The sequence below is a fragment of the Nonomuraea sp. ATR24 genome (assembly GCF_041950485.1).
Taxonomy (GTDB): domain Bacteria; phylum Actinomycetota; class Actinomycetes; order Streptosporangiales; family Streptosporangiaceae; genus Nonomuraea; species Nonomuraea ceibae.
In genome coordinates, this window is sequence record NZ_JBGNUU010000029.1 from 1 (window position 1) to 55,846 (window position 55,846).

Sequence of the window (55,846 nt, forward strand, 5' to 3'; positions counted from 1 at the left end):
GTTCTGGGGGGTGGGTGGGTGGCCAGGAGAGCGAGGGCGCGGTAGGCGGCGATGGCGGCGGCGTCGAAGGCGAACAGCCAGTGCGGCACCTGGCCTTCCGGGCACACGTCGGCGGGGGCCGGGGTGGCGGCCAGGGCGGCGGCCAGGCTGCCGGGCTCGGCGCGCGCCAGGTGGCCGTCCAGCCGCCGCCGGAAGGCGCGGTACACGTCGGTGCGGCGCCCGCGCAGGTAGAACCAGTTGGCGTCGCCGCGCAGCCGGTCGAGCATCCGGGTGAGGGTCACGTCGTCGCGGGCGCCGTCGCCGAGCACGACGCGCCGGGCCAGCCGCCAGAACGCGGCGTGGAAGTCCGTCCAGGTGAGCACGCCCCGGTACGGCAGCGTGGCCGCCTCCTCGGCGGCGGCCCGCGCGACCGGCCCGAAGTCGGGGAGCAGCACCCGTTCGTTGTAGTCGTGACGCCGCTCCCGCAGCTCCGGCTCGGGGGTGATGAGCACGCCGTCCGGCTGGAAGTGGCCGAGGGCGCCGCGTTTCTCCCGGTTGGCCGGGGTGAGCGAGCGGTCGTCGAGCACCCGCCGCACGTCGGCGGCCGAGAGCACGAGCACCGCCCAGCCCCGCAGCGGCACCCGGACCAGCAGCGGGCCGTCGCCGTGGCGGGCGCGCAGCCGGGCGAGCAGCCGGACGGCCCGGTCGTCGGCGCGGGTGAGCGCGGCGAGCCGGACCATGAGCGGGCGGCGCACGATGACGCCCTGCGCGAGCGCCGGCAGGACCAGGGTGAGGCCCAGCCGCAGTGTCTCGGCGGCGTTCGCGTGCGGCGGCCGCGTGATCGTGCGCATGGCAGGGCGACTACCCTTCCTAGAGGCCACGACACACGTGAGAGGGGGGCCGGGATGGGCGCGTGCTGCGGTCCGAGCCGTGAGGCGGCCGGGGAGCCCGGCGGGTCCGGCGCGGGCGGCGGGGCGGGCAGCGGGGCGGGTGCGGTCACGGCGGCGCACGAGGTGCTCACCGTGCCGACGCCGACGCCGACGCCGACCCCGATGCCCATGCCGACGCCCGCACCCGGGCCCGTGGCGGTGCGGCGGGAGCCGCCGCGCGGGATGGTGCGGATCCCCGGCGGCGAGTTCTGGATGGGCGGCGACGACCCCGACGGCCGCCCGGAGGACGGCGAGGGCCCGGTGCGCCGGGTGCGGGTGGAGCCGTTCCTCATCGACCCGGCGTGCGTGACGAACGCGCAGTTCGCCACGTTCGTGAAGGAGACCGGGTACGTGACCGAGGCCGAGCGCATCGGCTGGTCGTTCGTGTTCCGGCAGTTCGCCGGCCGGGGCGTCCTGGAGGCGAGCGTGCCCGGGGCGCCGTGGTGGGCCGGGGTGGAGGGCGCCACCTGGCGCACGCCCGAGGGGCCGGGCTCCTCGGTGGGCCACCGGCAGAACCACCCGGTCGTGCACGTGTCGTGGCACGACGCGAGCGCCTACGCGGCGTGGGCGGGCAAGCGGCTGCCGACCGAGGCCGAGTGGGAGATGGCCGCGCGCGGCGGCCTGGAGCGGGCCCGCTATCCGTGGGGCGACGAGCTGGCGCCGAAGGGGCGGCAGCGGTGCAACATCTGGCAGGGCCGCTTCCCGTCGGCGCCGAGCAAGGGCACGATGCCGGTCAAGTCGTTCCAGCCCAACGGCTACGGCCTCTACAACGTCTCCGGCAACGTGTGGGAGTGGACCGCCGACTGGTGGGGCGTCGAGTGGGAGCCGTACGCCGACAACCCGACCGGCCCGGCCGAGGGCGAGGCCAAGGTGATCCGCGGCGGCTCGTACATGTGCCACGACTCCTACTGCAACCGCTACCGGGTGGCGGCGCGCACCTCCAACACCCCCGACTCCGCCACCGGGCACACGGGTTTCCGCTGTGCGGCCATAGTCTGAGCGCATGTCACGAACCCTGCGACTGCTGATCACCGGCGGCGGCACCGGCGGTCACACCTACCCGGCTCTGACGACCCTGGCGGCGCTGCGGCGTCACCAGGTGCCGCACGACGTGCTCTGGGTGGGCACGGCCGGCGGGCTGGAGGCCCGTCTCACCGCCGAGCACGGCATCCCGTTCAAGGCGATCACCACGGGCAAGCTGCGCCGCCGGCCCAACCTGCGCGAGCTCGGCACCAACGTCGCCGACGTGTTCCGCATCCCGGTGGGCGTGTTCCAGGCGATCGGGCACGCCGCCCGCTACCTGCCCGACGTGGTGCTGTCGACCGGGGGTTACGTGGCGGTGCCGATCGGGGTGGCGGCCAAGCTGATCCGCCGGCCGCTGGTCATGCACGAGCAGACCACGGTGGTGGGGCTGGCCAACCGCATCCTGTCGCGGCTGGCGACCCGGATCGCGCTGTCGCACGAGTCGTCGCTGGACTACCTGCCGGCCTCGGCGCGCTCCAAGGCGGTCGTGACGGGCAACCCGGTCCGGCCGGAGCTGCTGCAGGGCAACCGGGCCGCCGCCTACGACCTGTTCGGGCTGACGTTCGAGGTGCCGCTGATCTACGTGACGGGCGGCGCGCAGGGCAGCAAGCAGATCAACACGCTGATCGCCGAGCTGCTGCCCCGGCTGCTGCCGCACGCCCAGGTGGTGCACCAGTGCGGGCCGGCCTGGATCGAGCAGATGCGGGCGGTGGAGCTGCCGCCGGGGCTGGCCGACCGCTACCATCCGGTGCCGTACGTGGGCTCGGAGCTGCCCGACCTGTACGCGGCGGCCGACGTGGTGATCGCGCGCAGCGGCGCCGGCACCGTGTCGGAGCTGACCGCGATCGGCAAGCCGTCGGTGCTGATCCCGCTCATCCCGACGGGCGGTGACGAGCAGCGCAAGAACGCCGCCTACCTGATGTCCTCGGGGGCGGGGCGGGCGCTGCTGGAGCCGCACCCGACGGCCGACGACCTGCTGGCCGAGCTGATGCCGCTGCTGACCGATCCGGAGCTGCGGGCGGCGATGGGCGAGGCCGCGCGCAAGCTGGGCCGCGTCGACGCCGCCGACGTGCTGGCCGACCTGCTCGTACGCACCTGCCAGGACGCCCAGGGGATCGCGGGTCAGGGCTCCAGATAGCGGAAGGCCTCGTGGGCGGAGTTGAGGCTGCGCCGCAGGGCCTGCTCCAGCTGGTCGGCGTCGCGGCTGAGCCGCTCGATCTCCGGCACGGCGAAGCCGTCGGCGCCCGACTCGGCCACCAGTTCCTCGTACTGGTGCAGCCGCCCGCGCAGCTCCTCGATCTGGTGGTGGGCCCGGAAGGCGCGCTCGGCCTCGGCGACGTTGGCGGCGTAACGTTCCAGCGCCTCGACCCGGGCCACGACGGCGTCCTCGCTGCTGTCGAGCGCCCGGGCCAGCGGCTCGGCCACGGCCGCGACCTCGGGGGTGACGGCGCCGGTCACGGTCCGGCGGTGCTTGGCGCGCAGCGACGACAGCTTGGCCAGCAGCCGGGCGATCTCCCATTCCTGGGCGGGCAGCATCACCGAGTTGCGTACGTCGTCGAGCAGGCCCTCCATGTTGACGGCCGACTCGGTCACCGCCTTGATCGCCTTCTGGGCGCGGGCCAGCAGCCTGCGGGACGACTCGTCGAGGTCGTCGGCCAGCACGTAGCGGCCCTCGTACCAGCGGAGCTGCTCGTAGATCTGCCGGTCGACGACGGCCTCGTCGTCATCGTCGGAGAGGTCGGTGCGGATGAAGGCGGCGACCAGGACGGGGATGCCGATGAAGATGAGCAGCAGCCCGACGCCTCCGCGCATCGCGCCGAGCGCCATGAGGGTGGCTCCGGCGGCCACCACAGCGATGATCATGCCGACGCCGCGGCGCTTGGCGGGGGGCGGCGGCGGGGGGACCCAGCCTCGCCGCATCCGGGTCAGGACCTTGCCGCTGTCCCGGATCAGTTGCGCGTCCTCCGGCGGCACCCCCGGATCCACCACCACTTCCACAAATCGGGATCCTAGGGGAATTTCTCTTTGCCGGCTTCATTCTCCTGCTGGTTATCGGTAATTGCGCATTTCATTCGCGTAAATGGCGGAATGCCTCCTGGGCTGAAGTGACGCTGTCCCGCAGGGCCTGTTCCAGCCGGCCGGCGTCCTCGGCCAGGCGGCTCAGCTCGGGCACGGCCGAATCGTCGGCGCCCGATTCGGCCAGCAGTTCCTCGTAACTGGACAGGCGGGCGCCGAGCCGCTCGATCTGGTCGCGGGCGCGGTAGGCGCGTTCGGCGTCGGCGACGTGGCCCGCGTAACGTTCCAGCGCCTCGACGCGGGCCAGCACGGCGGCCTCGCTGCTGTCGAGGGCCTGGGCCAGCGGCTCGGCGACGGCCGCCACCTCCGGGGTGATGCCCTCGGCCACCACCCCGCGATGCTCGGCGCGCAGCTCCGACAGCTTGGCCAGCAGCCGGGCGATCTCCCACTCCTGGGCGGGCAGCATCACCGCGTTGCGGATGTCGTCGAGCAGCCCTTCGGCGTGCACGTTCGAGTCCAGGACGGCGTCGACGGCCGTCTGGGCCCGGGTCATCAGGGCGCGGGCCGCCTCGTCCAGGTCCTCGCGCAGCACGAACCGGCCGGCGTAGCGGCGGGCGCTGTCGTAGACCTGGCGCTCGATCTCGTGCCGCCGCTCCACCTCGGCGTCCGGGCGGGGCCTGGCCAGCACGGCGACGGCCAGCAGCGCGGCCAGCGTCATCACGGCGACGAACGGCGTGTAGCGGCCGGCCAGGAAGAACCCGAGCCCGGCGGACATCGCCATCAGCGCCCCGACGGTCGCCACCGTCCGGGTCACCAGGCCGACGGCGGGCGGGTGGCGGTGCGCGGGGACCCAGCCGGAACGGACGCGCAGCAGCAGTTTGCGGTTGCCGCGGAGCAGGTCGGCGGTCGCGGCTGGAACAGTGGGCTCGACTATCACCTTCGCAGGACGACCGGGCACATTTTTGATCCTATGTGGCGCTCTGTCCCGGCGGCAGGCCCTGCGGTCAGCTCACGCCGTCCGGCGCGGGTCAGCTCTCCAGATAGCGAAAAGCCTCGTGCGCGGAGGTGACGCTGCGCCGCAGCGCCCGCTCGACGTCCTCGGCGTCCTCGCTGAGCCGGTCGAGCTCGGGCACGGCCAGCGCGTCGGCGCCCGACTCGGCCAGCAGCTCCTCGTAGCGCGGCAGCCGGGCGCGCAGCTCCTCGATCTGGGCGCGCGCGTGGTAGGCGCGCTCGGCGTCGGCGACGTGGCGGGCGTAACGTTCCAGCGCCTCGACCCGGGCCAGGATGGCCGCCTCGCTGCCGGCCAGGGCGTTGTCCAGGGGGCGCACGACGGCGGCGACCTCGGGGGCGATGCCGCGTTCCGTCAGCTCGCGGTGCTCGGCGCGCAGCGCCGACAGCTTGGCCAGCAGCCTGGCCAGCTCCCACTCCTGCTCGGGCAGGATCACCGCGTTGCGCGCGTCGTCCAGCAGGCCCTCGGCGTTGACGTGGGAGCGCAGGACGGTGCCGATGGCCCGTTGCGCCCGGGCCAGCATCCGGGCCGCGTCCTCGTCGAAGTCCCCGGGTAACAGGTAGCGACCCTCGTACCAGCGGGCCTGCTCGTAGACGGCCCGCTCGCGCGGCCTGTCGTCCTCGGGCACCTCGCTGATGCCGGCGATCCTGAACAGGACGACGAGCACGAACATCGCCAGCACCATGAACCCCAGCACGGACAGCGGCGTGTCCCGCAGCACCGCCACCACCGCGACGACCACCGGGGTGGCGGCCAGCAGCGCGAGGCTCGACGGGCCGCGCGGCCGCTCGATCGGCTCCACGGGGGGCGGCACCCAGCCGGCCCTGAACCTCGACAGGAGCGCCCCGCTGCCCCGCAGCATCCCGGCGACCTCCGGCGGCACGGTGGGATCGACCACCACACCCACGCCCTGTCTCGGCACCCTGGCGCCCCCAACACTCGCGATGCCCGAATTTTACGTAACAATCCGCCGAAACGGCAGCCTCGAACCAGCCCGACCTCACCGGCCGCCCAGCAGCCGGGCCGTCCCCGAGCCGTCCGGGGCTCTGGTGACGGCCTGGCCGATGGGCGGGTTCCGGCCCGGCTCAGGGGCGGCCGGGACGGACCAGGCCGGTCTCGTAGCCGAGGACGACGAGCTGCGCCCGGTCGTGCACGCCGAGCTTGGCCATCATCCGGTTCACGTGCGTCTTGACCGTGGCCGGGCTCATGAACAGCTCCCCCGCGATCTGCCCGTTCGTCAGCCCGCGCGCCACGCCGGTCAGGACCTCGCGTTCGCGGGCGGTGAGCGGGGCGAGCCGGGCGGGGCTGAGGTCCGGCGGGCGGGCGGTGAACTCCTCGATGAGCCGCCGCGTGACCCCCGGCGACAGCAGCGCGTCGCCCCGGGCGGCCACCCGGACGGCGTGCCGGATCTCGGCGGGGTCGGCGTCCTTGACGAGGAAGCCGCTCGCGCCGGAACGCAGCGCCTCGTAGACGTACTCGTCGAGGTCGAAGGTGGTGACCACGACGACGCGGGTGCGGGTGGCGGCGATCTCGCGGGTGGCGGCCAGGCCGTCGAGGCCGGGCATGCGGATGTCCATGAGCACCACGTCGGGGTCGAGGCGGGCGGCCTGCCGGACCGCGTCGCGGCCGTCGGCGGCCTCGCCGACGACGGACAGGTCGTCCTCGGGGTCGATCAGCGCGCGCAGGCCGGCCCGGACGAGCGGCTGGTCGTCGGCGAGCAGTACGGTGATCACGCGGGCAGCCAGGCGTCGACGCGGAACCCGCCCGCGGGCCCGTCACCGGTGCTCAGCCGCCCGCCGGCGGCCGCGACGCGCTCCGCCATCCCGGTGAGGCCGTGCCCCTGAGCCTGCCCACGAGCATGGGCTTGCTCGGGCTCCGGTCCGGGCGAGGCCGGGGCGGCTCCGGCTCCGGCGCCGTCGTCCTCGACGCGCACGCGGACGGCGTCCGGCTCGTACGTGAGCGTCACGGCGGCGCGGGTCGCGGCGGCGTGCCGGAGCGTGTTGGTCAGCGCCTCCTGGACGATCCGGTAGACGGCCAGGTCGACGACGGGCGGCAGGTCCCGGCGCGCCCCGGCGACCTCCAGCGTGACGGGCAACCCGGCGCTCCCGGCCAGCGCGGGGAGCTGTGCCGCCCCGGGCTGCGGCTGCCGTTCCCCCGCCCCGGCCGCGGTGGGGCGGAGAATCCCGAGGATGGTCTTCATCTCGGTCATCGCCTGGCGGCTGGAGGCGCGGATGACCTGGAGGGCGGCGGCGGCCTCGGGCGGCCCGCCCGCGCGGGTCACCGCCTCGGCGGCGACGGCGGCGTGCAGGGCGATGACCGAGATCGTGTGGGAGGTGACGTCGTGCAGCTCCCTGGCGACCCGCAGCCGTTCCTCCTGGGCGCGCCGCAGCGCCTCCTCCTCGCGGGTGCGCTCGGCGTCGGCGGCGCGCCGCTCGGCCTCGGCGGTGTGGTCGCGGCGGGCCCGCGACACCTCGGCGGGCTGGGCGACGACGAGGACGAGCAGCGCCCAGATGACGACGCCGACGAGCCGGTCCGCCGAGGGGTGGGCGATCGCGCCGGTCAGCGGCACGGCGACCAGGAACGCCGCCCCGGCCCACCCGGCGGCGCGGCGCCCGGCGTCGATGGCGGCGAACACGGCGATCAGCGCGGGGCGCACCAGAACGCGTAGGCGTAGCCCTGGACGAAGCAGAGCGCGGCCGCCCCGGCGCAGGCGACGAGCGCCGCCACGGGGTCGCGCGGCAGCCAGGCCAGCCCGAGCGCGGCGACGGCCAGCAGCACGTAGCCGGCCAGGTCGAGCGGCCGGGCGTCCGGCTGGTTGCCGGTGGCCAGGAGGGTCGAGTACACCACGACCACGCCCATGCCGCAGACCAGGGCGAAGGTCTTCATACGGGCACGGTAACGCGTTCCCGTACGGGCGCGCGATGCTGCGGACGCGGTATCGCGGCTACGGCCAGCGCGGCAGCCACGGCGGCCAGGGGGATGGCGGGCAGCACGTACCGGTGGTCGAAGTCCAGCGCGGCGACCGGCGCGACGAGCAGGAACATCGCGAACGTCCAGGGCAGCAGCGCGGCCCGGCGGCGGCCGATCGAGCCCGCCGCCCCGGCCAGCAGCATCACCCCGAACAGCGTCCCGTGCAGGAACCACGGGTACGGGTAGGCGGCCAGGATCGACCCGAACGGCTCCACCGAGCGCATGCCGCGGATGTCCGGGTCGTACTCGGCGCGCACCTTGTCCACCAGCGGGTTGCCCGGCAGGGTCCAGGTGCCGTACGGGAAGCGGGAGGTGGGCGTCATGCGGTCGGGGTGCGGCACGGGCTCCCAGGTGAAGGCGAGCGCGGTGTTGGCGGCCACCTCGCGCAGGTAGTCGAGCGGCTGGGCGGCGATGGCGCGCACGGCGAAGGAGCGGGCCAGGTCGTTGTGCGCGAACCGGCCGCCGGGCAGCCGGTTGAGCGACGCGCCGGGCGCCCACACGTACTCGGAGGCGGCGTCCAGGACGGTGCCGTTGGGGCAGAGCGGGGCCTCCTCGGGCGGCGGCTTGATGATCGAGCAGTCGGCGAACGTCATGGTGCGCGCCCAGAGCGCGACGCCGTCGGAGCCGCTGAGCGCGAAGCGGCCGTTGTGCTGGGCGTACCAGCCGGCGTAGCCGATCAGCGGCAGCGCGCCCGCCAGGGCGAGCGCGACGACGCCCCGCCAGGGGACGCGGCGCAGCAGCAGCCACAGGACGGCCAGGCCGATCAGCGGCGCGGCGGCGGTGCGGGTGACCCCGGCGAGCGCGAGCAGCAGCCCCGCGAGCGCGGCGGCCCGCCAGGTGACCTCCTCGCGCCACATCAGCGCGCACAGTGCGGCCACGACGAGCGCGATGACCTGGAGGTCGGACAGGATGGCGTGCTCCAGCCTGACGAACGCGGGGTCGAACAGCACGGGCACGGCGGCGAGCGTGGCCCCCCAGCCGGGCAGCCCGCGCCGCCGCAGCAGGGCGTAGATCATGACGGCGATGCCGAGGCCGATCGCGTGCTGCACCCCGGCGATCAGCTCGACGCTGCCGAACGGCCGCATCAGCCACAGGAACGCGGAGTAGCCGGCGGGGTGGAAGGCCCCGCGCGGCTGCAGGTGGACCGCCGTGTCCAGGTACGTGAACGAGTCGTACCAGTACACCATCGCGGTGTCGTAGCCGAGCATGACGAGCACCCGCAGGGCGGCGGCGAGCGCGAGGACGACGGCGAACAGGCGGTGCGCGGCCATGCGGCACTCCCCCCGGGCGGGCCGGGCGGATCCCGGCCGGAGGGGAGAAAGTCCAGCGCCGGGCGCATAACCCGGGCGTCACCTGAAGTGGTTACGTCGGCGTTATGCCTTTAAGGTCACACTGTTCTTCATTTATGGATCTTTGGGGGCCAAGGTGCGTGTCTTGATCGCCGAGGACGAGCGGATGCTCGCCGACTCGATCGCGGAGGGACTGCGGAACGAGGCGCTCGCCGTGGACGTGGCCTACGACGGGGAGGCCGCGCTGGAACGCCTGGGCGTCCACGACTACGACGTGCTGATCCTGGACCGCGACCTGCCGGGCAGGCACGGGGACGAGGTGTGCGCGCACGTGGTGGAGCGCGGCTGGCTGGTGCGGGTGCTCATGCTGACCGCCGCGTCTGACCTGCGCTCCAGGGTGGCGGGGCTGTCGCTGGGGGCCGACGACTACCTGCCGAAGCCGTTCGCGTTCGAGGAGCTGCTGGCGCGGGTGCACGCCCTCGGGCGGCGGGCCAGGCGGGCCGACCCGCCGATGCTGGAGCGAGCCGGGGTGCGGCTGGACTGGGCGCACCGGCAGGTGTTCCGCGAGGGCCGGTACGTGCCGCTGGCGCGCAAGGAGTTCGGCGTGCTGGCCGAGCTGCTGCGGGCGCGGGGCGCGGTGGTGTCGGCGGAGGAGCTGCTGGAGAAGGTGTGGGACGAGCACATCGACCCGTTCACCAACACCGTGCGGACCACGATGATGAAGCTGCGCAAGAAGCTCGGCCAGCCGCAGGTCATCGAGACGGTGCCGGGGTCGGGGTATCGCATCCCATGAGCGTCCGACTGCGTTTCGGCCTGGCCTGCGCCGGGGTGTTCCTCGTGGCGGGCGTGCTGGTGCTGGCGGGCGTGCACGTCGTGGTGCAGCAGAGCCTCAGTTACCGCTCCGGGCTCATCACCCCCGACTACGTCCGCGACGCCGGCTGGATCACCCACCGCTACAGCACCGTCTACGAGTTCACCCGCGACCGCGTCATGCACGTGCGCGCCGTGTACGAGCGCGACACGCTCGCCAACGTGCGCACCGTCGGCGCGCTCGTCGTGCTGGGCGGCGCGGCCGTGGCGTTCGCGCTGGGCTGGCGGGCCGCCGGCTGGGCGCTGCGCCCGGTCCGGCACGCCACCGAGACCGCCCGGCGGGTGGCGCAGAGCCACGACCTGACCGAGCGGATCGGCTGGCGGGGGCCGCGCGACGAGGTCAAGGAACTGACCGACATCTTCGACACCATGCTCGACCGGCTGGCCCGCTCGTTCGACGGGCAGCGGCGCTTCGTCGCCAACGCCTCGCACGAGCTGCGCACGCCGCTGACGATCAACCGGACGCTGGTGGACGTGGCGGTGCGGCGGCCGGACGCGACCGAGGACGTCAAACGGCTCGGCGAGTCGCTGCTGCTGGTCAACGCCCGGCACGAGCGGCTCATCGACGGCCTGCTGGCGCTGACCGAGGGCGAGCAGGCGGTGCTGGACCGGCGGCCGTTCGACCTGACGGACGTGGCCGAGCACGTGCTCGACCTGGCCGCCGCCGAGGCGCAGGACCGGGAGGTGACGATCCACCGGCTGCTCGACGCCGCGCCGACCGCCGGCGAGGCGGTGCTGGTGGAGCGGCTGGTGCAGAACCTGGTGGAGAACGCGATCCGCCACAACCACCCCAAGGGCGAGGTGTGGGTGACGACGCGGCAGCGGGCCGAGCAGGTCGAGCTCGTCGTGGCCAACACCGGGCTGCAGGTGCCCCCGTACGAGATCGAGACGATCTTCCAGCCGTTCCGGCGGCTGCACGGCGACCGGTTGCGCTCCGAGCGCGGCAGCGGGCTCGGGCTGTCGATCGTCCGGGTGATCGCCGAGGCGCACGGCGGCACGGTCGTCGCCCGGCCCCGCGAGGAGGGCGGGCTGACGATCACGGTCGAGCTCCCGGCCGCCTAGGGGCTGTGGATCTTGCGGAGCACGTCCTCCGGGATGCCCGCCTGCACGAGGCTCTCCCAGCTCTCGAACCGCTCGGCGATCATCGACTCGACGAGCGGGCGCAGCAGCGCGTGCTCGGCGCCGCCGTGCAGCAGCTCGCTGAGGATGCGGCCGCGCTCGGCGAACGGCAGCGCGCCGCCGTCCAGCGTGACCGCGTGCGCGATCAGGCCGAGCAGCCGGCCGCCGCCGGAGATGTTCGCGGCGGTGACGGCGCCGATCGCGTCCAGGTAGAGGGCGACGCGTTCCTCGGGCCCCGCCGGGCCGCCGGTCAGCAGCTCCTGCACCAGGTGGGTGGCGCTGGCCACGTTCCCCGACGGGCGCAGCACGAGCGGCAGGTCGGCGTCGTCGGCGAGCAGGTCGGCCAGCAGGTCGGTGTCGAGGCTGAGCAGGTAGGGGCGCTCGGCGAAGGCCCGGGTGCGGTGGCGCAGCACGGTGGCCCGCTGCCGCATCCGGTGGTCGAACCACCAGCTCAGCCCCTCGGCCGCGGGCGGCTCGGGGGCGCCGCCCAGCAGCACGTCCCGCTCGCCGCCCTCCGACACGCGCTGCGCGGGCAGCGCCGCGAGCAGCCCGTTCCAGCCGTCCTCGCCGAGCTGGCTGCGCCACAGATGCGCGTACGAGGCCCAGCGGGCCAGGTGGTCGCCGTCGCCGAGCAGCTCCGAGACGCGGACCGGCTCCCCCGCGGCGGCCGCGTACAGCAGGGTGAGGTTGGCGGAGTAGGCGGCCAGCCGCCGCGTGACGGGATGGCGTACGGGCTCGAAGGCGGTGAAGGAGCGGCGGCGGCGCTCGTGCAGCGACTCGCGCAGCAGCGCGCCGAGCAGGCTGACCGCGCGGGCGCGCACGTCGGCGGGCAGCGCCGACAGCAGCTCGACGGCGAAGCCGATCGCCGGGCCGCGTTCGGCCAGGCAGGAGAACGAGGTGACGGCGTAGAGCAGGTCGTCGTCGAGGTCCTGGGCGGGGGCGGCGGCCAGCTCGCTGTCGAGCAGGTCGTGCCGCCGTACGAGCTCGCGCACCGCGTGGACGGCCAGCCAGCCGACGAGGAACTCGCCGAACGTGGCGTGCAGGAACTCGTAGCGCGGCACCAGGTCGCCGGGCTCGGTGCGGTGCACGAAGAAGAAGCGGCGGGTGGCGCGGCGGGCCCAGTTGACGGTGCCGCCGGCGTCGCGGCGGGCCTGCCCGCACACGGCGGCCAGGTCGGCGTCCAGCGCCGCCTCCGCCGCGACCGGCCGGCCGCGGGCGAACATCGACAGCGCCACCACGCCGAGCTGCACCAGCTCCCGGTCGACCAGGGCGCGCTGGCGGGCCGGGGGCAGCCCGCCCGCCGCGGCGTCCTTGGCCACCTCGCGCTGGGCGAAGTCGCGGATCAGCGACTCGTACAGGGCGGCGCGGCCGATGCCGGTGCCGTCGGGCCGCACCGGGTCGCCGGTGGCGTCGTGCAGCGCGAGCAGCAGCAGGAGCAGCGGCTGGGTGGCGAGCTCGCCGTGGGCGAGCGCCGCGTCGGCGCTCAGCGGCACCCGGTCGTGGCGGGCCAGCAGCGCCCGGTTGGTCTGGTCCCAGATGTCCAGCCAGCGCCGCACCTGGTCCTCCTCGAACGGCTGGAGCTGCAGCGCCAGCACGCCCTCGGGGAACCTGACCTGGTCGGCGAGCACGGTGCGGCCGGTCACGATCACCGCGACGGGCCTGCCCACCCGGTACTGCCCGGCCTGGAACTCCTGGATCTGCTCCAGGTAGTCGTGGCGGCTGGAGATCAGCTCGTCGAAGCCGTCGAGCATGACGACCGGCAGCGCGCCGCCGCCCGCGTCGACCAGCTCCTCGAAGCGCACCTCCTCGCCGAGCACGTTGCGCAGGCCCTGGTCGATCTGGGAGATGACGGTGGACTCGGCGACGACGTGGCGCAGCTCGACCCTGATCGGCAGGAACTCCGAGCCGGCCAGCCGGGCGGCGAGCACCTCGGCCAGCTTGGACTTGCCCGCGCCGGGCTCGCCGAGCACGACGAGCGGCGCCTGCGTGGCGCCGAGCGAGGTGAGGTGGCCGACCAGGAACGCCTCCGCGTCGGGCAGCCGGCGGCGGTCGTTCCACCAGCTCCGGGCGGCGGGCGTGGCCTCGCGGGTCATCTCCGCGACCCGGCAGCGGGGGCTGATGTAGCCCTCGCCGAGCAGCGGCAGCGTGACGTCCTCGGGCGCGGTGCCGCCCGACATGAGCGGCTGGTCCAGGGCGGTGGCGGCGAGCCGCACCAGGTGGATCATCGGCCGGTCGCCCAGGCGGGGCGGGGCCAGCTCCGCCAGCAGCCGCGCCACCCGCGACAGGCCGGCGCCGAGCGGCGGCGTCTCGGTGACCAGGCTCCACATGCCGAACTCGGGGTTGTCGCGGCTGAGCAGCCGGTAGTCCTCGTCGTAGACGCGCAGCGCCTGCGCGGCGGTGCCGTCGGCGAGCAGGATCGGCAGCCGGGTGCGGTCGCCCGCGCGCAGCTTCTCCCACAGGGGCAGCCCGCGCGCGTAGGCGGTGACCGCCTCGGACATCCGCTGGTGGACGCGCTGGACGGCCTGCCGGGTCTCCTCGTACGGGCGGTGCGGCTCGGGCATCGGCAGCGGGGTCAGCAGCAGGCTCTCCACCAGGGCGGCGAACCGTTCGGCGGGACCGGTGCCCGGGTGGGCGGTGTGGTCGAGCGACTCCAGCCCGACCGGCAGCCGCGCCTCGCCCAGCGCCTCGAAGTACGCCGACACGACGATCACCGCGTGGGCCGCGGCCAGCCGCCGGGTGCGCTCGAAGCGGTGGCCGCCTCGGCCGGTCATCCGGCGGACCACGTCCTCGGTGTAGCGGACCACGTCGGCGCGCAGGTCGAGCAGGCCCATCGGCAGGCGCGCGCCGCCGGCCAGCGCCCAGCCGGTCAGCGACACGGTCGAGGCGAGGTCGACGAGTTTGACGAGGCGGCTCTGGTCGCAGCCGAGAATCTTCAGGGCGTCGGCGTAGCTGAGGATGTCCGTCATGCGCGTCTCCGAAGAGCGTGAGAAATCCCATCATGACGCTTTTTATGGTGATTCTTTGGGTAATTCACCGTGGAGTTCACCGGTCCGTGACGGCCTCGGCGATCTCCGCCAGCGCGGCCGGGTCCTCGATCGTGGACGGCGCCCGGTACGCGCGCCCCGCCACGATGTCGCGCATCGTCCCGCGCAGGATCTTGCCCGAGCGGGTCTTGGGCAGCCGCGGCACCACCACGGCCGTGCGGAACGCCGCCACCGGGCCGATCCTCTCGCGCACCATCGCCGCCAGCTCGCGCTCCACCTCGGCCGGATCGCGCCCGGCGCCCGCCTTGAGCACCACGAACCCCATCGGGAGCTGGCCCTTCAGCTCGTCGGCCACGCCGATCACCGCGCACTCGGCGACGTCCGGGTGCGCCGCGACCACCTCCTCCATCGCGCCGGTGGACAGCCGGTGCCCGGCCACGTTGATCACGTCGTCGACGCGGCCCATCACGTACAGGTAGCCGTCGTCGTCCACGTAGCCGCCGTCGCCCGTCAGGTAGTGGCCGGGGTAGCGGGACAGGTAGGACTCGGCGAAGCGGGCGTCGTCGCGGTAGAGCGTGGGCAGGCAGCCGGGCGGCAGCGGGAGGCGCACGGTGACCGCGCCCTCGGCGCCGGGCGGGCACTCGCGGCCCTCCTGGTCGAGGACGCGCACGTCGTAGCCGGGGACGGGCTTGGTCGGCGAGCCCGGCTTGACGGGCAGCTCCTCGATGCCGACGCAGTTGGCGGCCATCGGCCAGCCGGTCTCGGTCTGCCACCAGTGGTCGATCACCGGGACGCCGAGCAGGCCGGCGGCCCAGTGGTAGGTGTCGGGGTCGAGGCGCTCACCGGCCAGGAAGAGGTAGCGCAGTGCCGACAAGTCCCACTTTTTGGCGCAATTTCCCGATGGGTCCTCTTTCCTGATGGCGCGGATCGCCGTCGGGGCCGTGAACAGCGTCCGCACCCCGTACGTCGAGGCCACCCGCCAGAACGCCCCCGGGTCCGGCGTCCCCACCGGTTTGCCCTCGTACAGCACGGTCGTGCACCCCGCCAGCAGCGGCCCGTACACGATGTAGGAGTGCCCGACCACCCAGCCCACGTCGGAGGCGGCCCAGAAGACCTCCCCCGGCGCGGCCCCGTACACGTGGGACATGCTCCAGTGCAGCGCGACCGCGTGCCCGCCGTTGTCGCGCACCACCCCCTTGGGCACCCCGGTCGTGCCGGAGGTGTAGAGCACGTACAGCGGGTCGGTCGCCGCCACGCTCACGCACTCCGCGGGCTCGGCCTCCCGCACCGCCCGCGCCCAGTCGAGGTCGCGGCCCTCGCTCAGCTCGGCCGGGCCCTGCGGCCGCTGCAGGACCACGCAACGCTCCGGCCGGTGCGCGGCCTGCCGCAGCGCCGCGTCGAGCAGCGGCTTGTACGCGACGGTCCGGGACGGCTCGATGCCGCACGACGCCGACAGCACGACCTTGGGCCGGGCGTGGTCGATCCGCACCGCGAGCTCACCGGCCGCGAACCCGCCGAACACCACCGAGTGCACCGCCCCGATCCTGGCGCAGGCCAGCATCGCGAACACCGCCTCCGGCACCATCGGCATGTAGATCACCACGGTGTCGCCCCGGCCGACACCGAGCCCGCGCAGCATCCCCGCCGTCCTGGACACCTGCTCCAGCAGCTCGGCGTAGGTGTAGCGGCGCACCGTGCCGGTGACCGGGCTGTCGTGGATCAGCGCGTCCTGCCCGCCCCGGCCCGCGGCCACATGACGGTCGACGGCGTTGTGACAGGTGTTGAGCCTGCCCCCGGCGAACCAGCCGCCCTCGGTGGCCGCCCGCTCCGGCGGCACGTCCCAGTCGATCCCGCGCGCAGCCTCGCCCCAGAACGTCTCGGGGTCCTCGATGCTCTGCCGATAGGCAGCCTCATAACCTCGCACTTCCTGATCAGACCAGGCCCCTCCGGGCTGTGCAAGCCCTTCGGGCCCGGGTGTCGGGGAGATCCTTTCCACCCTGCTCACGATGCGGCGGGGGCGGCCTGGCAAGGTGGCCGGGTGGACGATGACCTGATCCTCTCCGTCGTGACGGGCTCGCGGGCGTACGGGCTGCGGACCGGCGCGTCCGACACCGACCGGCGGGGCGTGTTCGTGGCGCCGACGGCGGACTTCTGGCGGCTGGACAAGCCGGTCACGCATCGCGACGGGCCGCTGCCCGAGCAGTTCTCGTGGGAGGTCGAGCGGTTCTGCCGGCTGGCGCTGGACGCGAACCCGACCGTGCTGGAGTGCCTGTGGTCGCCGATCGTCGAGATCGAGACGGCCGAGGGGCGGCGGCTGCGCGAGCTGCGCGGCGCGTTCCTGTCGCGGCGCGCCCACGAGACGTTCACCGGCTACGCCGACGCCCAGTTCCGCCGCCTGGACCCGGCCGCGCCCAAGTGGAAGCAGGCGATGCACATGATCCGGCTGCTGATCAGCGGCCTGCACCTGGTGCGGCACGGCGAGCCGCTGGTCGACGTGGGCGCGCACCGCGACCGGCTGCTCGCCGTCCGGCGCGGCGAGGTGCCCTGGGAGCGGGTGGACGCCTGGCGCGCCGAACTGGCCGCCGACCTCGCCGGCGCGCGGTCCGTGCTGCCGGACCGGCCCGACCGGGCCGCCGTGGAGGCGTTCCTGATCGACGTACGGAGGGACCACCTGTGAAACTGCCCGGCTGGCTGGCGGACGCGCACCACTACCTCGGCTTCGCCCGCACCCAGTGGCGGCTGTACGGGAAGAACGGCGAGCTGAAGCCGCTGCTCTACACGTTCCGTGTGCTGGCCACCGGGCTTCACCTCATGCGCACCGGCGTCCTGGAGCGGAGAGGAGCGGTCACCCCGTGAGGCGGGACAGGAGCGGGGCCGCGTCCTGTTCGGTGATCGTGATGCCGATCCGGTCCCGGAGCGCGTCGGCGAGCTCGCGGGCGGTGGTGGCGCCGAGGTCCCCGACGCGCACCCGGGCGGCGTGACCGTCCGGGGAGAGCACGGTGCGCTGGGCGAGCACGTGCCGGACGAACGGCGATCGCGGGTGGGTGGCGACGTAGTGGTTGGCCATCTCGAAGTCGCTCGGGTACTGCGGCTCGTCCTCGCGGAAGGCGTACAGCTCGGCGGACCCGGCGTGCAGCACCCAGAAGCCGCCGTCGCGGCCGAGCCGCCAGCGCCACTCCCCCAGCGCCGCGTGGGCGCCGTCGGCGAGCGGCAGCGGCTCCACGAGCCCATCGCCGCCGAAGCCGGCGTCGGCGAGCCAGCGGGAGCCGCCGGCCTCGACGGTGAGGACGGCGTGGGAGCGGGGCAGGTGCGGGCGGCCGAGCCGGATGCGGGCGAGGTGGCGCGTCACGGGGAAGCCGAGCCGTTCGAGCGCGGCGGCGAGCAGCAGGTTGTGCTCGTGGCAGTAGCCGCCGCGCCGTCCCCCGACCAGCTTGTCCTGCACGGACTTGAGGTCGATGGGGACGCCGCGGCCCAGGACGGCGTCCAGGTTCTCGAACGGGATGGCGGTCACGTGCGCGCGGTGCACGGCCCGCAGCGTCCCGGGGGTGGCGTCGCGGGGCCCGTCGTGACCGATCCTGGTGAGGTACGCCTCGAGGTCGAGGTGGTCGATGTCCCAGTTCATGCGTTCAAGGGTGACGGAGCGGGACGGGGTGCCGCATCACGGGTTCGCGGGATCCGGGGACAGGACGAGCCGGACGGCGAACAGCTCGTAGCCGGCCCGTTCGAAGGTCCTGGCCATGGGGACGTTGCCGGCGTCGGTGTCGGCGGCGATCCGGGTGGCGCCGCGCCCGGCGTGCGAGCGGGTGATCTCGGCGAGCAGTTCGGCGGCGTAGCCGCGGCCCCGGTGGGCGGGCAGGACGCCGAGGTAGCCGACGACGGGCCCGGCCTGGTTGGCGGACGGCAGCGCGAACCCGGCCAGCTCGCCGCCGGGCGTGTAGGCGAGCCGCCACCAGGACCGCTCCCCCGGCATGCGCAGGTAGTCGTCGAGGTCCTCGCGGGCGACGGCGGCGGCGTCCTTGACGAGCAGGGCCTGGCGGGTGTGGTGGTCGAGGCTGCCCTCGGCGGCCTGCCGGAACGCCTCGGCGAACGCCTCGTCGTCGGGCTCGGCGCGGAACTCCAGCCGGCCGGTCGGCTCGGGCACCGGCGCGCCGGGCTTCCAGGCGTAGCGGAGGCGTTCGAGCTCGTCGGTCAGCCCGGCCCGGCCGCCGGCCTCCCACCGCCAGGCGACGGCGGCGGTGACGGCGGGCTGGTCGCGCCAGCCGGCGGGGACGAACAGGTGGTAGGCGGGCCTGTCGCCGAACGCCTCGTGGGCGTGCCGCAGCAGGTCGGCGGCGAGCTCCACCCGGTCGGGGACGGACGGGTCGACGTAGAGGCAGTCGAGGGCCAGGGGCCCGGAGTCGGGGAACCCCCACCACACGGCCCGTGCCAGGATCTCGCCGTCGCGCTCGGCCACCCAGATGCGGTCATAGCGGTAGTGCCCGTCCGCGAGGAAGGCGCGCAGCCGGTCGGGGTCGGCCCAGCTCACGGGCTCGTCGACGACGCAGCCGAGCAGGCGGTCGAGTTCGGACTCGGCCGCGGGACGGAACAGCATAGATGATCTCCACAAATATCCGACAGGATGGGGCAATGGCCCCCTACGATGACACTCTGCCACTCCAGCCGCCCATCCATTTACCGCCTGACGGCGAGCTGGCCGCCGCCGTGCCCGGCGCCCCCGAGGGCGGCGATCCCGCGCAGGTGCTGCGCGCGTGGGCGCTGACCTGCCGGGACGTGCTCGGCGGCGAGGAGGGGCTGCTGCTGGAGCTGGTCCGCCGGTTCCTGGCGCGCGACCCCGCCGCCGGCGAGCCGCCCGCCGCGCTCGCCCGGCTCGGCCTGGTACGGGACTCCGCGCCGTACGAGCTGACGCCGCTCGGCCTGTGGACCGGCAGGGAGCTGATCGCCGAGGTGACCGGGCAGCGGGTGCCGGTCATGGGGTCGCTGGCCGGCGGGGACGCCGCCGCGCTGCTGCACGGGTTGCGCTCGTACCCGGAGCCGGAACGCGACGAGGAGCTGGCCGGCTGGCTCGCGGGCCGCGACCGGGCGGCAGCGGCGGCGGAGATCGCCGCCGCGGTCGGCGGGGCGAGCCCGCTGGGCCGGGCGGTCGGGATCGAGCTGCTGGCCACCCGGTTCGGCGAGGACGGCCGCCGGGCGCTCGACGGGCTGCTCGCGGAGCCCCGGACGGGCGCGGTGGTCGCCGCCAGGCTGGGCCGCGACCACCGCGGCGACGGCGACGGCACCGGCGGGGACGGCGACGGGCGGCCGGGGTCGGGCGAGCTCGCCTGGGCGCTGGTGGACATGGCGGCGGCGCTGCTGGAGTTCGGCGGCGAGGCGGACGAGGTGGTCGAGTCGGTGGCGCTCGGGCTGGACCCGGAGGAGCAGGCGGGCACCGTCGCGCTGCTGGCGCTGGCCGACCATCCGGGCGCGGAGGCGGTGCTGAGGGTGTTCATCGACCACCACCCGGACGCCCGCGTGTCGGCCTCGGCCCGCAAGGCGCTGCGCCGTCTGCGCGGGCTGGCCGCGCGCGGGTAGGGTGACCCGCGATGACGAAACACACGATCTCCGCACCGTCCGGCACGATCCTCGGCGACGCCTACTCGTGCGACTGCGGCGCGCAGTTCGCCGGGCGGATGGCGGCCGAGCTGCACGCCGCCGAGAACCACCTGTGCACGGCCTGCCTCGGCTCGGCCGAGGAGGTGCTGGCGCCGGGCCTGACGCACCGCTGCCCGTCGTGCGCCGGCACGGGCGGCCGGCGCGAGCAGATGACCTGGCAGCTCGCCCACGCCGAGGCCGAGGAGCGCATCACGATGACGATGGTGCGGGGCGTGGTGTCGGGGTTCGACGGGCCGTTCAGCCTGTCGCAGATCGCCGACACGATCCGCGACGGGCTGCGGCTGCCCGCCGGGCGGCTGCCGGTGGGGCCGCGGGTGCGTGACCTGCTGCTGGAGCTGCAGGCGGCCGGCGAGATCACCATGCTGTCGGCGCCGGACGAGCTGATCGAGGGCACCGACGTGGTGCTCTACCGCGACCCGCAGTGGCAGCGGGCGGGCACGCTCGGCCTCTGAACGACCGGTCGCGGGCGCCGCCCGTCACACGCGGCAGAGGATCTCGCCGTGGGTGATCGACAGCCAGGCGTCGTCGGCCGCGGCCCACTCCAGCCAGCCGCCGGACATCCGGCGCAGGTCGTCCTCGGTGGCCGCGCCGCTGGCCAGGGCCTGCTCGGCCATGGCGGAGCGCAGGATCCGCTCGGCCCACATGCCGCCCCACCAGGCCCGGTCGGCGGGCGTGGCGAAGCACCAGACGGAGGCGGTGGCGGTGACGTCGGTGAAGCCCGCGGCGCGGGCCCACGACAGCAGGCGCCGCCCGGCGTCGGGCTCGCCGCCGTTGGCGCGGGCCAGCTTCTGGTAGAGGGCCATCCACTCCGCCAGCGCGGGCAGCAGCGGATACCAGGCGAAGGCGGTGTAGTCGCTGTCGCGCGCCGCCACCAGCCCGCCCGGCCTGGTCACCCGGCCCATCTCGCGCAGGGCCAGGACGGGGTCGCCGACGTGCTGGAGCACCTGGTGGGCGTGGACGACGGAGAAGGCGCCGTCGGGGAAGCTGAGCGCGTGGGCGTCGGCCACGCGGAAGTCGGCGTTGGTCACGCCCCTGGCCTCCAGCTCGGCCTCGGCCAGCGCCAGCGCCTCGGGCGTCACCTCCGACACCGTCACCCGCGACACCCGCGCGGCCAGGTCGGCGGCGATGGTGCCGGGCCCGGAGCCCACGTCGAGCAGCGTCATGTCCGGCTCCAGGTGAGGCAGCAGGTAGGCGGCCGAGTTGGCGGCCGTGCGCCAGCGGTGGGAGCGCAGCACCGACTCGTGGTGACCGTGGGTGTAGACGGCGTCCATCGGGACTCCTCATCTCGTGATCGTCCCCGGCAGGCTAACACCTGTCTCGCCATTCAAGAGAAATCGTCTCACTATCCGGTCAGGATTAGCGGCCCGACAGCGGGTAGCTGGGAGGCTCCACCGATGAACAAGGAGCTCACCATGGCCAAGACCGTGGCAGACGTGATGACCGCCCACCCCGCCACCATCGAGGGCGACCAGCCGGCCAGCGCCGCCGCCGCCCTCATGCGCGACAACGACACCGGGGCGATCATCGTCAACGACAACGGCCGGATGCGCGGCATCGTGACCGACCGTGACATCACCGTCAGGCTCGTCGCCGACGACAAGGGCCCGCAGACGCCCGTCAAGGAGGCGTGCTCGTCGGACGTCGAGGCGATCGGCCCCGACACCAGCATCGAGCAGGCCGTCCAGCTCATGCGCTCGCACGCGGTGCGCCGCCTGCCCGTCGTCGAGGACGGCCGCGCCGTCGGCATCCTCAGCATCGGCGACCTGGCCGTCGAACGCGACCCGAACTCGGCGCTGGCCGACATCTCGGCCGCGGAGGGCAACCGCTAACGTGGCCCCGTGGTCACAGTCGAGGACGTGCGGCGGCTCGCGGCGACCCTGCCGAGGTCGTCGGAGCACCTGATCAGGGACCGGGTCAAGTTCCGCGTGGGCGCCATCGTCTACCTGGCGTTCTCGCGCGACGAGACCGTGATGGGCTTCGCCTTCCCGAAGGAGGAGCGGGCCGCGCTGGTCGCCGCCGAGCCCGCCAAGTTCCTCCTGCCGCCCGAGTCCGACCTGCGCTTCAACTGGGTCTGCGCGCGCATGGCCGCGCTCGACGAGGCCGAGATGCGCGAGCTGGTCGTGGAGGCGTGGCGGATGGTCGTGCCGAAGAAGGTCTACGCCGCCTACATCGCCTGAGACGGTCCCAGACAATCTGAGACGATGGGCCCATGCACTTCCAGCACGACGACGCCGTCTGGCGCGACTTCCCGGAGCTGGTCCCGGGCACCATCCTGGCCGAGGGCATCACGCCCGGCGCCTCTGTCGACGAGGCGCTGCGCGCCCACCACGCGGCCGCGGCCGAGCGGCTGGCGGCCGGGCCGGAGTCCGGGCTGCCGGAGATCCAGGCGTGGCGGCGGGCCTTCTCCCGCATGGGGCTCAAGCCGACGCAGTACCGATGCGCCTCGGAGTCCCTGCTGCGCCGGTTCAAGAAGGAGGGGGCGCTGCCGCGCATCCATCCGCTGATCGACCTGTGCAACGCGGTGTCGGTGGCGTTCGCGATCCCGGTCGCGGTGTTCGACCTGTCCCGCGTGGACGGCTTCCTGGAGGTGCGGCGTGCGACAGGCCAGGAGGAGTACGTCACGCTCGCCGGCGAGCGTGAGCACCCCGAGCCCGGCGAGGTGATCTTCGCCGACGGCGGCGGCCACGCGCACGCCCGCCGCTGGACCAACCGGCAGAGCGGCCTGTCGGCCGTCCGCGACACGACCGCCTCCGTGCTGATCGTCGCCGAGGCCCTGCACCCCACGGCCGCCGAGGACGTGCGCAAGCTCACCGAGGTGCTGAGCGGCGAGCTGAGCGCCGCGTGGGGCGTCACCCCCGCCGCCGCGGTGCTCGGCCCGTCGTCGCCGCGCCTGGAGTTCTGAGCCAGCTCGACGCTCTATTCGACGCAGTCGTGCAGGTGCCGGACCGTCCGGGTGATGCGGTAGTGCTTGTCGATGGTGACGACCGCGTTGCCCGGGCCCCAGTCGATGTTCTCGCACGTGTCGGCCGAGCTGACCGGGCCGAAGTCCCAGGCGTCATGGACGAGCTTGTTGCCCGACACCTTCCACTTCGGCCCGGAGCGCCACTGCAGGAACAGCGTGTAGTTGCCGCCGGCCAGCAGGTTGTCGGTCACCGTCACCGCGCTCAGGTTCTTGTCGACCAGGTTGACCGGGTCGGAGTGCTGGGGCGCCTCGCGTTGGTCGATCGTGTTGTGGTCGAAGACCAGGCCGCTGCAGACGATGCCGCCGGGGCAGTACGCCTGGATGCCGTCGGAGTGGCTCGTCGGCGGGCCGCACAGGTTCACGTACGAGTCCCTGATCGTGACGTTCCTGCCCGACATGCGGAAGCCGTCGTCGAAGCCGCGCACCTCGATGCGGGTGGCGGTGAAGTTCTTCTCGCCGACCGCCGGGTAGATGCGGCAGCCCTTCTCCGGGCCGACCGTGGAGTCGGTGATGGTGAACGAGCCGCCCGTCTTCCAGTTGGTGATCATTCCGTCGATCCGGCTGTTCCTGATGACGACGCCGGACGCCTCCACGGTCAGGTCGCCGGTGATGTGCACGCCGTCGAGGACCTGGCCGGGCTTGGCGGCGGTGAAGTCGCCCTTGATGGTGGACAGCCGCAGGGAGTCGGGCACGCCGGTGCAGGCGGGAGTCGGGTGCGCGGGCAGCTCACAGCCGGGCCTGCCGGGCGTCGACGGCTCGGGGCCGGTGGGCTGCGGGCTCGTCGGTTGGGGGCTCGTGGGCTGGGGCTTGGTGGGCTCGGGCTTGGTGGGCTCGGGCTTGGTGGGCTCCGGGGTGCTGGTCGGGGTGCGGGTGGGGCTCACCGTGGCCGTGGGGGTGACCGTGGTGGTGACCGTTGGGGTCGGGGTGGGGGTCTGGGTGCGGGTCCTGGTGGGGGACGGGCTCGGGGACGGGGTGCCGGTCCCTGGGCGGAAGACCACGTCGACGAGGTAGTTGTGGCCGGCGCTGGTCCTGCGGGGGAACGCGCTCGCGCCGTACGCGAACGCGCCGTTCCAGCGGGAGGCGCTGAGCGAGTCGGTCCCTGGCAGGTAGCGGCGGAAGTAGTGCCGGGCGACCGCGTAACGGCCGTCGGGCGCGTGGTAGGAGACCACGTACGAGCGGCCGGCCCGCAGCGTGACGGGCTCCGGCAGGCGCGCCTCCTGCCAGCCGGAGGCCGTCTCCGTGCCGAACGCGACCCGCGCCAGCCGGTTGCCGGTGCCGTCCCACAGGCTGGCGGAGTGACCTGCGGCGGCACGGCGGTGCTTGTAGAAGCGGACCGCGACCGCGGACCCGGTGCGGGACGCGGTGAAGCGCATGCCCAGCTCGACGGGCCTGCGGTCACGCCCCAGCTTGGCCGGGACGACGCTGGTCGGCGACCAGAAGCTCTCCTCCTGCGCCGCCGCCCGGGGCGTCACGGGGAACACGGCCGCCTGCCGCTCCGCGGGGAGCGCGGGGGCCGGGCCGGCGAGCGCCGCGAGCGCGACGAGCGCGGCGGCGGCCGCCGTCAGGGTGCGGTGCGGTGAACCGTTCACGAGGAGGCCTCCAGAATGAATCCCCGATCAGCGAACCGGCCCCATGCTGCCAGCATCACGCGCCACTCCGGGCACTTTTCCGCATATTTCAGTTATCCAACCGAGATACGCCAGAAATAGGTCCGTTGCCCGGCGTTGATTGCAGCCGGCCCCAAATTCAGGAATGTCGTTGCCTGCCGGGCGCGCATTGATCAGTATCGGGATCATGGCACGCGACTGGGTGAGCTGGCACGACGACTACGACCGGCCGGGATCGAGTCTGGGCCGGCGCCTGGCCGTGGTCCAGGGCGCCGTCCGCGCCGCCCTCGACGCGGGCGCGGAGCGGGTGGTGAGCCTCTGCGCGGGCCAGGGCCGCGACCTCCTGCCGGTGCTGGCCGTGCACCCCCGGCGTGGCCGGGTGCGCGCCCGGCTGGTCGAGCTCGACGAGCGCAACGCGCGGCTGGCCGAAGAGCGGGCGCCGGCCGGGGTGGAGGTGATGCGCGGCGACGCGGCCCTGACCGACGCCTACGCGGGCGCCGTACCGGCCGACCTGGTGCTGGTCTGCGGCCTGTTCGGCAACCTCGGCGACGCCGACGTCCGCCGTACGGTCTCCGCGCTGCCCCAGCTGTGCGCGCCGGGGGCGACGGTGGTGTGGACCCGGCACACCCGCGAGCCCGACCTGGTGCCGTCGATCTGCGCGTGGTTCGAGGAGACGGGGTTCGACCGGGTCTCACTGGAGACGGCGGAGTTCGGCGTCGGCGTGCACCGCTACGCCGGCCCGCCCACGCCGCTGCGGCGGGGCGAGCGGATGTTCACCTTCCTCCCGGGCGGCTCACGTGCTCAGGAGAGCCCTCGGTAGAGGTCCTTGGTCAGGCCGGTGATGCGGCGGACCGAGCTGCTCCAGGTCGCGCCCGCCGGGTGCGCCGTGAGCACGGCCATGACGTAACGCTCGCCCTTGCCCACCAGGCCGGTGGTGTGGAGCACGGGACGGCCGAGGTCGGGGATGCCCGAGCCGCGCGAGCGCAGCGCGACCGTGGAGATGGACGCCCCCTGGGCCCGCGCGTCGCAGCGGACCGGCGGCACGGTGCCGAACCCGGACCAGCCCTGCTTGACCGCGAACGGCCGGGGCACCGCGCTGGGGATGCCGAAGGTCTGGTCGAAGCCGTCGCTGCCGCACGGGGTGGCCTCGCGCAGGTGGCCGAGCACGATGTCGCGGACGCGCGGCTCGGCGGTGTCGAGCAGGTAGCGGTAGGTGCGCACGATGTCGTGGACGCTCAGCGACACGTACCCCCAGAAGCCGGGGTGGGTGGCGGGCGGCGGCGTGGTGTCGGACAGCCGCAGCTTGCGGGCCATCCGGGTGACGATGGCGCCCTTGCCGCCCCGGTCCCACAGCGTGGAGGCGGCGTCGTCGTCGCTCTCCCGCAGCATGATCTTGAGCAGCCGGGCGTCGGCGGCGGAGACCTGCCGGTTCCGTTCCAGGAAGTCGATCGCCATCAGGATCTTGATCACCGAGGCGGAGCGGAACTTGCGGTGCGCGTGACGGGTGGCGACCGGCTTGCCCTTCGTCCGGTCGAAGACGAGCCAGGAGGCCGTGGTGCCCGCCGGGACCTTGGGCGGCCGGGCCGTACGGGCCGTGCTCGCGGATGCGGACGGGGTGGCCGCGGGGGCGCTCAGCGTCTCGGGGGCGGCGGTGGCCGACGCGGGGCCGGCCGAAGGCCCGGCGACGCATCCCGCTGCGAGTGGTACGGCTGCCGCCACGGCGGCCCACGGCTTCATACGCATCCGACATACCTATCAGAGTCTTGACGACTCCACAGAAACGGAGTTAAACAAAGGGGAATCCAACTCGAAACGGCGGTGAACCCACATCATGTACGCCGAGGAGCGGCAGCAGGAGATCCTCCGCAGGGCGCGCGCGGCGGGCCGCGTCGACGTGGTGTCCCTGGCCGGCGAGCTCGACGTGACGACCGAGACCATCCGCCGCGACCTGACCGCGCTGGAGCGGGCGGGCGTGCTGCGCCGGGTGCACGGCGGCGCGATCCCGGTGGAGCGGCTCGGGTTCGAGCCCGCGCTGGCGGCCCGCGACGAGGTGATGACGGCCGAGAAGGAGCGCATCGCCAAGGCCGCGCTCGCCGAGCTGCCCGAGGACGGGTCAGTGATCATCGACGCGGGCACCACCACGGGCCGCATGGTGGGGGTGCTGCCCGCCGACCGCGAGCTCACCGTGGTGGTCAACTCGCCGCCGCTGGCCACGGCGCTGGCCGCCCGCGCCAACCTGAACGTCATCATGCTCGGCGGCCGGGTGCGCGGGCGCACGCTGGCGACGGTGGACGACTGGGCGCTGCGGCCGCTGTCGCAGCTCCACGTGGACGTCGCGTTCATGGCCGCGAACGGCTGCTCGGCGGCGCGCGGGCTGACCACGCCGGACCCGGCGGAGGCGGCGATCAAGCGGGCGATGGTCGGCGCCGCGCAGCGCAGCGTGCTGCTGGCCGACCACACCAAGTTCACCAACACGTACCTGGCGTCGTTCGCCACGCTGGCCGAGATCGACGTGGTGATCACCGACACGGGCCTCGACCCGGCGCTGGCCGCCGAGCTGTCGGCCGCCGGGCCCGAGGTCGTCCGGGCCTGAGGGGGCGGCGGTGATCCTCACCCTGACGCTGAACCCGAGCCTGGACCGCACGATCGAGATCGGGGCCCTGGCCAGGGGCGCGGTCATCCGGGCGGCGGCGGCGCGGCTCGACCCCGGCGGCAAGGGGGTGAACGTGTCGCGGGCGCTGCTGGCCAACGCCGTGGCGTCGCGGGCGGTGGTGCCGTTCGGGGGCGACGAGGGGCGGCAGCTCGTGCGCCTGCTCGGCCAGGAGGGGCTGGACATGGTGACGGTGCCGGTGGCCGGGCGGACCCGGTCCAACGTCACGCTCGCCGAGCCCGACGGCACCGTCACCAAGGTGAACGAGCCGGGCACCGCGCTGTCGCCGGCCGAGCTCGACACCGTCGCCGACGCCGTGCTGGCCGCCGCGCACGAGGCGGACTGGGTGGTCGCCTCCGGCAGCCTGCCGCCGCGGGTGCCCGACGACGTCTACGCGCGGCTGTGCCGCCGCTTCGCCGGGGCCGGGATCCACGTGGCGGTCGACACCAGCGGCGCCGCGCTGGCCCGCGCGCTCGGCGCCGCCCCGGCGCTGGTCAAGCCGAACCTGGAGGAGCTGGCCGCCGCCACCGGCCGGGCGCTGCGCTGCCTGGGCGACGTGGTGGAGGCGGCGGGCGAGCTGCGCGCCGCCGGGGCCCGTACCGTCCTGGCCAGCCTGGGCGCCGACGGCGCGGTCCTCGTCGAGGACGGCGGGATCTGGTACGGCGAGGCCGCGGTCGCCGGGCCGCGCAGCGCGGTCGGCGCGGGCGACGCGATGCTGGCGGGCTTCCTGGCCGCCGGGGCGCGCGGCGAGCGCGCCCTGGTGGAGGCGCTGGCCTGGGGCGCGGCGGCGGTCGGCCTGCCGGGCAGCCGCATGCCGGGCCCGCGCGACATCCGCCGCGACGCCGTACGCGTCCACGCACCCGACCCGGCGCGCCCGCTCACCTCGGCCCTCGACCCGGCGCGGCCGCTCACCTCGACCACCGGCCCGGCGCGGCCGCCGCCGGGTCGCTGACCGGCTCACCCCCTGGAGTCTGCTCATCCCCCCGAAGGAGCATGTCCAATGGCCGACACCTACACCCCTCCGGTCCACGGGACCGGCGTCAAGGCCACGATCCAGCGGATCGGCGGCCACCTGGCCGGGATGATCATGCCGAACATCGGCGCGTTCATCGCCTGGGGACTCATCACCGCCCTGTTCATCCCCACCGGCTGGCTGCCGAACGAGTCGTTCGCCGCGATGGTCGAGCCGATCATCAAGGTCCTGCTGCCCGTGCTCATCGCCTACACCGGGGGGCGGATGGTGCACGGGCAGCGCGGGGCGGTGGTGGGCGCGGTCGCCGCGATGGGCGTCGTGGTGGGGGCGGACATCCCGATGTTCCTCGGCGCCATGATCGTCGGCCCACTCGCCGCCCTGATCCTGAAATATGTGGACAAGTTCACTGAGGCGCGGACCCGGTCCGGGTTCGAGATGCTGGTGGACAACTTCAGCGCCGGCATCGTCGGCGGCGCGATGGCCGTCGCCGGTGTGTGGGGCATCGGCCCGGTCGTCCAGGTGATCACCAACGTCGCCGGCGACGCGGTCGACTGGCTGGTCGGCAACGGCCTGCTGCCCGTGGCCTCGGCGCTGATCGAGCCCGCCAAGGTGCTGTTCCTCAACAACGCCGTCAACCACGGCGTGCTCGGCCCGCTCGGCGTCGCGGAGGCGGCCGAGACCGGCAGGTCGATCCTGTTCATGCTGGAGTCGAACCCGGGCCCCGGACTCGGCCTGCTGCTGGCCTACCTGCTGTTCGGCCCGCGCCCGCTGCGCCCCAGCACCCCGGCCGCGATGATCATCCACTTCTTCGGCGGCATCCACGAGATCTACTTCCCGTACGTGCTCATGAAGCCCCGCCTCATCCTCGCCGTCATCGCGGGCGGCGCGGCCGGGGTGTTCACGTTCATGGTCACCGGCTCGGGGCTGGTGGCGACGCCGTCGCCGGGCAGCATCTTCGCGTACGCGGCGGTGACGCCGAGAGGCGGCTGGCTGGGCATGATCCTCGGGATCGCGATCGCCACCGCCGTGACGTTCGCCGTCGCCGCCCTGCTCATGGGGTTCGGCCGCGGCGAGAAGGAGCCGCCCGCCGGAGCCGGGCCGCCCGCCGAGAGCGCCACGCCCGCCGCCGACGAGCCCCGCGACGCCGCCGCCCGCGAGGACTCCCCCGAGCACCGGACCGCCGCCAAGGAGGCATGAACCATGACGAGCATCGACAGCAAGGACATCCGCAAGATCGTCGTCGCCTGCGACGCGGGCATGGGCAGCAGCGTGATGCTCGCCTCCCAGCTCAGGAAGCAGCTCAAGGACAGCGGCGTCGCCGTCGAGCACACGCCGGTCAACGACATCCCGGCCGACGCCGACGTGGTGCTCTGCCACGCGGGCCTGGCCGCCAGGGCGAGAGCGGCGGCGCCGGGCAAGGCGCTGGTGCCGTTCCAGATCTTCCTCGGCGACCCGGCGGTGACCAGGCTCGTCACCACCATCAGGAACGGCGGCGTCGTCGATGCGTGACGGCCTGCTCGACCCCCGTGCCGTGCTGCTGCACGAGAGCGCGTCCGGCCGCGACGAGGCGATCCGCCGGTGCGGGCGCGCCCTGGCCGACGTCGGCGCCGTCGCCGAGCCGTACATCGAGGCCATGCTCGAACGCGAGCGGACGATCTCCACCTACGCCGGTGAGGGCTTCGCCATCCCGCACGGCACGGCGGCGGCCAGGCAGGACGTGCTGCGCGACGCGATCTGCGTGGTGCGCTTCCCCGAAGGCGTCGACTGGGACGGCGAGCGCGTCACCGTCTGCGTCGGCATCGCCGCCGCCGGCGACGGGCACGTGCCGCTGCTGGCCGCGCTGGCCGACGTGCTGCTCGACCCCGCCCGGGCCCGGACCCTGCGCGAGGCCACCGAGGTGAACCACGTGATCGAGGAGCTGACGTGAAGGTCGCCAGATTCCACGCCCCGGGCGACATCCGGGTGGAGGACGCGCCGGAGCCCGTCGCCGGGCCCGGCGAGCTGAAGATCCAGGTGCGCAACTGCTCGACGTGCGGCACCGACGCCAAGATCTACAAGTTCGGGCACCACCACATCAGGCCGCCCCGCGTGATGGGGCACGAGATCGCCGGCGAGGTGGCGGGCACCGGCGAGCGGGTCCAGGTGATCGCCGCGATCCCGTGCGGCGCCTGCGCGGAGTGCCGCCGGGGCCGCCCGGCCGTCTGCCCGGCGCAGGAGTCGATGGGCTACCACTACGACGGCGGCTTCGCCGAATGGCTGATCGTGCCCGCCAAGGTGCTGGCCGTCAACGGCGTCAACGCCGTCCCGGACGGCGTCGGGTTCGCCGAGGCGTCGCTGGCCGAACCGCTCGCCTGCGTGCTCAACGGGCAGACGCTGGCCGGCGTGGGTACGGGTGACGACGTGGTGGTCATGGGGGCGGGGCCGATCGGCTGCCTGCACGTGCGGCTCGCCCGGGCGCGCGGGGCGGGCCGCGTCTTCCTCACCGACGTCAACGCCGCCCGCCTCGCCGTCGCCGCTGACCTCGTACGGCCCGACGCGGCCATCGACGGGGACGTGGTGGAACAGGTGCTCAAGCTGACCGGAGGCCGTGGCGCCGACGTGGTCGTCACCGCCGCGGCGTCGGGCGTGGCCCAGGAGCAGGCCGTGCACATGGCCGCCCGGCGGGGCCGCGTCAGCTTCTTCGGCGGGCTGCCCAAGGACGATCCGGTCATCCGGCTGGACTCCAACCTGGTGCACTACCGGGAGCTGACCATCGTCGGCGCCAACGGCTCCAGCCCCGCCCACAACGCCGAGGCGCTCGGGCTGATCGCCGCGGGCGCCGTGCCGGTCGGCGACCTCATCACCCACCGGCTGCCGCTGTCCCGGGTGCTCGACGGCATCGAGCTCGTCAGCCGGGGCGCGGCCATCAAGGTCACGATCGAACCCTGAGGAGGCAGGCCATGGCATCGCGGACGGTGACCATCGCGTCGGCGAGCGGGCTGCACGCGCGGCCCGCCAAGCTGTTCGTCCAGGAGGCGGCGCGGCTGGGGGTGCCGGTGCGCATCCGGGCGGGCGACGGGAAGGCGGTCCCGGCGTCCAGCATGCTCGGCGTGCTGTCGCTGGGCGCGGTCCGCGGGACCGAGGTGACGCTGGAGTCGGACGCCCCCGGCGCCGACGCCGCCCTCGACACCCTCGCCGCCCTCCTCTCCCGCGACCTCGACGACCCCCCGCCCCCGGACGGACCCCCAACCCCGCAAGGGGCCCAGCCCCCGAAGGGAAACGCGACCCCGGACGGCGGCGCGCCCCCAAGCGAAGCCCCAACCCGGCACGGACCCCCAACCCCGGACGAGTCCCCACCCCCGAAGAGAGGCGCGGGCCCGGACGGACCCCCACCTCCCGAAGAAACCCCGGCCCCGGAGGAAGGCGCGGCCCCGGAAGGGGGCGCGGGCTTGGGCGGAGGTGCGGGCTCGGGCTCGGGCGCGGGCGCGATACCGGGTACAGGCCAGGGGGCAGGGTTGGGGGCTGGGGAGGTTGTCGGTGGGTGAGGTGGTGAGGCTGGCCGGGCTGGGGGTCAGCCGGGGGGTGGTGGCGGGGCCGGTGGTGCGGATGGCCGCGCCGCCCGTGCTTCCGGCTCCTCGGCCGGTCGGCGACGCGGAGGCCGAGGGGGCGGTGGTCGCCGGGGCGCTGGAGGCGGTGGCCGCGGGGCTGCGCGAGCGCGCCGCCGCGGCCGAGGGTGACGCGGCCGAGATCCTGGGCGCGCTGGCCATGATCGCCGACGATCCGATGCTGCGGGAGGAGGCCGAGCAGGGCGTACGCGACGGCCTGGACGCCCCGCACGCGCTCGACGCCGCGTTCACCCGCCACCGGGAGGCGATCGCGGCGCTCGGCGGCTACCTGGCCGAACGGGCGGCCGACCTGGACGACCTCAGGCACCGGGCCGTCGCCTTTGCGCTGGGCGTGCCGATGCCGGGCCTGCCCTCCCCCGGGCATCCGTACGTGCTGGCCGCCGAGGACCTGTCGCCCGCCGACACCGCCGGGCTCGGGCCGGACGTGCTGGCGCTGGTGACGGCGAAGGGCGGCCCGACGAGCCACACCGCCATCCTGGCGCGCGGCCGGGGCCTGCCCGCCGTGGTGGCGTGCCCGGGCGTGATGGACCTGGCGGACGGCACGTACGTGTGCGTGGACGGCGTGACCGGCGAGGTCACGGCGGGCATCAGCCGGGAGGAGGCCGAGGCGGCGTGCGAGCGCGACCGCCGGGAGCGGGAGCGGCTGGCCGCGACCGGCGGGCCCGGCAGGACCGCCGACGGGCGGCCGGTCGGACTGCTGCTCAACATCGGCTCGGCCGCCGATCTGGTGCCTGACGGTGAGGGGGTGGGGCTGTTCCGCACCGAGTTCCTGTTCCTGGGTCGCGAGCGGGCGCCGTCGTTCGACGAGCAGGTGGCGGCCTATGCGGAGGTGTTCGGGCGGGCGGCGCACGTCGTGGTGCGGACGCTGGACGCGGGCACCGACAAGCCGCTGCCGTTCCTCGGGCTGCCGCCGGAGCACAACCCGGCGCTGGGCATGCGCGGGCTGCGGGTCGACCGGGTGCTGCCGGGCGTGCTCGACACGCAGCTCGACGCGATCGCCGAGGCGGCGCGGCGGACGGGCGCGGAGGCGTGGGTGATGGCGCCGATGGTCGCCACCCGGGACGAGGCCGCCGGGTTCGCCGCCAGGGCGCGCGCCCGGGGGGTGGCCCGGGTGGGCGTCATGGTGGAGATCCCGGCCGCCGCGCTGCTGGCCGACCGGCTGCTGGAGGAGGTGGACTTCCTCAGCGTCGGCACCAACGACCTCAGCCAGTACGCCTTCGCCGCCGACCGGCAGCATCCGGCGCTGGCCGACCTGCTCGACCCGGCGCAGCCGGCGCTGCTGCGCCTGGTGGCGGCGTGCGCGGAGGCGGGCCTGGCGGCGGGCAAGCCGGTCGGCGTCTGCGGCGAGGCGGCCGGCGATCCGGCGCTCGCCCCGGTGCTGGCCGGGCTGGGGGTGACGAGCCTGTCGATGGCGCCGTCGTGCGTCCCCGCCGTCCGGGACGCGCTGTCGCGGCACACGTACGCCGAATGCCGCGAGCTGGCGCGCGCCGCCCTCTCCTGACAGGCCCGGGCCGGGAGTGGCGGGCGGTCAGCTCGCCGGTTCCGGGGTGCGGGCGCGCAGGGTGAGCTCGCCGTCCTGGGCGTCCACGTCGACGGCGCCGCCCTCCCCGACCTCGCCGGTGAGCAGCATCGTGGACAGGCGGTTGTCCAGCTCGCGCTGCACGGTGCGGCGCAGCGGGCGGGCGCCGAACTCGGGCTGGTGGCCGCGCTCGGCGAGCCAGTCCTTGGCCGCGTCGCTCACCTCCAGCGCCACGTCCTGGCCGCGCAGCCGCTGCCGGGTGCGCTCCAGCAGCAGGTCGACGATCTGGCGGAGCTGGCTCCTGTCCAGGCGGCGGAAGACGATGGTCTCGTCGATGCGGTTGAGCAGCTCGGGCCGGATGGAGTGGCGCAGCAGGTCCATGAGCCGGTCCTGCAGGTCGGGCGTGTCGCCCTGGGCGTCGAGGATCATCTGGGCGCCGATGTTGCTGGTCATGATGACGATCGTGTTGGTGAAGTCGACGGTGCGGCCCTGGCCGTCGGTGAGGCGGCCGTCGTCGAGCATCTGGAGCAGGATGTTCATCACGTCCGGGTGCGCCTTCTCGATCTCGTCGAGCAGGATGACGCCGTGCGGGCGGCGGCGGACGGCCTCGGTGAGCTGCCCGGCCTCCTCGTAGCCGACGTAGCCGGGCGGGGCGCCGATGAGCCGCGAGACCGTGTGCCGCTCCTGGAACTCGCTCATGTCGATGCGCACCATGTGGTCCTCGCCGCCGAACAGTGCCGCCGCGAGCGCCCTGGCCAGCTCGGTCTTGCCGACGCCCGTCGGGCCGAGGAACAGGAAGCTGCCGATGGGCCGGTTCGGGTCGGCCAGACCGGCGCGCGCCCGGCGGACCGCCTCGGCGATGGCGACGACGGCCTCGTCCTGGCCGATGACGCGTTCGTGCAGGTGTTCCTCCAGCCGCATCAGCCGGTCGCGCTCCTGGGTGGTGAGCTGGGTGACGGGGATGCCGGTGCGGCGGGAGACGACCTCGGCGATGTCCTCGACCGTGACCTGCGGGGCGGCGTCGCGGCCCTGCCTGGCCCGGTCGAGCTCGGGGCGGAGCTTGTCGATCTGGCCGGTGATCTCCTTGGCCCGGTCGAAGTCGTCGGCGGAGACCGCCTGGTCCTTGTCGCGGCGCAGGGAGGCGAGGCGTTCCTCCAGCTCGCGCACGTCGCTGCCGGGGGTGCGCGAGCGCAGCCGGACCCGGGCGGCGGCCTGGTCCATCAGGTCGATGGCCTTGTCGGGCAGGAACCGGTCGGCGACGTAGCGGGCCGACAGGGTGGCGGCGGCGTCGAGCGCCTCGTCGGTGATGCGCACCTGGTGGTGGGCCTCGTACGCGTCGCGCAGCCCGGCGAGGATCTCGACCGTCTGCTCCACGGTGGGCTCGGTGACGAGGATGGGCTGGAAGCGGCGTTCCAGCGCGGCGTCCTTCTCGATGTTCTTGCGGTACTCGTCGATGGTGGTGGCGGCGATGACGTGCAGCTCGCCGCGGGCCAGGGCGGGTTTGAGGATGTTGGCGGCGTCCATGCCGCCCTCGGCCGACCCGGCGCCGACCAGCGTGTGCACCTCGTCGATGAACACGATGACCTCGTCGGCGTGGGCGCGTACCTCGTCGACGACCTTCTTGACCCGTTCCTCGAACTCGCCCCGGTACTTCGACCCGGCGACCATGCCGGTCAGGTCGAGGGCGATGACGCGCCGGTCCTTGAGCGTGTCGGGGACGCTGCCGTTGACGATGCGCTGGGCGATGCCCTCGACGATGGCGGTCTTGCCGACGCCGGGCTCGCCGATGAGCACGGGGTTGTTCTTGGTGCGGCGTGACAGGACCTCGATGGACTGCTCGATCTCGTCCTCGCGGCCGACGACCGGGTCGACGCGGCCCTGCCTGGCCTCCTCGGTGAGGTCGCGCCCGTACTCGTCGAGTGAGGGGGTGCCGCTGTCGCGGCGTTCGCCGCCGGGCTGCCCGGGGCCGGAGGAGAGCAGGGCGCGCTGGATCTCGTTGGCGGAGACGCCCTGCTCGCGCAGCAGTTCGGAGGCGGTGGACTCGGGGTTGGCGGCGAGCGCGAGCAGCAGGTGCTCGGGGCCGATGTAGGAGGAGTTCAGGGCGCGGGCGACGCGCTGGGCGTCCAGGACGGCGCGCTTGGCCGACGGGGAGAGCGTGTCGGGCGGCTCGGCGGCGGGTCCCTGCCCGGCGAGCGTGCCGATGCGGTCGCCGAGCCTGCCGGTGTCGACGCCGGCCGAGCGCAGCAGCTCGCGGGTGGGCTCGGCGCGGGCGAGGGCGCCGAGGAGGTCGAGCGCGTCGAGGTCGGCGGCGCCGCGCCGGCCGGCGATCTCCACGGCGTCGGCGAGCACCTCGCGGGCGGAGGCGCTGAGCAGCTTGCCCACGTCGACGCGCTGGACGCTGGGCCGGGTCGGCGGCCAGGCGTCCATCCCGCCGAACACCCGGCCGGTCAGCTCCTCGAAACCCCGGAAAGGATCCCGCCCAAAGAACGACATATCCGACATTTTGCTCGTCCCCTTCTCGCGCACCTCCGGGACCTCTTGCCGGGCCCGTCGCAAGGCATAGCCAGCGATCGGCAAAATGCCTCCGCGCCTCCGGGGGGTGCGGCTGACTCCGGGGGGTGCGGGTCACTCCGGGGGGTGCGGGTCACTCCGTCGCGAGGAGGTCCACGATGGGCGTGTCACCGGAGACGAGCTCGAACGTGCGGCGGCCCGTCCCCGGGGCCTGGAGCAGGGCGGCGACGACGGCGGCCACGTCGTCGCGCGGCACCGGGCCGGGCGGCACCTCGGGAGCCAGCCGGACCAGGCCGGTGCCGGGCTCGTCGGTGAGGCGGCCCGGCCGCAGGATGGTCCAGTCGAGGTCGCGGCGGCGCAGGTCGTCTTCGGCGGCGGTCTTGGCCGCGATGTAGGCGGCCCACACCTCGTCGGAGCCCGGCTTGGGCGGCTTGCCCGCGCCCATGGACGAGATCTGCACGAACGTGCGCACCCCGGCCCGCTCGGCGGCGTCGGCCATCAGCACGGAGGCGGCCCGGTCGACGGTGTCCTTGCGCGCCGCGCCGCTGCCCGGCCCGGCGCCCGCGGCGAACACCACCGCGTCCGCCCCCCGGACGATCCCGGCGACCTCCTCCACGCCCGCCTTCTCCAGGTCGCACAGCACGGCCTGCGCGCCGGTCTCCTCGACGTCGGCCACGTGCGCCGGGTTGCGCACCAGGCCGACGGCCGCCGCTCCCAGCAGCCTCTCCAGCCGCAACGCGATCTGCCCGTGCCCGCCCGCGATGATGATCCTCATGGGCGTCATGGTGTCATGGAGCCATGAACGACTTCCCGCAAGCGCCCGCCCCGGCGTTTCTGTTCGACCTGGACGGCACCCTGATCGACAGCGTCTACCAGCACGTCATCGCCTGGCGGCAGGCGCTGGCGGGAATGGGCATCGACCTGTCGGTGTGGCGGATCCACCGGCGCATCGGCATGAGCGGCGGCCTGTTCGTCAACGCCCTGCTGCGCGAGACCGGGCTGAAGCTCACCCAGGCGCAGATCGACGAGCTGCAGACCACCCACGCCGAGGCGTACGAGCAGCAGGCCGATTCGGTCCGGCCGCTGCCGGGGTCGGTGGAGCTGCTGGCGGAGCTGTCCTCGCGCGGCGTGCCGTGGGCGATCGCGACCAGCGGGTACGCGCGCACGGCCCGGCTGGCGCTGGGCCTGCTCGGGCTGCCGGACGACGCGCCGATGGTGACGCGCGACCTGGTGCGCCGGGCCAAGCCGGACCCCGACCTGTTCCTGGCCGGCGCGGCGCGGCTCGGCGTCGACCCGGCGCACGCGATGGTGGTGGGTGACAGCATCTGGGACCTGCTGGCGGCGCGGCGGGCCGGCTCGCTCGGCATCGGGCTGCTGTCGGGCGGCTACGGCCGCGACGAACTGGAGCGGGCGGGGGCGTTCCGCGTCTACGCCGACCCGGCCGACATGCTCGACCGGCTCGACGAGCTGGGCGTGCGGCAGAGCGACTGAGGAATATCCGGCCGAACCACGGAGCTTTGATCACGCGTACCCCTTTTGGAGGAGCTGACTATGGAATTGGCAGACATCGGCGTCACCGGCCTGGCGACCATGGGCCGCAACCTGGCGCGCAACCTGGCCAGGCACGGCTACGCGGTGGCCGTGCACAACCGCACCGAATCCCGTACGCAACAGCTCGTGCGGGAGTTCGGCGGCGAGGGCACGTTCCTGCCGTCGCAGGACCTGGCCAGGTTCGTGGCGTCGCTGAAGCGGCCACGCCGGGCGATCATCATGGTGAAGGCGGGGCCGGGCACCGACGCGGTGATCGACGAGCTCGCCGCGCTGATGGAGCCGGGCGACATGATCGTCGACGGCGGCAACGCGTACTTCGAGGACACCCGGCGGCGCGAGGCGGCGCTGCGTGAGCGCGGCATCCACTTCGTTGGCACGGGCATCTCCGGCGGCGAGGAGGGCGCGCTGAACGGCCCGAGCATCATGCCGGGCGGCTCGAAGGAGTCGTGGGAGGCGCTCGGCCCGATCCTCCAGGACATCTCGGCCAAGGTGGACGGCGTGCCGTGTGCGGTGCACGTGGGCCCCGACGGCGCCGGTCACTTCGTCAAGATGGTGCACAACGGCATCGAGTACTCGGACATGCAGCTCATCGCCGAGTCCTACGACCTGCTGCGCCAGGCGCTGGGCGCGACGCCCGCCGAGCTCGCCGGGGTGTTCCGGGAGTGGAACCAGGGCGACCTGGACTCCTACCTGATCGAGATCACCGCCGAGGTGCTCGACCAGGTCGACGCCGAGACGGGCAAGCCGTTCGTGGACGTGGTGGTCGACCGGGCCGAGCAGAAGGGCACCGGCCGGTGGACCGTGCAGAGCGCGCTGGAACTGGGCGTGCCGGTGACGGGGATCGCCGAGGCGGTGTTCGCGCGGGCGCTGTCGGGCCACCCCGAGCAGCGGGAGGCGGCCCGGCCGCTCCTCCAGGGGCCCGAGCTGACCGGGACCGGCGGCAAGGAACTGGTCGAGGACGTGCGGCAGGCCCTGTACGCGTCCAAGATCGTCGCCTACGCGCAGGGCTTCGACCAGATGGCGGCGGCGTCCAAGGAGTACGGCTGGGACCTCGACCTGGGCGCGATGGCGACCATCTGGCGGGGCGGCTGCATCATCCGGGCCAAGTTCCTGGACCGGATCCGCGCGGCCTACGACGCCGACCGGGCGCTGCCGACGCTGCTGGCCGACCCGTCGTTCGCCGAGGCGCTCAACGCCGCGCAGGAGTCGTGGCGCCGGGTGGTGGCCACGGCGGTGAAGATCGGGGTGCCGACGCCGGGCTTCTCCTCGGCGCTGGCCTACTACGACGGGCTGCGGCGCGACCGGCTGCCCGCCGCGCTGGTGCAGGGGCTGCGCGACTACTTCGGCGCGCACACCTACCTGCGGGTCGACAAGGAGGGCGCCTACCACACCGACTGGTCGGGCGACCGCGCCGAGCGTCCCGCCTCCTGAGGCCGCCTCCCCCCGGCGGGCGTCAGCGCGCCGCCGGGGGCGGCGGGATCCGGTTGGCCAGCGCCGTCACCACGCAGTAGCCGATGGGCCCGGACGCGTCGTGCACGGTGCACTGCCCGTTGGCCACGCCGTCCGCGCTGAGATGGCCGGTGGCGTCCAGGCCGATCACCTCGCCGCGCGGCAGCCGGGCCAGCGTGAGCGTGTAGTCGGCGTTGATGAACGGCAGCCCGCCCGCCGTCATGCCGCTGAGCGGGCTGGCGAAGTCGGCCGCCAGCGCCACCCGGACGAACGGGCTGACCTCCTCGTCGTCGACGAGCGGCCGGTTCTCCCGCGTCCAGACCCGCCTGCGGCCCGGGTCGCCCCACTCCGACAGGCGCCACAGGTCGAACGGCGGCGTCCAGCCGGGCCCCTCGGCGGGCGGCCCGTCGGGCGGCGTCTCGTCCCACGCGGGGGTGACCGGCCGCTCGCCGCCGGGCTGCTCGCCCTTCCTGAGCAGTACGGCGCTCGCCCGGCCGATCACGCCCTGCTCGGTGCGGATGACGGCGTCGGCCACGCGGATCCGCCGCCCGTCCCTGACCAGGGCGGTCTCGACGGTGACGGGCAGCATCGGGCTGTTGCGGAACAGGTCGACGGTGAGCCTGGCGAACTGCATCTCCGGATCGCCGTACCGGTCCTCGACGGCACGGGCGGCCAGCCCGCCGAGCAGGCGGCCGTGGAGCATGTCAAGGGCCCAGGGGCTGCGGGCGTGGGGGGCCGGGACGAGCTCGTCCCCGGCCGTGGTGAAGAAGGCAGACGTCACAGAATCAGATTCTAGTGGAGAGCCGTTCGCCCAGGCTACGCAGCTGATCCCGCAGCCCGTCCGGTTCGAGGACCTCCGGGTCGGCCACCTGGAAGTCGGCGGTCAGTGGTGGTGGGCGGCTTCGATCCGGCCGCCCAGTTGGGCGCGGACGCCTTCCAGCAGGGGTGGGGTGGAGACGACGACCCAGCGCTCGCCCACGAGGTAGGCGCCGCCGTACATCTGGGCGAGCTCCAGCCAGTCCCGCTGGCCTCGTTCGGTGGTGAAGGTGACGAGGGTGTAGTGGCCCCGGGCGGTACGGCAGTCGGCCTGGCGCAGGTCGGCGGCGTCGATCTGCAGGGCGGGGCGGGGGCATCCGGCGGCGGCGCCGATCTGGTCGATGCCCGCCGGTGCGGCCGGGGCCGCCGAGGCAGCCGGAGCGGCCGGGGCCGCCAGGGTGGGCGGGGCCGCCGGGGCCGTGCAGGCGGTGAGGAGCGCGGCGAGCGCGACGGCGACGGCGAGCGGCTTGCCGGTGGAAGTCTGCATGGCCTCATCCCGTGGACGGTGAAACGTTCCTGCCGCAGGTACGCACCGGCGGCGCGGGAGGTTCACCACGGCGGCAGTAGCCTTCTCGCGAAGGCGCGGGCGTGAGGAGGGTGACGGTGCAGCTCGGCAATCTGGAGCGGTCGGTCATGGAAGCCCTGTGGGAGCATCCCGGCGGCATGTTCGCCCACGACCTGGCGCCGCTGCTGCCGTCCGGCCCGGCGGTCACGACGGTGCTGACGGTGCTGACGCGGCTGTCGAACAAGGGCATGGTCTCGCGCGAGCGGGTGGGCCGGGCGCATCTGTACCGTGCGACGGCGGGCAAGGACGCCTTCGTCGCCGAGGCGATGCGCGCGGCCCTGGACGAGGCGGGTGACGTCGCGGCGGCGGTGCAGCGCTTCGTGGGCACGGTGTCGCCCGAGGTGGCCTCGGCGCTGCGTGCGGCGCTGGGCGAGCGGGACGGTTCGGCGCGATGATCGCCTGGCTGGTGGCGGCCGGGGTGGCGCTGTTGCCGGTGGCGCTGGGCGATCGCGCGGCGCGGGCGCTGGCCGGTGCGGCGTGGACGCATCGCTGTCCCCGGGCGGCGCTCGTGCTGTGGCACGCGGCCGGGGCGTCCGCCGGGCTGGGGGCGATCGGGCTGGGGCTGGTGGCGGCCGTGGCGCCGTCGGCCGCGGTGTTCCCGCACGGCGTGCACACGCTGGTGAGCCGGATCGCCGGCGGGCACGGCCTGGCGGGGCTGGGTCCGGCGCACCTGGTGGCGCTGGCCTGGTCGGCGGGCCTGACGGCCTGGCTGGTGGTCCACACGGTGCGGGTGGCCGCCGGGACGTTCCGGGAGCGGCGCCGCCGGCGGCTGCTGATCGACGTGGTCGCCGATCATTCGCCGGAGCACGACGCGTACATCCTGCCCGCGTCCGGCCGGGTGGCCTACTGCGTTCCGGGCAGGCGGCGGCGGATCGTGCTCAGCCAGGGCGCCCTGGACGCGCTGAGCGCGCAGGAGCTGGCGGCGGTGCTCGGGCACGAGCGCGCGCACGCCCGGGGCCACCACGACCTGGCTCTGCTGCCGTTCGTCGCGCTGGCGCGGGCCTTCCCCTGGCTGCCGGCGGCGCGGACCGCCCGGCGGGCGGTGGCCGTGCTGCTGGAGATGGTCGCCGACGACCATGCCCGCCGCGCCCACGGCGGCCTGCCGCTGGCCGGCGCGCTGGTGCGGATGACGGCCGGCGGGCCTGGGCCGCAGGCGTCCACGCCGGCGCTCGCCGAGCAGGGGGTCGTCGAGCGGCTTCAGCGCCTGCTCACGGAGCGCGAGCGGCCCCGCTGGGCGCCCGCGGCGGCCTGCTCGACGGCCGGGCTGCTGCTCAGCGGGCCGCTGGCGGTGCTGGTCGCCCCGCTGGTCTGCGCCGCGATCTGAGAGGCGCGGACGGCCGGGTGGCACCCCTGGAAGGAGAGGCGGGACCACCGCCCACTATCTTCTACACAAAGTAGAAGTAAGCCGTGGACCGAAAAGGGGAGCACCCGTGTCATCAGAGGCCGAGCGTCGCCAGGCGGCCCGTAAGCGCAACGTCACCGTGTCGGTGACCGTGATCGGCGTCTTCGTGCTGGCGGTGGCGGTGCTGTTCGCGTTCGGCCGGCCCGGCCCCGAGGCGGTCGAACAGGCCGGTCTGTCCGCCGGGGAGTCGCAGCTGGTGCGCGCCGACAGCCACCGGCTGCAGTCGGCCGCGGACGGCAAGGTGACGCTGGTGGAGTTCCTCGACTTCGAGTGCGAGGGCTGCCTGGCCTACTACCCGGCGGTGGAGGAGCTGCGCGAGGACTACGCCGGGAAGGTCACGTTCGTGGCGCGTTACTTCCCGATGCCCGGCCACTTCAACGGCGAGCGCGCCGCCCGCGCGGTGGAGGCCGCCGCCGCGCAGGGCGCGTTCGAGGCGATGTACCGGCGGATGTACGAGACGCAGCCCCAGTGGGGCGAGAAGCGGGTCCCGGCCGACGAGACGTTCCGCGGCTTCGCCAAGGACCTGGGCCTGGACCTGGCGGCCTGGGACAGGGCCTACGACGACCCGGCGACGCTGGCCCGCATCCGGAAGGACATGGCCGACGGCCGGGCCCTGGGCGTGCAGGGCACCCCGACGTTCTTCCTCAACGGCACCAGGATCGAACCCCGCACCCTGGCGGAGTTCAGGGCGGCCATCGATGCGGCACTCGCCGAGTGACGCCGCGCGGCCTTCCGCCGGCCCGTTCCCCCGGCTGCTGCCCGGCCTGCTGCTGGCCGGCGGGCTGATCGGCCTGCTCGCCGCGTTCGTGCTGGCGATGGAGAAGATCGCGCTGCTGGCGGACCCCGGCTACGTGCCCGGTTGCAGCCTCAACCCGGTGCTGTCGTGCGGGTCGGTCATGAGCACGCCGCAGGCCGCCGTGTTCGGCTTCCCGAACCCGCTGCTGGGCGTCGCCGCGTTCGCCGTCGTCGCCGCCGTGGGCGCGGCGCTGCTGGCCGGCGCGGCGTTCCGGCGCTGGTTCTGGCTGGGCCTGCAGCTCGGCGTCACCGCCGGGGCGGTGTTCGTGCACTGGCTGATCGTCCAGAGCCTGTACGAGATCGGCGCGCTGTGCCCGTACTGCATGGTGGTGTGGTCGGTCACCGTCCCGGTCTTCTGGTACGTGAGCCTGCACAACCTCCGGGAGGGCCATCTGCCCGTCCCCGGTCCGGTGCGCCGCCCGGTCGAGGCGCTGACCGATTACCACGGCGTCGTGCTGACGGTGTGGTTCCTGACCGTCATCACCCTGATCGGCGCCCGCTTCTGGAGCTACTGGAGCACCCTGCTGTGACTCCTCGCTGGCAGGGGTGGGCGGCTCTGCGGCCGGGCGTGCTGTGCTACGGCGGCCGGATCGGCGCGACCGGCCGGCACGCCCACCGCGCCGCGCAGCTCCTGACCGGCGAGGGGCTGGTCCTGCGCGGCGCCGACGGCCGCGATCATGCCGTACGCGCCGCGCTCATCCCCGCCAACGCCCCGCACACGATCGTGCGCGGGACGGCCGACGGGCTGCTTGCCCTCGTCGACCCGGCCCGGATCGGGCAGCCGGGCGGCGGCGAGGCGGCTCCGGGCTCGGCCGCCGCGTGGCGCCTCGGGCCGGACGTCCCCGTCACCGGCGACCTGGACACGCTGACGGCACTGGTCGACGCCCTGACCGGGCACGTCCCGCCCCGGCCGCCGCACCCCGCGCTCGCCGGCGCCGAACGAGCCGTGCGGCGCATGCTGCCCGGCCGGGTGCGGCTGTCCGACGTCGCGCGGGCCGTCCACCTGTCGGAGAGCCGGCTGTCCCACCTGTTCACGGCGGAGTTCGGGCTGCCGTTCCGGCCGTACGTGCTGTGGGCCCGGCTGGACGGCGTGTGGTCGTCGCTGGCGGCCGGGGCCACGCTGACCGAGGCCGCCCACGCGGCCGGGTTCGCCGACGCCGCCCACCTGAGCCGGGTGGTCCGCCGGATGATGGGGAACGCGCCCTCCACCATGACCGCCGGGGTGCGGTGGCTTTCCTAGCAGGTTCGTTCAAGCCCGGCCGCCACCCCGCCGGGCAGGCTTGACCCCATGATCATCGTGATCGGCGCCGGTCAGGCGGGGCTCGCGGCAGGCCGCGCCCTCCGTCTGGCCGGGCTTGACGTCGTACTCCTCGAAGCCCATGACCGGATCGGCGAGTCGTGGCGGCGGCGGTGGGACTCCCTGCGGCTGTTCACCCCGGCCCGGCTCAGCTCGCTCCCCGGCCTGCCGATGCCCGGCGGGAGCCGCTACCCGGGCAAGGACGAGGTGGCCGGCTACCTGGAGGCGTACGCGGCCCGCTTCGACCTGCCCGTCCGCCTCGGCGCGCGGGTGTCGGAGCTGCGCCCCGGCCCGGGCGGCGGGTTCGAGGCGGTGACCGGCGACGGGGTGATCGCCGGCGACGGGGTCGTGGTCGCCACCGGCCCGTTCCAGGAGCCGCGCGTTCCCGCCCTGGAGCTGCCACCCGGCGTCCACGCGCTGCACAGCTCCGCCTACCGCGCCCCCGACCGGCTTCCCGACGGCCCCGTGCTGGTCGTCGGCGGCGGCAACTCCGGCGTGCAGATCGCCGCCGAGCTCGCCGCCACCCACCCGGTCACCCTCGCGGCCGGCGCGCGGCAACCGGTCCTCCCCCAGCGTCTCGGCGGCCTGGACGTCTTCACCTGGCTCCGCGCCCTCGGCGTGGTCCGGGCTCCGGTCACCGGCCGGCTCGGCCGCCTGGTCCGCGCCCGCGACCCGCTGATCGGGCTCGGCCCCCGGGGGCTGCGCCGGATGGGTGTGCGCGTCGTCGACCGCGTCGTCGAGGGCGGCGTCGATGGCGGCGTCGATGGCGAGGGGCCGCTGCTGCGCACCGCCTCCGGCCTGCGGCTCGCCCCGCGCAGCGTGATCTGGGCGACCGGCTACAGGCCCGGCTACGGGTGGCTGCGCGTCCCCGGCGCCCTGGCCGGCGGGGTTCCGCGCCACACCGGCGGGATCAGCCCGGTGCCCGGTCTCACGTACGTGGGCCTGCCCTTCCAGCGCTGCCGCGGCTCGGCCCTGCTGGGCTGGGTCGGCGAGGACGCCGCGCTGATCGCCGAGGCCCACGCCGCCCGGCGGGCGTGATCGGCCCGGACGTAGCATGGGCCCCGTGACAGGTGACGCCGGCGGGCGACGCGGCCGCCGGCCATGACCGGGGCGTGGGGGTGGGACCTCCTGCTCGGCGTCGTGGCCGCACTGCTGATCGCCTACCTGGCCCTGCCGCTGGACCTGGTGCCCGACTTCATCCCCGTCCTGGGGTACGCCGACGACGCGATCATCGTCACCGCGGTGCTGCGCTCGGTGGTCCGCCGCGCCGGTCTGCCCGCGGTGCGCCGGCACTGGCCGGGCACCGACGACGGCTTCGCCGTGCTGACCCGGCTGACCGGACTGGACAGGCCGCCCGCCGCCCCCTGAAAACCCCGCCGCGCCGGTCGGGGGTCAGGCGGTGAAGCGGCCGGCGATGTTCGTCCAGGTGTCGTCGGACTGGCCCGGCCGCTGAGCGGCGTGGACGCGGCTCGCGGCCGTGGTGAACGCGCGCAGCCCGAGCAGGAGAGCCGCCCGCGCGTCGGGCGGCATCTCGTCGACGACCTCGGCCAGGTGTTCGCGGCGCCGGGCGCGCAGCTCGGCCAGCAGGGCCCGCCCGGAGGGGGTGAGGCTGATGGTCAGCTCCCGCCGGTCGTCGTGGGAGGTGGAGCGGCGCACCCAGCCGGTGGCCTCCAGCCGGTCGCAGAGCCGGCTGGTGGACGACGGCAGCGCCCCCAGGGCCTCGCTGAGGGTGGCGAGGTTGATGTGCCGGTGGGGTTCGAGGGTGAGCAGCGCCTGGAGCTGGATGGAGGAGACCTTGGTGACCGCGGCGTGCCGGGAGTGCGCCCAGACGGCGACCAGGGCGGCCGCCGCGTTCTCGACGACGGCCCCGGTGGAGGCCTCGCCGGAGGCTCCGGCTGCGGTCGGGGGGAGGTGGCTGAGATCGCGGTGGCTCATGCTGGCTTCCAGGGGTCGAAGCGTGACTACGCGCGTATGCCTCGCGCGGGTGCCGCGGCGGTCCAGTCTAGGCAAACCACGACGGCGTCGTCGATGACGTCCACCCCGGCCCTGAACGCCATCATGTCACGGACGATCGTACGGACGGCCTCTCCGGCGGGCTGCAGGCGGGTGGAGCGGACCGTCGTCTCCAGCAGACCGGCGCCGAACTCCACGTCGGCCGTGGACCGCGCCCCGTACACGCCGTCGCTGACGATGACCAGCCGGTCGCCCGGCTGCAGCGGGACGGGCTGCTCGACGTAGGCGGTGGCGCCGAACATGCCGAGCGGCAGCTGGGCGTCCAGCTTGACGGTCTCGACCTCGGCGCCGCGCAGCCGGAAGATGCGCGGAGACCCGGCCTCGACCGCGGCGACCTCGCCGGTGACGGCGTCGAAGCGCAGCAGCAGGGTGGAGACGTGCTCGCGGCCGCCGTACTGGGCGTGCACGACCTCGTCGGCGAGGCCGGCCTGCTCGACGAGGTCGGCGCCGGAACGGCGGGCGTTGCGGATGGCGGTGACGGCCAGCGAGGTGAGGAGCGCGGCGCGCAGCCCCTCCCCCATGCCGTTGGTGACGGAGAGCATCAGCGAGTCGCGGTCGCAGCTCCAGTCGAAGTTGTCGCCGTGGACGGCGTAGGCCGGTTCGAGCTGGCCGGCGAGGTCGTAGGAGTCACCCCGGTGGCCGTAGCCGGGCAGGAGCTCCCACTGCATCTCGGCGGCGAGGGTGAGCCGGGACAGGCGGCGGGCCCTGCGGTAGCGGTCGGTGACCCGCCCCGCGCCCCACAGGGCGGCGGCGAGCGCGGAGGCCAGCTCGTGGAACTCGTGGATCCGCTCGTCGCCGGGGGCGGCGGGCAGGCTGAGGCTGAGGACGCCGAGGCGCTCCCCGCACGCCGACATCGGCAGGTGCAGGGCGCCGCGCTCCGGGTCCCACGCCGGCCGCTGGGAGGCGAACACGCGGCCGCGCTCGCTGGCGTCGATGCGGATCTCGGGCGCGTCGGGACCGGGCGGGTCCAGCACGGGCCTGAGCACGGTCAGCGCGTAGTCGGCGAGCAGCAGCTCGACGCCGGTCGCGGCCGTGTGCGCGACGAGCGCGTCGCGGGCGGCCTCCCCCAGCCGGTACGGGGGTGCCGCGCGTAGCGCCCGGTAGACGGCGCTCATGTCGTTGTCGGTGGTCACGGGCGTAGTTCCTCATGGGCAGGGAAGTGGCGCACCCGAGCTGCCCCTCGTGTGCGCTGCGGTTGTCGTGCCGCGTGCGCCTACGCTAGCCTCCAAGCCAATTATTTGCACTATGGCAATTATTGAGAGGTGGGCAACACCGTGAGTGGCAGCCGGTCGGGAACACAGCGGGTCCACGACGCCGGGGAGCTCGAACTGCGTCAGCTGCTCACCGGACTGACCGCCGTCAGGGACGGCGACTTCGGCACGCGGCTGCCCGCCGACGCCGACGGCCTGCTGGGCGAGATCGCCTCGGTGTTCAACGGCATGGTCGACCAGCTCTCGCTCGTCACCTCGGAGGTCACCCGGGTGGCCCGCGAGGTCGGCACCGAGGGACGCCTGGGCGGCCAGGCCGACGTGCCGGCCGTGTCGGGCACCTGGAAGGACCTCACCGAGTCGGTCAACGCGATGGCCGGCAACCTCACCGGCCAGGTGCGCAACATCTCGCAGGTGGCCACGGCGGTGGCCAAGGGCGACCTGTCGCAGAAGATCACCGTCTCGGCCCAGGGCGAGATCCTGGAGCTGAAGAACACCCTCAACACGATGGTCGACCAGCTCTCCTCCTTCGCCGACGAGGTCACCCGGGTCGCCCGCGAGGTCGGCACCGAGGGGCGGCTGGGCGGCCAGGCCGACGTGAAGGGCGTGTCCGGCACGTGGAAGGCGCTGACGGAGTCGGTCAACGTCATGGCCGACAACCTCACCGCCCAGGTGCGCAGCATCGCCCAGGTCACCACGGCCGTGGCCAAGGGCGACCTGTCGCAGAAGATCCGGGTCGACGCGCGCGGGGAGATCCTGGAGCTGAAGGAGACCATCAACACGATGGTCGACCAGCTCTCGGCGTTCGCCGACGAGGTCACCCGCGTCGCCCGCGAGGTCGGCACCGAAGGACAGCTCGGCGGCCAGGCCCAGGTCCGCGGCGTGTCCGGCACGTGGAAGGACCTCACCGACAACGTCAACTTCATGGCCTCGAACCTGACCGGTCAGGTGCGCAGCATCGCCCAGGTGGCCACGGCGGTGGCCCAGGGCGACCTGTCGCAGAAGATCCTCGTCGAGGCCAAGGGCGAGGTGGCGGCGCTCGCGCAGACCATCAACACGATGGTCGACCAGCTCTCCGCGTTCGCCGACGAGGTCACCCGCGTCGCCCGCGAGGTCGGCACCGAAGGACAGCTCGGCGGCCAGGCCCAGGTCCGCGGCGTGTCCGGCACGTGGAAGGACCTCACCGACAACGTCAACTCGATGGCCGACAACCTGACCAACCAGGTGCGCAGCATCGCCCAGGTCACCACGGCCGTGGCCAGGGGCGACCTGACCCGCAAGATCGACGTGGACGCGCGCGGTGAGATCCTGGAGCTGAAGACCACGATCAACACGATGGTCGACCAGCTCTCCTCCTTCGCCGCCGAGGTGACCAGGGTCGCCCGGGAGGTGGGCAGCGAGGGCAGGCTCGGCGGCCAGGCCGAGGTCGAGGGCGTCTCCGGCACCTGGAAGCGGCTGACGGAGAACGTGAACGAGCTGGCCGGCAACCTCACCCGGCAGGTGCGCGCGATCGCCGAGGTGACCAGCGCCGTCACCTCCGGCGACCTGACCCGCTCCATCACCGTCGACGCCTCGGGCGAGGTGGCCGAGCTCAAGGACAACATCAACTCGATGGTGAAGTCGCTGCGCGAGACCACCAAGGCCAACGAGGACCAGGACTGGCTGAAGACCAACCTGGCGCGCCTGTCGGGGCTCATGCAGGGCCACCGCGACCTGGCGGCGGTCGCCGAGCTGGTCATGAACGAGCTGGCGCCGCTGGTCTCGGCCCAGTACGGCGCGTTCTTCCTGGCCGACGAGGACGAGCTGCGGCTCATCAACGCCTACGGGTTCCCGGCGGGCCAGACGGCGACCCGGGTCGGCCTGGGCGAGACGCTGGTGGGCCAGGCGGCGCGGGCCCGCCGCACGATCGCGGTCGACGACGTCCCGCCCGGCTACGTCACGGTCTCCTCGGCGCTCGGGCGGACCACGCCGAGCTCGCTGATCGTGCTGCCGATCGTGGTGGAGGAGCAGGTGCTCGGCGTGATCGAGCTGGCCTCGCTCGGCACGTTCACGCCCGTGCACCGCGCCTTCCTCGACCAGCTGATGGAGACGATCGGCGTCAACGTCAACACCATCGTCGCCAACGCCCGCACCGACGAGCTGCTGGCGGAGTCGCAGCGGCTGACCGTCGAGCTCCAGGCCCGCTCGGAGGAGCTGCAGAACCAGCAGGAGGAGCTGCAGCGCTCCAACGCCGAGCTGGAGGAGAAGGCGGCGCTGCTCGCCTCGCAGAACCAGGACATCGAGGCCAAGAACCTGGAGATCGAGCAGGCCCGCCAGGAGCTGGAGGAGCGGGCCCAGCAGCTCTCGCTCGCCTCCACGTACAAGAGCGAGTTCCTCGCCAACATGAGCCACGAGCTGCGCACGCCGCTGAACTCGCTGCTCATCCTCGCGCAGCTGCTCGCCCAGAACCCGACCCGCAACCTGACGCCCAAGCAGGTCGAGTACGCCAGCGTCATCCACTCGGCGGGCTCGGACCTGCTGCAACTCATCAACGACATCCTCGACCTGTCGAAGGTCGAGGCGGGCAAGATGGACATCAGTCCCGAACGGGTCGGGATGCGTCAGCTCCTGGACTACGTCGAGGCCACGTTCCGGCCGATGACCACCGAGAAGAGCCTGGAGTTCCGCATCACGACGGCGCCGGGCGTGCCCGACAGCCTGCTCACCGACGACTCGCGGCTGCGCCAGGTGCTGCGCAACCTGCTGTCCAACGCGGTCAAGTTCACCGAGAGCGGCAGCGTCGAGCTGCGCATCGAGCCGGCCGCCCCGGCGCAGGTGCCCGCCTCCGTGCGGCCGCACGGCGCGGCGATCGCCTTCCGCGTCATCGACACCGGCGTCGGCATCGCCGAGCAGCAGCTGGAGGCGATCTTCGGGGCGTTCCAGCAGGCCGACGGCACCACCAGCCGCAAGTACGGCGGCACCGGGCTCGGCCTGTCGATCAGCCGGGAGATCGCCTACCTGCTCGGCGGCGCGATCACCGCGCAGAGCACGCCCGGCCAGGGCAGCACGTTCACGCTCTTCCTGCCGGCCGCCCGGCCGGACTTCGCCGAGCAGGGCCCGGGCCAGGCCGCGCCCTCGCCCCGCGAGCTGCCGGAGGCCCCGGCCGACGGCGAGCCCGTCAAGGCGGCGGCCCCGGCGCCCTCCCAGCAGCGCAGGCTGCTGGTGGTGGAGGAACGCTCGCGCGGCCTGCTCTCCCTGGTGGCCGAGAGCGTCGTGGCCGACCTGGCGCGCCGCGACGCGGGCGGCGCGCACGCGCCCGTGGAGATCGTGACCGCCGTGGGCGGGCAGGAGGCGGCGGCGACGCTGGCCGCCGCCCCCTGCCACTGCATCGTGCTCGACCTCGACATGCCGGGGCGGGCCGGGTTCGGCCTGCTGGAGGCCATCGACGGGGACGCCGCCCTGCACGGCGTGCCGGTCCTGGCCTACAACAACTGGCGGATGGACGCGGCGCAGGAGCGGGCGTTGCAGGCGCGGGCCGTCTCCCAGCCGCTGGAGCTGCTGTCGAGCCTGGACGAGCTGCGCGAGCGGATCGCCCTGCACCTGACCGCCGAGCAGCCCGGCGACGTGCTGCCACTGGTGCGCTCGGAGGAGGCGGACCTGCCGGTCGAGCGGCCGGAGGACGGCGCGCTCACCGGCCGCACCGTCCTGGTGGTCGACGACGACGCGCGCAACCTGTTCGCGCTGACGAGCATCCTGGAGATGCACGGCCTGCGGGTGCTGCACGCCGAGGACGGCCGCAAGGGCATCGACACGCTGGTGGCGCATCCGGAGATCGACATCGTGCTGATGGACGTGATGATGCCGGAGATGGACGGCTACGCCGCCACCACCGCGATCAGGGCCATGCCGCAGTACGCGGACCTGCCCATCATCGCGGTCACGGCCAAGGCCATGCCGGGCGACCAGGAGAAGAGCCTCGCCTCGGGCGCGAGCGGCTACGTCACCAAGCCCGTCGACGCCGATCACCTCCTCGGGCTGATCCAGCGCTGGCTGACGGCGTAACCCCCCGCGCGTCCGTCCCCGCCACGTCTTCGCGCCACGTCTTCGCGCCACGTACGAAGGAGCTGCACGCAGTGCGCATCCAGCAACACCCGGGCGACGAGCCGGCCTCCCCCGGCGAGGCCGCCACCCCCGAGGAGGCCACCAACGTCGGCCGGCTCGCCGCCACCATCGAACGGCTGCGCGAGCAGATCAGGCAGGCCCAGCACGCGGCCGAGGGCCGGGCGCTCATCGAGCTGGCCAAGGGCATCCTGATCGAGCGGCTGCGCTGCGGCCCCGCCGAGGCGGCCCGCCAGCTGGCCGACCTGGCCGAGAAGGCCGGGCTCTCCCCTCTGGAGCTGGCCGCCGACCTCATCGACCAGGCGGCGCACGACCGCCTGAGCGACGCCGCGCGCGACTTCCTCGCCTGGGCGCGGAGCGAGCCGGGCGGCGCCGGCGCGGACGACACCTCCATCGCGGTGCGGCTGCGCGCGGCCGAGAGCGGCGCGCTCGTCGCCACGGACAGCCAGCTCGTCGCCGAATCCCTGCTGGAGCACGCGCTCGCCCCGCTGGGCGCGACGGCGGTCGCCGTGTGGGCGGCCGGAGCCGACGCCTCGCTCACGCTGACCGGCTACGCCGGCTACAGCGCCGAGGAGGCTAGGCGCTGGCGGTACGTGCCGCCCGGCGTGGCGACGCCCGCCCGGCGCGCGCTGGTCGAACGCCGGACCGTCTGGTTCCCCAGCCTCTCCGGCACCGGCCTGCCCTCCATCGGCCACCACCACCTGCCGGGCGGCCGGGTGGCCGTCCCCGCCGGCACCGGAGGGCGGGTCCTCGGCGTGCTGGAGATCGGCTGGCCGCACGCGCTGGAGCCGCAGCCGCCGCAGATCCACAAGCAGGTCGAGGCGCTGGCCGAGCTGTGCGCGCACACGCTCGAACCCTGCGAGGAGCCCGCGCCCGACCTGGCCGAGCTGGTCAACCTCACCGACGGGCTGCACGACTCCGCCCTGCTGCTCCGGCCCGCGTTCGGCAAGGACGGGCTGCTCGCCGACTTCCTCATCGAGCACGCCAACAACTGCTTCGCCGACCCCGCCGGACGCCCCCGCGCCGTCGTGACGGGGGCCACGATGCTGGAGGCGTACCCGCTGGCCGCCCACGACGACGGGCTGTTCGGCAAGATCGAGCACGTGTACGGGACGGGCGAGCCGTACCGGGCCGAGCGGGTGCCGCTCACGGCGCTGGTCGACCAGGTGCCGCTCACCACGGTCGCCGACATCAGCATCACCCGCCACGGCGACTGCGTGCTGCTCATCTGGCGGGTCCAGGACGAGGCCGTCCGCCTGGCCAGCCTGCTCCAGCACGCCCAGCGCCTCGGCCGCATCGGCGGCTTCGAGCAGGACGTGCAGACGGGCGAGATCACCTGGAACAGCGAGCTGTTCAACCTGTACGGCCTGCCGCCCGGCGAGCACCCGATCCCGCTGGACCGGCTGGCCGAGCACGCCCACCCCGACGACGCCACCGCCATCGGCCGCTTCCTGCGGACCGTGCTGCACCACCGGCTGCCCGCCTCGGTCGCCTTCCGCCTCCAGCGCCCCGACGGGGTGGCCCGCCACACGCGGGTCGTGGCCGAGCCCGTCATCGACGCCGAGGGCCGCATGCTGGCGGTACGCGGCGCGTACCAGGACGTCTCGGCCCAGCACTGGACGGAGGTGGCGCTGGCCGCCACCCGCGACCAGCTCGCCCACTCCGAGCAGCAGATCTCCGAGCGCAACCGGCTCACCCTGCAGCTCCAGCGGGCCATCATGCCGCCCGCCCAGCGGATCATCGAGGCGTCCGGGCTGCACATCGCGGTCCGCTACCGGCCCGCCGAGAAGGAGCACCTCGTCGGCGGCGACTGGTACGACACCGTCGTGCTGCCCTCCAACCAGGTGCTGCTCTCGCTCGGCGACGTAGCCGGCCACGGCATCGAGGCCGCCACCGGCATGGTCATCCTGCGCAACGCCCTGCGCGGCCTGGCCGTCACCGGCGCCGGGCCCGGCCAGCTCATGACCTGGCTCAACATGGTCGCCCACCACCTGACCAACAGCCTGACCGCCACCGCGCTCTGCGGCCTGTACGACCCGGCGACCCGGGTGCTGCGCTGGGCCAGGGCGGGGCACCTGCCGCCGATCCTGGTGCGGGGCGGCACGGCCGAGGAGCTGCCGCTGGTGCACGGGATCATGCTCGGCGCCGTCTCCGAGACCGACTACGAGGAGGGGCAGATCCGCCTGGCGGGTGAGGACACGCTGCTCATGTACACCGACGGGCTCATCGAGCGCCGGGACCGCGCCCTGCAGCACTCGCAGCAGCAGCTCCTGACGACGGTGCAACACCCGGTGACGAGCCTCGAGCACCGCCTGGACCATCTCCTCACCCACAGCCATTCCGACACCGACGACGACACCTGCCTGCTCGGCATCCAGGTGCGCTGAGCCGCGGGCGGCGTGTGTCAGGGCAGGTCGAGGGCCGTGCCGTACAGGCGCGACACGCTGATCCTGATCACCACGCGCCCCTCGCGGGCCTGCTGCTCCAGGAAGGCGGCGGGATCGGGCTGATCGCCGGCGAAGGCGAGCAGGTCGGCGGGGTCGCCGGACACCTCGGCCTCGCCCTCGGCGACGGCGAACGACCACACGTCGGGGCCCTGGACGTGCAGGGCGACGTGCGGGTCGCGGGCGATCTGGCGGGCCTTGAGCCGGCCGGCCGTGGTGGAGATCCGGATGACGCGCCCGGCGGGGTCCCATCGGTACAGGACCGTGGACAGGGCGGGGTGGCCGGTGCTCCGGACCGTCGCCAGCACGCCGAACCGCTGCCCTTCGAGCAGCTTGACCAGTTCGTCCTCGCTCAGCGGCCGCGGCGCTGGCCCCTGCTGGTTCTCGTCCACGGTTCTCCTCCGTCGTGCGGCTGCCAACGAGAGGACCGTAACAGATAGTTTCGTTGCAGACAATCTAGCCGCCGTAGCGGGCGGCGATCGCGGCGGCGCGGTCGCGCAGCGCGTCGCGCAGCCACTGCGGCTCGAGGGCCTCCGCGTTCGTGGTGAGCTGCCACAGCGCCCATTCGGCGTGCCTGCGGTCCTGGAAGGACACCTCCATCCGCAGCCACCCGTCCGCGTCGGCCCGCTCCGCGCGGACGGCCAGCGCGGTGCCCACCAGGTCCTCCCGCCGCGCCGGGTTCACCCGCACGAGCACGCTGACCTGGTCGCCGCCGGTCCGGAACCGGGTGCTGCGCTCCTGCCAGGCCCGGTCCAGGTCGACCCGGTCCGGCCGCTCCGCGCGCTCGGCGAGCTCCTCGGCCGCCAGGATCCGCGACAGCCGGTACGTACGGTCCGCGCCGGCCCGCGTGGCCAGCAGGTAGCCGCGTTCGCGCACGGTGACCAGGCCGATCGGGTCCACCGTGCGCCACTGCGCCGCCTGGTTCACGGCCGCGTAGTGGATGCGCAGCTTGTGCCCGGCGAACACCGCGCGCAGCACCTCGGCCACGATCGCGTCGGGCACCTCCTCGTCGGCCAGGCGGCGTGAGAGCAGGTCGGTCTCCGGGTCGATGAGCAGCCGCTCGGCCGCGCCCGCCGCCGTGTCCCGGTAGCTCTCCGGCAGCGCGTCGACCACCTTGAGCATCGCCGAGGCGAGCGCCGAGCCGAGCCCGAACGCCTGCGCCCCGCGCCGCGACCCGGCCACCAGCAGGGCAAGGGCCTCGTCGTGGTTCAGCCCGGTCAGCTCGGTCCGGAAGCCGGGCAGCAGCGCGAACCCGCCGTGGCGCCCACGCTCGGCGTACACGGGGACGCCCGCCGACGACAGCGCCTCGATGTCGCGCAGCACGGTCCGGGTGGACACTTCCAGCTCCCGGGCCAGCGCGGTCGCGGACATCCGGCCGTGCCGGCGCAGCAACAGCACCAGCGAGACCAGCCGGTCGGCACGCATATCCCGAACTGTACCGAAATACACGACAAAAGATGTCGTGATTGGCTGCGAGGCTCTTGCCCGATCGGAACGCGATTGTCGATGAACCGAATGGAGCCGACATGGCAGTGGAACGAACGGCCGTCAACCCGTGGGCGTGGTCGCAGCAGCTCGGATACCACCAGGGTGAGGTGGTCTCCGGGCACACCCGGACCCTGTACTGCTCGGGGCAGACGGCGATGAACGGCGACGGCAAGCCCGAGCACGCCGACGACATGGCGGCGCAGCTGGCGCTGAGCCTGGACAACCTGGAGGCCGTGCTGGGCGAGGCCGGGATGTCGCTGGCGAACCTGGTCCGGCTCAACGTCTACACCACCGACGTCGACCGGCTCTTCGAGCACTACGGCGTGCTGGCGTCGCGGCTGGGCGCCGCCGGGGTGGCGCCGCCCACCACGATGCTCGGGGTGACCAGGCTGGCGATCCCCACCTTGATGATCGAGCTGGAGGGCACCGCCGTCGCGTGACACCCCGCCGCCTCCGGCGTCCCCTGCCGGAGGCGGCAGGCCGTCACAGGGTCAGGTCGCGGCGGCGGAGCCCGTACAGGCCGAGCGCGGTGAAGGCGGTCGCCACGAGCGTGAGGCCGAGCAGCGTGCCGGGCCCGGGGTCGGCCAGCGTGGAGTAGTGGACGTGCGCGAACGGCGAGATCATGAAGACCTGGTCGTTCACCAGCCGGAGCTCCCAGCCGAGTTCGAGGGCGATGGCGAGCGCCAGCGCGGTCCACGCGACGACCGTCCCGGCGCGCCGGAACAGGCCGTACGCCGCCACGGCGACACCGGCCATCACCCAGACGCCGGGCAGGACGACCGTGGTGAGGGCCAGGCCGGAGCCGACGTCGCCGCTGCCCAGGCCCAGGCCGAGCCCGGCGACGACGAGCATGGCGCCGGGCACCGCCGCCGCGAACGCCAGATGGCCGAGGACCCAGCGCGCCCGGCTCACCGGCCCGGACAGGAACAGCTCGGTGGCCCCCTCGCCGCGCAGCCGGAGCACCGTCATGATCGCGTACAGGGACATGGAGAACACGGCCAGCTCGTACACGACGAGCCGGAAGAAGATCTCCACGGGGTCGTCCGTGCCCGTTCG

55 protein-coding genes and 1 pseudogene (1 of these 56 cut by a window edge) are annotated in these 55,846 nt (G+C 74.2%); 32 read left to right on the plus strand and 24 right to left on the minus strand.

Annotated elements, in window-relative coordinates:
* A pseudogene (locus ACBI99_RS41145) lies at positions 1-830 on the minus strand (cytochrome P450); the annotation flags it as partial.
* A gap of 54 nt (positions 831-884) precedes the next feature.
* Here ACBI99_RS41145 and ACBI99_RS41150 point away from each other — a divergent pair.
* Together ACBI99_RS41150 and ACBI99_RS41155 are read left to right on the plus strand one after the other, a co-directional pair.
* The gene (locus ACBI99_RS41150; RefSeq protein ID WP_375074933.1) at positions 885-1,907 is read left to right on the plus strand and encodes a formylglycine-generating enzyme family protein; all 1,023 of its coding nucleotides are present in this window, start codon (positions 885-887) and stop codon (positions 1,905-1,907) included.
* A gap of 4 nt (positions 1,908-1,911) precedes the next feature.
* On the plus strand, positions 1,912-3,069 hold the full coding sequence (locus ACBI99_RS41155; RefSeq protein WP_364179043.1) for a UDP-N-acetylglucosamine--N-acetylmuramyl-(pentapeptide) pyrophosphoryl-undecaprenol N-acetylglucosamine transferase: 1,158 nt from the start codon (positions 1,912-1,914) through the stop codon (positions 3,067-3,069).
* Here the strand turns inward: ACBI99_RS41155 and ACBI99_RS41160 are convergent.
* From ACBI99_RS41160 to ACBI99_RS41190, 7 genes are all read right to left on the minus strand, one after another.
* Positions 3,054-3,929, minus strand: a complete 876-nt coding sequence (locus ACBI99_RS41160) for a hypothetical protein (protein ID WP_375074934.1) — start codon at positions 3,927-3,929, stop codon at positions 3,054-3,056. The two genes, ACBI99_RS41155 and ACBI99_RS41160, sit on opposite strands and share 16 nt — an antisense overlap.
* 70 nt (positions 3,930-3,999) lie before the next feature.
* Positions 4,000-4,905 carry a hypothetical protein gene (locus ACBI99_RS41165; protein WP_308126127.1) on the minus strand — a complete coding sequence of 302 codons (906 nt, stop codon included), beginning with the start codon at positions 4,903-4,905 and terminating at the stop codon, positions 4,000-4,002.
* A 70-nt stretch (positions 4,906-4,975) separates the two neighbouring features.
* Entirely contained in the window at positions 4,976-5,857 is an 882-nt protein-coding gene (locus tag ACBI99_RS41170) for a hypothetical protein (RefSeq protein WP_219514936.1), read from the minus strand.
* Between the two features lie 184 nt (positions 5,858-6,041).
* Entirely contained in the window at positions 6,042-6,689 is a 648-nt protein-coding gene (locus tag ACBI99_RS41175) for a response regulator (RefSeq protein WP_219514938.1), read from the minus strand.
* Positions 6,686-7,612, minus strand: coding sequence for a sensor histidine kinase (locus ACBI99_RS41180; RefSeq protein ID WP_375074935.1), 927 nt, complete (start codon positions 7,610-7,612; stop codon positions 6,686-6,688). Before ACBI99_RS41180 ends, ACBI99_RS41175 begins: the two co-directional genes overlap by 4 nt.
* Positions 7,597-7,842: a hypothetical protein gene (locus ACBI99_RS41185; protein WP_375074936.1), complete on the minus strand. Its 246-nt coding sequence runs from the start codon at positions 7,840-7,842 to the stop codon at positions 7,597-7,599. Before ACBI99_RS41185 ends, ACBI99_RS41180 begins: the two co-directional genes overlap by 16 nt.
* On the minus strand, positions 7,839-9,197 hold the full coding sequence (locus ACBI99_RS41190; protein ID WP_375074937.1) for a hypothetical protein: 1,359 nt from the start codon (positions 9,195-9,197) through the stop codon (positions 7,839-7,841). Before ACBI99_RS41190 ends, ACBI99_RS41185 begins: the two co-directional genes overlap by 4 nt.
* 154 nt (positions 9,198-9,351) lie before the next feature.
* Here ACBI99_RS41190 and ACBI99_RS41195 point away from each other — a divergent pair, with 154 nt between their 5' ends.
* Both ACBI99_RS41195 and ACBI99_RS41200 read left to right on the plus strand, forming a co-directional pair.
* Positions 9,352-10,008, plus strand: a complete 657-nt coding sequence (locus tag ACBI99_RS41195; protein ID WP_357591634.1) for a response regulator transcription factor — start codon at positions 9,352-9,354, stop codon at positions 10,006-10,008.
* Positions 10,005-11,147, plus strand: a complete 1,143-nt coding sequence (locus ACBI99_RS41200; RefSeq protein WP_219514945.1) for a HAMP domain-containing sensor histidine kinase — start codon at positions 10,005-10,007, stop codon at positions 11,145-11,147. Before ACBI99_RS41195 ends, ACBI99_RS41200 begins: the two co-directional genes overlap by 4 nt.
* On the opposite strand, the gene ACBI99_RS41205 is transcribed toward ACBI99_RS41200, so the two are convergent.
* Both ACBI99_RS41205 and ACBI99_RS41210 read right to left on the minus strand, forming a co-directional pair.
* Positions 11,144-14,170, minus strand: a complete 3,027-nt coding sequence (locus ACBI99_RS41205; RefSeq protein ID WP_375074938.1) for an NACHT domain-containing protein — start codon at positions 14,168-14,170, stop codon at positions 11,144-11,146. The two genes, ACBI99_RS41200 and ACBI99_RS41205, sit on opposite strands and share 4 nt — an antisense overlap.
* A gap of 76 nt (positions 14,171-14,246) precedes the next feature.
* Positions 14,247-16,112, minus strand: coding sequence for a propionyl-CoA synthetase (locus tag ACBI99_RS41210; RefSeq protein WP_357591632.1), 1,866 nt, complete (start codon positions 16,110-16,112; stop codon positions 14,247-14,249).
* Positions 16,113-16,226: 114 nt separating this feature from the next.
* Between ACBI99_RS41210 and ACBI99_RS41215 the strand changes: the two genes are divergently transcribed.
* Positions 16,227-16,865: a DNA polymerase beta superfamily protein gene (locus ACBI99_RS41215; RefSeq protein WP_219514951.1), complete on the plus strand. Its 639-nt coding sequence runs from the start codon at positions 16,227-16,229 to the stop codon at positions 16,863-16,865.
* Positions 16,862-17,044, plus strand: a complete 183-nt coding sequence (locus tag ACBI99_RS41220; RefSeq protein ID WP_308126128.1) for a DNA polymerase beta superfamily protein — start codon at positions 16,862-16,864, stop codon at positions 17,042-17,044. The genes ACBI99_RS41215 and ACBI99_RS41220 overlap by 4 nt, the downstream gene beginning before the upstream one ends.
* Here ACBI99_RS41220 and ACBI99_RS41225 read toward each other — a convergent pair.
* Entirely contained in the window at positions 17,034-17,810 is a 777-nt protein-coding gene (locus tag ACBI99_RS41225; RefSeq protein ID WP_219514959.1) for an arylamine N-acetyltransferase, read from the minus strand. The two genes, ACBI99_RS41220 and ACBI99_RS41225, sit on opposite strands and share 11 nt — an antisense overlap.
* Before the next feature lie 36 nt (positions 17,811-17,846).
* Positions 17,847-18,779, minus strand: coding sequence for a GNAT family N-acetyltransferase (locus ACBI99_RS41230; protein WP_219514961.1), 933 nt, complete (start codon positions 18,777-18,779; stop codon positions 17,847-17,849).
* 35 nt (positions 18,780-18,814) lie between these two features.
* Here ACBI99_RS41230 and ACBI99_RS41235 point away from each other — a divergent pair, with 35 nt between their 5' ends.
* Positions 18,815-19,756 (plus strand): hypothetical protein, encoded by a 942-nt coding sequence (locus tag ACBI99_RS41235; protein WP_375074939.1) that lies wholly within the window; start codon positions 18,815-18,817, stop codon positions 19,754-19,756.
* Between the two features lie 11 nt (positions 19,757-19,767).
* Positions 19,768-20,289, plus strand: coding sequence for a hypothetical protein (locus tag ACBI99_RS41240; RefSeq protein WP_219514965.1), 522 nt, complete (start codon positions 19,768-19,770; stop codon positions 20,287-20,289).
* A 24-nt stretch (positions 20,290-20,313) separates the two neighbouring features.
* Here ACBI99_RS41240 and ACBI99_RS41245 read toward each other — a convergent pair whose 3' ends face one another.
* Complete coding sequence (locus ACBI99_RS41245) at positions 20,314-21,108, minus strand: class I SAM-dependent methyltransferase (RefSeq protein WP_375074940.1); 795 nt, start codon at positions 21,106-21,108, stop codon at positions 20,314-20,316.
* Between the two features lie 123 nt (positions 21,109-21,231).
* Between ACBI99_RS41245 and ACBI99_RS41250 the strand changes: the two genes are divergently transcribed.
* From ACBI99_RS41250 to ACBI99_RS41260, 3 genes are read left to right on the plus strand one after another with little or no spacing between them, the layout of a single operon-like run.
* Entirely contained in the window at positions 21,232-21,666 is a 435-nt protein-coding gene (locus ACBI99_RS41250) for a CBS domain-containing protein (protein WP_246646543.1), read from the plus strand.
* A gap of 9 nt (positions 21,667-21,675) precedes the next feature.
* Positions 21,676-22,014, plus strand: a complete 339-nt coding sequence (locus tag ACBI99_RS41255) for an MmcQ/YjbR family DNA-binding protein (RefSeq protein WP_219514969.1) — start codon at positions 21,676-21,678, stop codon at positions 22,012-22,014.
* Between the two features lie 32 nt (positions 22,015-22,046).
* Positions 22,047-22,739 (plus strand): phenylalanine--tRNA ligase beta subunit-related protein, encoded by a 693-nt coding sequence (locus tag ACBI99_RS41260; RefSeq protein WP_357591622.1) that lies wholly within the window; start codon positions 22,047-22,049, stop codon positions 22,737-22,739.
* 14 nt (positions 22,740-22,753) lie between these two features.
* Here the strand turns inward: ACBI99_RS41260 and ACBI99_RS41265 are convergent, their stop codons facing one another.
* Positions 22,754-24,388, minus strand: a complete 1,635-nt coding sequence (locus ACBI99_RS41265; protein ID WP_375074941.1) for a DUF4082 domain-containing protein — start codon at positions 24,386-24,388, stop codon at positions 22,754-22,756.
* 205 nt (positions 24,389-24,593) lie between these two features.
* On the opposite strand from ACBI99_RS41265, the gene ACBI99_RS41270 reads away from it, so the two are divergent.
* Complete coding sequence (locus ACBI99_RS41270) at positions 24,594-25,226, plus strand: SAM-dependent methyltransferase (protein WP_375074942.1); 633 nt, start codon at positions 24,594-24,596, stop codon at positions 25,224-25,226.
* Here ACBI99_RS41270 and ACBI99_RS41275 read toward each other — a convergent pair.
* A complete protein-coding gene (locus ACBI99_RS41275; protein WP_219514974.1) occupies positions 25,208-26,149 on the minus strand; it encodes a hypothetical protein in 942 nt (313 codons plus the stop codon). The genes ACBI99_RS41270 and ACBI99_RS41275 overlap by 19 nt on opposite strands.
* An 88-nt stretch (positions 26,150-26,237) precedes the next feature.
* On the opposite strand from ACBI99_RS41275, the gene ACBI99_RS41280 reads away from it, so the two are divergent.
* The 8 genes from ACBI99_RS41280 to ptsP are packed head-to-tail and all read left to right on the plus strand — an operon-like array spanning position 26,238 to position 33,135.
* On the plus strand, positions 26,238-26,999 hold the full coding sequence (locus tag ACBI99_RS41280) for a DeoR/GlpR family DNA-binding transcription regulator (protein ID WP_375074943.1): 762 nt from the start codon (positions 26,238-26,240) through the stop codon (positions 26,997-26,999).
* Positions 27,000-27,009: 10 nt separating this feature from the next.
* Entirely contained in the window at positions 27,010-28,008 is a 999-nt protein-coding gene (pfkB, locus tag ACBI99_RS41285) for a 1-phosphofructokinase (RefSeq protein WP_375074944.1), read from the plus strand.
* A 48-nt stretch (positions 28,009-28,056) separates the two neighbouring features.
* Entirely contained in the window at positions 28,057-29,226 is a 1,170-nt protein-coding gene (gene mtlA, locus ACBI99_RS41290) for a PTS mannitol transporter subunit IICB (RefSeq protein WP_219509440.1), read from the plus strand.
* Positions 29,227-29,229: 3 nt separating this feature from the next.
* Entirely contained in the window at positions 29,230-29,538 is a 309-nt protein-coding gene (locus ACBI99_RS41295; protein ID WP_219509441.1) for a PTS lactose transporter subunit IIB, read from the plus strand.
* Positions 29,531-29,956 carry a PTS sugar transporter subunit IIA gene (locus ACBI99_RS41300; RefSeq protein WP_219509442.1) on the plus strand — a complete coding sequence of 142 codons (426 nt, stop codon included), beginning with the start codon at positions 29,531-29,533 and terminating at the stop codon, positions 29,954-29,956. Before ACBI99_RS41295 ends, ACBI99_RS41300 begins: the two co-directional genes overlap by 8 nt.
* Positions 29,953-30,957: a zinc-dependent dehydrogenase gene (locus tag ACBI99_RS41305; RefSeq protein ID WP_375074945.1), complete on the plus strand. Its 1,005-nt coding sequence runs from the start codon at positions 29,953-29,955 to the stop codon at positions 30,955-30,957. Before ACBI99_RS41300 ends, ACBI99_RS41305 begins: the two co-directional genes overlap by 4 nt.
* 11 nt (positions 30,958-30,968) lie before the next feature.
* Positions 30,969-31,553: an HPr family phosphocarrier protein gene (locus ACBI99_RS41310; protein WP_375074946.1), complete on the plus strand. Its 585-nt coding sequence runs from the start codon at positions 30,969-30,971 to the stop codon at positions 31,551-31,553.
* Entirely contained in the window at positions 31,546-33,135 is a 1,590-nt protein-coding gene (ptsP, locus tag ACBI99_RS41315; protein WP_375074947.1) for a phosphoenolpyruvate--protein phosphotransferase, read from the plus strand. The genes ACBI99_RS41310 and ptsP overlap by 8 nt, the downstream gene beginning before the upstream one ends.
* 27 nt (positions 33,136-33,162) lie before the next feature.
* Here ptsP and ACBI99_RS41320 read toward each other — a convergent pair whose 3' ends face one another.
* Both ACBI99_RS41320 and ACBI99_RS41325 read right to left on the minus strand, forming a co-directional pair.
* Positions 33,163-35,655, minus strand: a complete 2,493-nt coding sequence (locus tag ACBI99_RS41320) for an ATP-dependent Clp protease ATP-binding subunit (RefSeq protein WP_375074948.1) — start codon at positions 35,653-35,655, stop codon at positions 33,163-33,165.
* Between the two features lie 142 nt (positions 35,656-35,797).
* Positions 35,798-36,439, minus strand: coding sequence for an NAD(P)H-binding protein (locus ACBI99_RS41325; RefSeq protein ID WP_219509446.1), 642 nt, complete (start codon positions 36,437-36,439; stop codon positions 35,798-35,800).
* A 23-nt stretch (positions 36,440-36,462) separates the two neighbouring features.
* On the opposite strand from ACBI99_RS41325, the gene ACBI99_RS41330 reads away from it, so the two are divergent.
* Both ACBI99_RS41330 and gndA read left to right on the plus strand, forming a co-directional pair.
* Entirely contained in the window at positions 36,463-37,155 is a 693-nt protein-coding gene (locus ACBI99_RS41330) for an HAD family hydrolase (RefSeq protein WP_375074949.1), read from the plus strand.
* A 60-nt stretch (positions 37,156-37,215) separates the two neighbouring features.
* Positions 37,216-38,646, plus strand: coding sequence for an NADP-dependent phosphogluconate dehydrogenase (gene gndA / locus ACBI99_RS41335; RefSeq protein WP_375074950.1), 1,431 nt, complete (start codon positions 37,216-37,218; stop codon positions 38,644-38,646).
* A 22-nt stretch (positions 38,647-38,668) separates the two neighbouring features.
* Here gndA and ACBI99_RS41340 read toward each other — a convergent pair whose 3' ends face one another.
* Positions 38,669-39,445: an acyl-CoA thioesterase domain-containing protein gene (locus ACBI99_RS41340; protein ID WP_375074951.1), complete on the minus strand. Its 777-nt coding sequence runs from the start codon at positions 39,443-39,445 to the stop codon at positions 38,669-38,671.
* A 102-nt stretch (positions 39,446-39,547) separates the two neighbouring features.
* Complete coding sequence (locus ACBI99_RS41345; RefSeq protein ID WP_375074952.1) at positions 39,548-39,967, minus strand: hypothetical protein; 420 nt, start codon at positions 39,965-39,967, stop codon at positions 39,548-39,550.
* 101 nt (positions 39,968-40,068) lie between these two features.
* Here ACBI99_RS41345 and ACBI99_RS41350 point away from each other — a divergent pair, with 101 nt between their 5' ends.
* The 7 genes from ACBI99_RS41350 (at position 40,069) to ACBI99_RS41380 (ending at position 44,907) form a co-directional block, all read left to right on the plus strand.
* Complete coding sequence (locus ACBI99_RS41350) at positions 40,069-40,440, plus strand: BlaI/MecI/CopY family transcriptional regulator (protein ID WP_308125959.1); 372 nt, start codon at positions 40,069-40,071, stop codon at positions 40,438-40,440.
* A complete protein-coding gene (locus ACBI99_RS41355; RefSeq protein WP_375074953.1) occupies positions 40,437-41,369 on the plus strand; it encodes a M56 family metallopeptidase in 933 nt (310 codons plus the stop codon). The genes ACBI99_RS41350 and ACBI99_RS41355 overlap by 4 nt, the downstream gene beginning before the upstream one ends.
* A gap of 106 nt (positions 41,370-41,475) precedes the next feature.
* Entirely contained in the window at positions 41,476-42,165 is a 690-nt protein-coding gene (locus tag ACBI99_RS41360) for a DsbA family protein (RefSeq protein ID WP_375074954.1), read from the plus strand.
* Positions 42,146-42,772 carry a vitamin K epoxide reductase family protein gene (locus ACBI99_RS41365; RefSeq protein WP_375074955.1) on the plus strand — a complete coding sequence of 209 codons (627 nt, stop codon included), beginning with the start codon at positions 42,146-42,148 and terminating at the stop codon, positions 42,770-42,772. The genes ACBI99_RS41360 and ACBI99_RS41365 overlap by 20 nt, the downstream gene beginning before the upstream one ends.
* Positions 42,769-43,482: a helix-turn-helix transcriptional regulator gene (locus ACBI99_RS41370; RefSeq protein WP_375074956.1), complete on the plus strand. Its 714-nt coding sequence runs from the start codon at positions 42,769-42,771 to the stop codon at positions 43,480-43,482. Before ACBI99_RS41365 ends, ACBI99_RS41370 begins: the two co-directional genes overlap by 4 nt.
* Positions 43,483-43,530: 48 nt before the next feature.
* Positions 43,531-44,577 (plus strand): NAD(P)-binding domain-containing protein, encoded by a 1,047-nt coding sequence (locus ACBI99_RS41375; RefSeq protein WP_357588299.1) that lies wholly within the window; start codon positions 43,531-43,533, stop codon positions 44,575-44,577.
* 63 nt (positions 44,578-44,640) lie between these two features.
* Positions 44,641-44,907: a DUF1232 domain-containing protein gene (locus ACBI99_RS41380; RefSeq protein ID WP_357588301.1), complete on the plus strand. Its 267-nt coding sequence runs from the start codon at positions 44,641-44,643 to the stop codon at positions 44,905-44,907.
* Between the two features lie 24 nt (positions 44,908-44,931).
* Here the strand turns inward: ACBI99_RS41380 and ACBI99_RS41385 are convergent, their stop codons facing one another.
* Positions 44,932-45,474 carry a MarR family transcriptional regulator gene (locus tag ACBI99_RS41385; protein WP_357588303.1) on the minus strand — a complete coding sequence of 181 codons (543 nt, stop codon included), beginning with the start codon at positions 45,472-45,474 and terminating at the stop codon, positions 44,932-44,934.
* A gap of 26 nt (positions 45,475-45,500) precedes the next feature.
* Positions 45,501-46,685, minus strand: coding sequence for a PP2C family protein-serine/threonine phosphatase (locus ACBI99_RS41390; RefSeq protein ID WP_219509456.1), 1,185 nt, complete (start codon positions 46,683-46,685; stop codon positions 45,501-45,503).
* 141 nt (positions 46,686-46,826) lie between these two features.
* Between ACBI99_RS41390 and ACBI99_RS41395 the strand changes: the two genes are divergently transcribed.
* Complete coding sequence (locus tag ACBI99_RS41395; RefSeq protein WP_375074957.1) at positions 46,827-50,801, plus strand: HAMP domain-containing protein; 3,975 nt, start codon at positions 46,827-46,829, stop codon at positions 50,799-50,801.
* A gap of 71 nt (positions 50,802-50,872) precedes the next feature.
* Positions 50,873-53,245, plus strand: coding sequence for a SpoIIE family protein phosphatase (locus ACBI99_RS41400; protein ID WP_357588307.1), 2,373 nt, complete (start codon positions 50,873-50,875; stop codon positions 53,243-53,245).
* A gap of 17 nt (positions 53,246-53,262) precedes the next feature.
* Here ACBI99_RS41400 and ACBI99_RS41405 read toward each other — a convergent pair whose 3' ends face one another.
* A complete protein-coding gene (locus ACBI99_RS41405; protein ID WP_375074958.1) occupies positions 53,263-53,694 on the minus strand; it encodes a pyridoxamine 5'-phosphate oxidase family protein in 432 nt (143 codons plus the stop codon).
* Positions 53,695-53,758: 64 nt separating this feature from the next.
* Positions 53,759-54,727 (minus strand): helix-turn-helix transcriptional regulator, encoded by a 969-nt coding sequence (locus ACBI99_RS41410; RefSeq protein WP_375074959.1) that lies wholly within the window; start codon positions 54,725-54,727, stop codon positions 53,759-53,761.
* Positions 54,728-54,834: 107 nt separating this feature from the next.
* Here ACBI99_RS41410 and ACBI99_RS41415 point away from each other — a divergent pair, with 107 nt between their 5' ends.
* Positions 54,835-55,230 carry a RidA family protein gene (locus tag ACBI99_RS41415; protein WP_219509491.1) on the plus strand — a complete coding sequence of 132 codons (396 nt, stop codon included), beginning with the start codon at positions 54,835-54,837 and terminating at the stop codon, positions 55,228-55,230.
* 43 nt (positions 55,231-55,273) lie between these two features.
* Here the strand turns inward: ACBI99_RS41415 and ACBI99_RS41420 are convergent, their stop codons facing one another.
* Positions 55,274-55,846, minus strand: the 3' end of a protein-coding gene (locus ACBI99_RS41420) for an ABC transporter permease (RefSeq protein ID WP_375074960.1). The gene runs 984 nt beyond the window's last position; the window shows 573 of its 1,557 coding nt (coding positions 985-1,557); the start codon falls outside the window, past its right edge; its stop codon occupies positions 55,274-55,276.

Bases quoted from the DNA above. Each gene is read 5' to 3' on its own strand.
- ACBI99_RS41150 (WP_375074933.1), top strand. From the start codon at position 885: ATGGGCGCGTGCTGCGGTCCGAGCCGTGAGGCGGCCGGGGAGCCCGGC.
- ACBI99_RS41155 (WP_364179043.1), top strand. From the start codon at position 1,912: ATGTCACGAACCCTGCGACTGCTGATCACCGGCGGCGGCACCGGCGGT.
- ACBI99_RS41185 (WP_375074936.1), bottom strand. From the start codon at position 7,842: ATGAAGACCTTCGCCCTGGTCTGCGGCATGGGCGTGGTCGTGGTGTAC.
- ACBI99_RS41190 (WP_375074937.1), bottom strand. From the start codon at position 9,197: ATGGCCGCGCACCGCCTGTTCGCCGTCGTCCTCGCGCTCGCCGCCGCC.
- ACBI99_RS41200 (WP_219514945.1), top strand. From the start codon at position 10,005: ATGAGCGTCCGACTGCGTTTCGGCCTGGCCTGCGCCGGGGTGTTCCTC.
- ACBI99_RS41205 (WP_375074938.1), bottom strand. From the start codon at position 14,170: ATGACGGACATCCTCAGCTACGCCGACGCCCTGAAGATTCTCGGCTGC.
- ACBI99_RS41225 (WP_219514959.1), bottom strand. From the start codon at position 17,810: ATGAACTGGGACATCGACCACCTCGACCTCGAGGCGTACCTCACCAGG.
- ACBI99_RS41230 (WP_219514961.1), bottom strand. From the start codon at position 18,779: ATGCTGTTCCGTCCCGCGGCCGAGTCCGAACTCGACCGCCTGCTCGGC.
- ACBI99_RS41235 (WP_375074939.1), top strand. From the start codon at position 18,815: ATGGCCCCCTACGATGACACTCTGCCACTCCAGCCGCCCATCCATTTA.
- ACBI99_RS41240 (WP_219514965.1), top strand. From the start codon at position 19,768: ATGACGAAACACACGATCTCCGCACCGTCCGGCACGATCCTCGGCGAC.
- ACBI99_RS41245 (WP_375074940.1), bottom strand. From the start codon at position 21,108: ATGGACGCCGTCTACACCCACGGTCACCACGAGTCGGTGCTGCGCTCC.
- ACBI99_RS41250 (WP_246646543.1), top strand. From the start codon at position 21,232: ATGAACAAGGAGCTCACCATGGCCAAGACCGTGGCAGACGTGATGACC.
- ACBI99_RS41260 (WP_357591622.1), top strand. From the start codon at position 22,047: ATGCACTTCCAGCACGACGACGCCGTCTGGCGCGACTTCCCGGAGCTG.
- ACBI99_RS41270 (WP_375074942.1), top strand. From the start codon at position 24,594: ATGGCACGCGACTGGGTGAGCTGGCACGACGACTACGACCGGCCGGGA.
- ACBI99_RS41275 (WP_219514974.1), bottom strand. From the start codon at position 26,149: ATGCGTATGAAGCCGTGGGCCGCCGTGGCGGCAGCCGTACCACTCGCA.
- ACBI99_RS41280 (WP_375074943.1), top strand. From the start codon at position 26,238: ATGTACGCCGAGGAGCGGCAGCAGGAGATCCTCCGCAGGGCGCGCGCG.
- mtlA (WP_219509440.1), top strand. From the start codon at position 28,057: ATGGCCGACACCTACACCCCTCCGGTCCACGGGACCGGCGTCAAGGCC.
- ACBI99_RS41295 (WP_219509441.1), top strand. From the start codon at position 29,230: ATGACGAGCATCGACAGCAAGGACATCCGCAAGATCGTCGTCGCCTGC.
- ACBI99_RS41300 (WP_219509442.1), top strand. From the start codon at position 29,531: ATGCGTGACGGCCTGCTCGACCCCCGTGCCGTGCTGCTGCACGAGAGC.
- ACBI99_RS41310 (WP_375074946.1), top strand. From the start codon at position 30,969: ATGGCATCGCGGACGGTGACCATCGCGTCGGCGAGCGGGCTGCACGCG.
- ACBI99_RS41320 (WP_375074948.1), bottom strand. From the start codon at position 35,655: ATGTCGGATATGTCGTTCTTTGGGCGGGATCCTTTCCGGGGTTTCGAG.
- ACBI99_RS41325 (WP_219509446.1), bottom strand. From the start codon at position 36,439: ATGAGGATCATCATCGCGGGCGGGCACGGGCAGATCGCGTTGCGGCTG.
- ACBI99_RS41330 (WP_375074949.1), top strand. From the start codon at position 36,463: ATGAACGACTTCCCGCAAGCGCCCGCCCCGGCGTTTCTGTTCGACCTG.
- gndA (WP_375074950.1), top strand. From the start codon at position 37,216: ATGGAATTGGCAGACATCGGCGTCACCGGCCTGGCGACCATGGGCCGC.
- ACBI99_RS41345 (WP_375074952.1), bottom strand. From the start codon at position 39,967: ATGCAGACTTCCACCGGCAAGCCGCTCGCCGTCGCCGTCGCGCTCGCC.
- ACBI99_RS41355 (WP_375074953.1), top strand. From the start codon at position 40,437: ATGATCGCCTGGCTGGTGGCGGCCGGGGTGGCGCTGTTGCCGGTGGCG.
- ACBI99_RS41365 (WP_375074955.1), top strand. From the start codon at position 42,146: ATGCGGCACTCGCCGAGTGACGCCGCGCGGCCTTCCGCCGGCCCGTTC.
- ACBI99_RS41375 (WP_357588299.1), top strand. From the start codon at position 43,531: ATGATCATCGTGATCGGCGCCGGTCAGGCGGGGCTCGCGGCAGGCCGC.
- ACBI99_RS41380 (WP_357588301.1), top strand. From the start codon at position 44,641: ATGACCGGGGCGTGGGGGTGGGACCTCCTGCTCGGCGTCGTGGCCGCA.
- ACBI99_RS41385 (WP_357588303.1), bottom strand. From the start codon at position 45,474: ATGAGCCACCGCGATCTCAGCCACCTCCCCCCGACCGCAGCCGGAGCC.
- ACBI99_RS41410 (WP_375074959.1), bottom strand. From the start codon at position 54,727: ATGCGTGCCGACCGGCTGGTCTCGCTGGTGCTGTTGCTGCGCCGGCAC.